The sequence below is a fragment of the Arenibacter certesii DSM 19833 genome, from assembly GCF_000429545.1.
In the GTDB taxonomy this organism is placed as follows: Bacteria; Bacteroidota; Bacteroidia; order Flavobacteriales; family Flavobacteriaceae; genus Arenibacter; species Arenibacter certesii.
Genome location: NZ_AUCB01000034.1, coordinates 1 through 56,998, shown reverse-complemented (window position 1 = coordinate 56,998; position 56,998 = coordinate 1). Strand labels below are relative to the sequence as shown.

At 37.3% G+C, this 56,998-nt stretch carries 44 protein-coding genes; 27 read left to right on the top strand and 17 right to left on the bottom strand.

Annotation, left to right across the window (positions count from 1 at the left end; genetic code table 11):
* Positions 1–872: 872 nt before the first annotated feature.
* From G466_RS0115300 to G466_RS0115275, 6 genes are all read right to left on the bottom strand, one after another.
* Positions 873–1,076, bottom strand: coding sequence for a (4Fe-4S)-binding protein (locus G466_RS0115300; protein WP_026814448.1), 204 nt, complete (start codon positions 1,074–1,076; stop codon positions 873–875).
* Between the two features lie 3 nt (positions 1,077–1,079).
* Positions 1,080–1,655, bottom strand: coding sequence for a TMEM175 family protein (locus tag G466_RS0115295; protein ID WP_026814447.1), 576 nt, complete (start codon positions 1,653–1,655; stop codon positions 1,080–1,082).
* Complete coding sequence (locus G466_RS0115290; RefSeq protein WP_026814446.1) at positions 1,652–2,545, bottom strand: pirin family protein; 894 nt, start codon at positions 2,543–2,545, stop codon at positions 1,652–1,654. The genes G466_RS0115295 and G466_RS0115290 overlap by 4 nt, the downstream gene beginning before the upstream one ends.
* A 19-nt stretch (positions 2,546–2,564) precedes the next feature.
* Positions 2,565–2,846, bottom strand: a complete 282-nt coding sequence (locus G466_RS0115285) for a GNAT family N-acetyltransferase (protein ID WP_026814445.1) — start codon at positions 2,844–2,846, stop codon at positions 2,565–2,567.
* Positions 2,847–2,941: 95 nt separating this feature from the next.
* A complete protein-coding gene (locus G466_RS0115280) occupies positions 2,942–3,466 on the bottom strand; it encodes a YceI family protein (protein ID WP_026814444.1) in 525 nt (174 codons plus the stop codon).
* A 102-nt stretch (positions 3,467–3,568) separates the two neighbouring features.
* A complete protein-coding gene (locus G466_RS0115275) occupies positions 3,569–4,288 on the bottom strand; it encodes a pirin family protein (RefSeq protein WP_026814443.1) in 720 nt (239 codons plus the stop codon).
* A gap of 300 nt (positions 4,289–4,588) precedes the next feature.
* Between G466_RS0115275 and G466_RS23260 the strand changes: the two genes are divergently transcribed.
* On the top strand, positions 4,589–6,697 hold the full coding sequence (locus tag G466_RS23260) for a sigma 54-interacting transcriptional regulator (RefSeq protein WP_051315706.1): 2,109 nt from the start codon (positions 4,589–4,591) through the stop codon (positions 6,695–6,697).
* A 100-nt stretch (positions 6,698–6,797) separates the two neighbouring features.
* Positions 6,798–7,256, top strand: coding sequence for a DUF7738 domain-containing protein (locus G466_RS0115265; RefSeq protein ID WP_026814442.1), 459 nt, complete (start codon positions 6,798–6,800; stop codon positions 7,254–7,256).
* Positions 7,257–8,371: 1,115 nt separating this feature from the next.
* Here the strand turns inward: G466_RS0115265 and moaCB are convergent.
* The 4 genes from moaCB to G466_RS0115245 form a co-directional block, all read right to left on the bottom strand.
* The gene (gene moaCB, locus G466_RS0115260) at positions 8,372–9,316 is read right to left on the bottom strand and encodes a bifunctional molybdenum cofactor biosynthesis protein MoaC/MoaB (RefSeq protein WP_262482339.1); all 945 of its coding nucleotides are present in this window, start codon (positions 9,314–9,316) and stop codon (positions 8,372–8,374) included.
* Between the two features lie 154 nt (positions 9,317–9,470).
* On the bottom strand, positions 9,471–10,217 hold the full coding sequence (locus tag G466_RS0115255) for a sulfite exporter TauE/SafE family protein (RefSeq protein WP_205622040.1): 747 nt from the start codon (positions 10,215–10,217) through the stop codon (positions 9,471–9,473).
* The gene (locus tag G466_RS0115250) at positions 10,214–10,555 is read right to left on the bottom strand and encodes a winged helix-turn-helix domain-containing protein (RefSeq protein ID WP_026814439.1); all 342 of its coding nucleotides are present in this window, start codon (positions 10,553–10,555) and stop codon (positions 10,214–10,216) included. Before G466_RS0115250 ends, G466_RS0115255 begins: the two co-directional genes overlap by 4 nt.
* Before the next feature lie 10 nt (positions 10,556–10,565).
* A complete protein-coding gene (locus G466_RS0115245; RefSeq protein ID WP_026814438.1) occupies positions 10,566–11,747 on the bottom strand; it encodes a molybdopterin molybdotransferase MoeA in 1,182 nt (393 codons plus the stop codon).
* A 311-nt stretch (positions 11,748–12,058) separates the two neighbouring features.
* On the opposite strand from G466_RS0115245, the gene G466_RS0115240 reads away from it, so the two are divergent.
* The 10 genes from G466_RS0115240 to G466_RS0115185 all read left to right on the top strand — a co-directional run bounded on the left by G466_RS0115240 (position 12,059) and on the right by G466_RS0115185 (position 22,954).
* The gene (locus G466_RS0115240; protein WP_026814437.1) at positions 12,059–12,295 is read left to right on the top strand and encodes a hypothetical protein; all 237 of its coding nucleotides are present in this window, start codon (positions 12,059–12,061) and stop codon (positions 12,293–12,295) included.
* 7 nt (positions 12,296–12,302) lie between these two features.
* Positions 12,303–14,630, top strand: coding sequence for a molybdopterin-dependent oxidoreductase (locus G466_RS0115235; protein ID WP_051315705.1), 2,328 nt, complete (start codon positions 12,303–12,305; stop codon positions 14,628–14,630).
* Positions 14,631–14,750: 120 nt separating this feature from the next.
* Positions 14,751–15,467, top strand: coding sequence for a cytochrome c3 family protein (locus G466_RS0115230; protein ID WP_026814435.1), 717 nt, complete (start codon positions 14,751–14,753; stop codon positions 15,465–15,467).
* Positions 15,457–16,086 carry a cytochrome c3 family protein gene (locus tag G466_RS0115225; protein ID WP_026814434.1) on the top strand — a complete coding sequence of 210 codons (630 nt, stop codon included), beginning with the start codon at positions 15,457–15,459 and terminating at the stop codon, positions 16,084–16,086. The genes G466_RS0115230 and G466_RS0115225 overlap by 11 nt, the downstream gene beginning before the upstream one ends.
* Positions 16,087–16,096: 10 nt before the next feature.
* Positions 16,097–17,218, top strand: a complete 1,122-nt coding sequence (locus tag G466_RS0115220) for a 4Fe-4S dicluster domain-containing protein (protein WP_026814433.1) — start codon at positions 16,097–16,099, stop codon at positions 17,216–17,218.
* A gap of 91 nt (positions 17,219–17,309) precedes the next feature.
* Entirely contained in the window at positions 17,310–18,530 is a 1,221-nt protein-coding gene (dsrP, locus tag G466_RS0115215) for a sulfate reduction electron transfer complex DsrMKJOP subunit DsrP (RefSeq protein WP_026814432.1), read from the top strand.
* Between the two features lie 1,764 nt (positions 18,531–20,294).
* Entirely contained in the window at positions 20,295–20,921 is a 627-nt protein-coding gene (locus G466_RS0115200; RefSeq protein ID WP_026814431.1) for a MarC family NAAT transporter, read from the top strand.
* An 86-nt stretch (positions 20,922–21,007) separates the two neighbouring features.
* Complete coding sequence (locus G466_RS22225) at positions 21,008–21,883, top strand: alpha/beta fold hydrolase (RefSeq protein ID WP_051315704.1); 876 nt, start codon at positions 21,008–21,010, stop codon at positions 21,881–21,883.
* Positions 21,870–22,367: an RNA polymerase sigma factor gene (locus G466_RS0115190; RefSeq protein WP_026814430.1), complete on the top strand. Its 498-nt coding sequence runs from the start codon at positions 21,870–21,872 to the stop codon at positions 22,365–22,367. The genes G466_RS22225 and G466_RS0115190 overlap by 14 nt, the downstream gene beginning before the upstream one ends.
* A 2-nt stretch (positions 22,368–22,369) precedes the next feature.
* On the top strand, positions 22,370–22,954 hold the full coding sequence (locus tag G466_RS0115185; protein ID WP_026814429.1) for a hypothetical protein: 585 nt from the start codon (positions 22,370–22,372) through the stop codon (positions 22,952–22,954).
* A gap of 36 nt (positions 22,955–22,990) precedes the next feature.
* Here the strand turns inward: G466_RS0115185 and G466_RS0115180 are convergent, their stop codons facing one another.
* From G466_RS0115180 to G466_RS0115165, 4 genes are all read right to left on the bottom strand, one after another.
* Positions 22,991–23,437, bottom strand: a complete 447-nt coding sequence (locus G466_RS0115180; protein WP_026814428.1) for a response regulator — start codon at positions 23,435–23,437, stop codon at positions 22,991–22,993.
* Between the two features lie 274 nt (positions 23,438–23,711).
* On the bottom strand, positions 23,712–24,929 hold the full coding sequence (locus G466_RS0115175; protein WP_026814427.1) for a PepSY-associated TM helix domain-containing protein: 1,218 nt from the start codon (positions 24,927–24,929) through the stop codon (positions 23,712–23,714).
* Positions 24,930–25,006: 77 nt separating this feature from the next.
* Positions 25,007–26,524 carry a SusD/RagB family nutrient-binding outer membrane lipoprotein gene (locus G466_RS0115170; RefSeq protein ID WP_051315703.1) on the bottom strand — a complete coding sequence of 506 codons (1,518 nt, stop codon included), beginning with the start codon at positions 26,522–26,524 and terminating at the stop codon, positions 25,007–25,009.
* An 18-nt stretch (positions 26,525–26,542) separates the two neighbouring features.
* Positions 26,543–29,602: a SusC/RagA family TonB-linked outer membrane protein gene (locus G466_RS0115165; RefSeq protein WP_026814425.1), complete on the bottom strand. Its 3,060-nt coding sequence runs from the start codon at positions 29,600–29,602 to the stop codon at positions 26,543–26,545.
* Positions 29,603–29,702: 100 nt separating this feature from the next.
* On the opposite strand from G466_RS0115165, the gene G466_RS23255 reads away from it, so the two are divergent.
* Positions 29,703–30,701, top strand: a complete 999-nt coding sequence (locus G466_RS23255) for a helix-turn-helix domain-containing protein (protein WP_169720758.1) — start codon at positions 29,703–29,705, stop codon at positions 30,699–30,701.
* 81 nt (positions 30,702–30,782) lie between these two features.
* On the opposite strand, the gene G466_RS0115155 is transcribed toward G466_RS23255, so the two are convergent.
* Positions 30,783–31,442 carry a metal-dependent transcriptional regulator gene (locus G466_RS0115155; RefSeq protein WP_026814424.1) on the bottom strand — a complete coding sequence of 220 codons (660 nt, stop codon included), beginning with the start codon at positions 31,440–31,442 and terminating at the stop codon, positions 30,783–30,785.
* Positions 31,443–31,539: 97 nt separating this feature from the next.
* On the opposite strand from G466_RS0115155, the gene G466_RS0115150 reads away from it, so the two are divergent.
* The 3 genes from G466_RS0115150 (at position 31,540) to G466_RS0115140 (ending at position 34,495) form a co-directional block, all read left to right on the top strand.
* Positions 31,540–32,739, top strand: a complete 1,200-nt coding sequence (locus G466_RS0115150; protein ID WP_026814423.1) for a di-heme oxidoredictase family protein — start codon at positions 31,540–31,542, stop codon at positions 32,737–32,739.
* 2 nt (positions 32,740–32,741) lie between these two features.
* Positions 32,742–33,182: a Rieske (2Fe-2S) protein gene (locus G466_RS23250; RefSeq protein ID WP_051315701.1), complete on the top strand. Its 441-nt coding sequence runs from the start codon at positions 32,742–32,744 to the stop codon at positions 33,180–33,182.
* 89 nt (positions 33,183–33,271) lie between these two features.
* Positions 33,272–34,495 (top strand): hypothetical protein, encoded by a 1,224-nt coding sequence (locus tag G466_RS0115140; protein ID WP_026814422.1) that lies wholly within the window; start codon positions 33,272–33,274, stop codon positions 34,493–34,495.
* A 148-nt stretch (positions 34,496–34,643) separates the two neighbouring features.
* Here G466_RS0115140 and G466_RS0115135 read toward each other — a convergent pair whose 3' ends face one another.
* A complete protein-coding gene (locus G466_RS0115135; protein ID WP_084418872.1) occupies positions 34,644–35,894 on the bottom strand; it encodes a sialidase family protein in 1,251 nt (416 codons plus the stop codon).
* Positions 35,895–36,480: 586 nt separating this feature from the next.
* On the opposite strand from G466_RS0115135, the gene G466_RS0115130 reads away from it, so the two are divergent.
* The 6 genes from G466_RS0115130 (at position 36,481) to G466_RS0115105 (ending at position 49,619) form a co-directional block, all read left to right on the top strand.
* Entirely contained in the window at positions 36,481–39,717 is a 3,237-nt protein-coding gene (locus tag G466_RS0115130; protein WP_026814420.1) for a SusC/RagA family TonB-linked outer membrane protein, read from the top strand.
* Positions 39,718–39,735: 18 nt separating this feature from the next.
* Positions 39,736–41,397, top strand: coding sequence for a RagB/SusD family nutrient uptake outer membrane protein (locus G466_RS0115125; protein WP_026814419.1), 1,662 nt, complete (start codon positions 39,736–39,738; stop codon positions 41,395–41,397).
* Positions 41,398–41,956: 559 nt separating this feature from the next.
* Positions 41,957–43,054 (top strand): ScyD/ScyE family protein, encoded by a 1,098-nt coding sequence (locus tag G466_RS23245; protein WP_026814418.1) that lies wholly within the window; start codon positions 41,957–41,959, stop codon positions 43,052–43,054.
* Between the two features lie 223 nt (positions 43,055–43,277).
* Positions 43,278–43,445: a lmo0937 family membrane protein gene (locus G466_RS23920; RefSeq protein WP_026814417.1), complete on the top strand. Its 168-nt coding sequence runs from the start codon at positions 43,278–43,280 to the stop codon at positions 43,443–43,445.
* Between the two features lie 418 nt (positions 43,446–43,863).
* Entirely contained in the window at positions 43,864–44,247 is a 384-nt protein-coding gene (locus tag G466_RS22205) for a response regulator (protein WP_034235860.1), read from the top strand.
* Between the two features lie 758 nt (positions 44,248–45,005).
* Positions 45,006–49,619: a PAS domain-containing protein gene (locus G466_RS0115105; protein WP_026814416.1), complete on the top strand. Its 4,614-nt coding sequence runs from the start codon at positions 45,006–45,008 to the stop codon at positions 49,617–49,619.
* A gap of 342 nt (positions 49,620–49,961) precedes the next feature.
* Here the strand turns inward: G466_RS0115105 and G466_RS0115095 are convergent, their stop codons facing one another.
* On the bottom strand, positions 49,962–50,447 hold the full coding sequence (locus G466_RS0115095) for a DIP1984 family protein (protein WP_084418869.1): 486 nt from the start codon (positions 50,445–50,447) through the stop codon (positions 49,962–49,964).
* A 531-nt stretch (positions 50,448–50,978) separates the two neighbouring features.
* Between G466_RS0115095 and G466_RS0115090 the strand changes: the two genes are divergently transcribed.
* The 5 genes from G466_RS0115090 to G466_RS0115070 all read left to right on the top strand — a co-directional run.
* Complete coding sequence (locus G466_RS0115090; protein WP_026814413.1) at positions 50,979–52,343, top strand: mercuric reductase; 1,365 nt, start codon at positions 50,979–50,981, stop codon at positions 52,341–52,343.
* Positions 52,344–52,499: 156 nt separating this feature from the next.
* Complete coding sequence (locus tag G466_RS0115085) at positions 52,500–53,351, top strand: ChaN family lipoprotein (RefSeq protein WP_026814412.1); 852 nt, start codon at positions 52,500–52,502, stop codon at positions 53,349–53,351.
* A 307-nt stretch (positions 53,352–53,658) separates the two neighbouring features.
* Entirely contained in the window at positions 53,659–54,030 is a 372-nt protein-coding gene (locus G466_RS0115080) for a VOC family protein (protein WP_026814411.1), read from the top strand.
* 90 nt (positions 54,031–54,120) lie between these two features.
* Entirely contained in the window at positions 54,121–56,670 is a 2,550-nt protein-coding gene (locus tag G466_RS22200) for a c-type cytochrome (RefSeq protein WP_034235857.1), read from the top strand.
* Between the two features lie 83 nt (positions 56,671–56,753).
* A partial coding sequence (locus G466_RS0115070; RefSeq protein WP_026814410.1) for a transposase occupies positions 56,754–56,998 on the top strand: 245 nt, incomplete at its 3' end.

The following is a 56,998-nucleotide window of genomic DNA, read 5'->3' as shown; positions in this document are numbered from 1 at the left end:
TGTCGGCCATGGCGCTGGAAAAAGCGGCATAGGGACTAGCGATCCGAAACTTCGATGGGAAAGGTATGCCAGAACCTCACTAAAACGACCAAAAAGCCCTCTTAAACCGGACGAAAATCCACTTCGAAAATAAACCATAAAAAAAATCCCGGAAACATCGATGTTCCAGGATTCGTTCTGTCCAGTTTTTAGTGAAAATCGGCCTACTCCCGAATATCCCTTTTGAATGGATAATTATTTATTAATTAATGGGTGAAATATTAATTAATATGAATAATGGACAATTGTTGAGTTTATCTACATAAAGCAACTTGAATATCTTTCAATTAAATAGAAATTATCATATTCGTTTAACTGTATCTCTCCCAATTATATTCTTTCATTTTACTCAAGTCGTTTTTTATTGATTTTTATCGGTTTTCGTGAATCTGCGATTTCTTTGCTTGTCCGATGAAACCGACGAAGGAGGTTCATGAATACCTTAATGTAAAATAATAGACAATGAATATAACGAACAGGGCCTGAAAGCGAAGGTACTGTGTACCTTTGATTTAAGGAGCCAGCTGTAGCGATGGCCCACGCGCCAACTGGCCCCTCTCTACAAATGCAAATCGTTGCATTTTCCGATCGGTCCTGATGAATTTTTTAGATTAGATCTAAAAACCGGATTCAAAACTCCGCGCTTTTTTGGAAATAAAAAAGCTGAATCTCGGAGCTTTTCCTCCAACGCGCCAGCTGGCCCCTACATGCAAATGCAATTCGTTGCATTTGCATTACGGTCCTCTGCGGATCAGGATAACTTAATTGATAAGCTTCTCGAATTGTTTTAAGGCTACTTTTTCATTTAGTAGTTAATCAAGGAATTTCAATGACTATTTAATACTCAACGCTCCTGAAGGGCATTTAGACACTTGGTCTAATAACGCCTCTGTAGTAGCATTTTCAGGCTTTATCCATGGTCGGGCTTTGGGATTATAAACCTTGGGCAATGTTTTAACACATATTCCCGAATGGATACATTTATCGGCTTTCCATAAAATGGTGATTTCTCCGTTTGAATATTCCTTTGTGTCCATACTTTAATCTTTTAATGTTCTTTCTATCCTTGGATCGGGTACAATCCACATTAGGGCGACCCCTAAATATAGTACCAAACTTAATATAGGAAGAAAAAACGAGATTACAATACCGGCTAAATACAAGAACAACGAAATATTCATTCTTTTATCCTTGTTATATACCTTACCAATATTAGAATCTTTACCCTCATTCTTTATAACACAGTACACCATAATCTTAAAGGCAATAGCTGCCATAAGCAACACTCCGCCATAAATTGCAGTGGGGTTATCTTCAAAATGGTTTTTTCCCATCCAGTCTGTTGCAAAGGGAAAAAGCGAAAGCCAGAACAACAAATGCAGGTTTGCCCATAAGATTTTTCCATTAACCAAATTGACTGCTTGTAATAGATGATGATGGTTGTTCCAATAAATTCCAACATAGATAAAACTCAGAATATAAGTAAGAAAGACCGGAAATATGGGTCTTAAGGCCTCAAAGGTGTATCCTTCTGGCGCACTCATTCCCAACACCATAATGGTTATGATAATGGCCAATACACCATCACTAAAGGCTTCTAGTCTTCCTGTTTTCATATTCTACGTGGCTTTGGAAGCGGCACATAGTCATTTTCATCACCCACTACTTTAGGAAAAGCATTTAGATTCTGTTCTTCCCAATCTTTTTTCGCCTTTTCTATGACTTCCTTATCCGAATTCACAAAATTCCAATGGATATAACGCTCTTCCTCAAAAGGAATTCCCCCAAAAATATAAATGGTTGTTTCTGGCTCCATTTCAAAGGAACACAGTGTACTGTCCTTCGCGACTAAAATTTGCTTGGGACCGTAATTGTGGCCTTCGGAATTAATACTACCATTTAATATATATAAAGCACTTTCACCATACAGATCTTCACCAATAGTAATTTGCTGTTTATCCGTACTTTTAATCTCTATAAAAAACAACTCACTATGCACAGGAACTGGAGAGGTTTTACCAAAAGCAGTACCGGCTATTAATTTAAATTGCGCCCCTTGATCATTCCATTGCGGAATCTCTTTTTCTTCAATATGGGCAAAGCTAGGTTCCATTTGCTCCAAATGCTTAGGTAGCGCCACCCAAATTTGCAGGCCATGTAATGTTTTCTCGGAATCTCTTAAATAATCTGGTGTTCTCTCCGAATGGACCACCCCTTTACCGGCAGTCATCCAGTTCACCGCTCCTGGTTTAATCTCAATATCAGAACCTAGACTGTCTTTATGTTGAATAGAGCCTTCAAACAGATAGGTAAGGGTAGATAAGCCAATATGCGGATGTGGCGCAACATCTAAGCTTTCTTCTTTACTCATTCTTGCAGGCCCCATATGGTCAATAAACGTAAAGGGTCCCACTGCTCGTTTTTGCCTAAACGGCAATAAGCGTCCGACCATAAAATTACCGATATCGGCAGCCCGTTCTTCTATAATTAATTCGGTGTTAGACATATTTCCTTTTTTATTCAAATTATTTTAAAACATCACGTATATCTTCATGCTTTTTAAACATGGCCTTGGCAAACGGACATAAAGGTAAAATTTTTATATTTTTTTCTCTAGCCATCTCTACAATTTTATACAGTAACATCTTCCCTATGCCTTTGCCGTTAAATTCGGGCTCCACTTCTGTATGGTCTATTATGATCTGCTCCTTACCTGCAACAGAATAGGTCATAATCCCCGCTCTTTTGTCATTCTCCCTTGCCATTGCAAAGCCTTTATTGTCTAATTCTTTTATTGTGATCTCCATAATATAGGGTTTATAATTATTATTCTAAATATAAATATAAAATGGGATTGAATTAATTATTAATCCAACCCCATTTTAATGATCCTTCTAATCGATTACTTCTTTGTAAACTGTAAGTCGATTACTAATTTTACAGTGTCACTTACCACTATACTTCCAGCTTCCGTTACGGCACTCCAAGTAAGATTAAAATCTTTTCTATTTATTTTTCCAGTAGCTTCAAAACCTGCTTTTGTTTGTCCGTAAGGATCTACTGCAATACCATTGAAATCTACATCCAATTCAATTTCTTTGGTCACATCTCTAATGGTTAAATCCCCTACTAGTGTACTACCATCAAAAGATTTAGACTTGAAAGTCATTTCAGGATATTTCTCAGCATTGAAAAAATCATCTGATTTTAAATGCGCATCTCTATCTTTGTTTTTAGTGTTGACAGATGCTGTTTTTGCTGTAAAGTTGAAATCGGCATTGATAAATTTATCTGATTCAGTTTCAGCGGTAGCATCAAACTCTTCAAAATGACCAGTTACTGTAGAAATCATCATGTGCTTTACTTTAAAGCCGATTTCTGAATGTGCTGCATCAATAGTCCATTTTGTTTTTACTTGTGTTGACATGTTTTTTTTTATTTAAAGATTAATATTTAATTTATTTTGATAATTGAAACCATTCATGGGATTATCTATACCCAATAGCGGTTGTTTTCTTTAGATGTATTACTAGTTTAAGCTCATTGGAACTTCCATCAATAGAATTTCCGTATCGCTATCTGCTTTTATATCTAGGGTGTCTACATCCCAGATTCCAAGACCGTCCCTTTCGTTTAGCTTTTCACCATTTATAGTGGCGTCACCTTTTAATATAAAAGCGTACACCCCATTATTTTCGGCATCGTTTAAGTTGTATTGCACTTCGTTATCCTTATCTAGATTGGTCATATTAAACCAAGCATTTTGATGTATCCATACCCCTGCATCATCTGCATTAGGAGATAAAACTTGTTGCAATTTATTCTTACGATCGGTCGTATTAAGCGTTATCTGGTCATAACGGGGTTCAACATTTTGCTTGTTAGGGATTACCCAGATCTGTAAAAACTTTACAGGCTGATCTGGATTATTGTTATATTCGGAATGCATTACTCCCGTACCAGCACTCATTACCTGGATGTCACCCGCTTTAATAATGGTCTCATTCCCCATATTGTCTTTGTGCTTAAGGTCTCCTTCCAATGGAATAGAAACAATTTCCATATCCCTGTGAGGATGTGTTCCAAACCCCATACTTTCAGAAACGGTATCGTCATTTAGTACTCGCAATACTCCAAAATTCATTCGTTCTGGGTTGTGATAATTTGCAAAGCTGAAGGTGTGTCTAGATTTTAACCAACCGTGATCTGCATTTCCTCTTGTGTCTGCTTTGTGAATTACTTTTTTCATATTCTTTTCTCTTTTTTTGTATAAATAATGTATGTTAATTTTTCCTTTTTGTTTCTACCTGAGAAACATTTTCTAAAACAGAACCTCTTATTTCTAAATCGACTTTCTTATAAAGCCCAGTCAATTAATAATCGATTCGTTCGGTATATAGTAAGCCAATCTCGTGCCAAACACACAAATCATTGATTATCAGTTTGATGCTATTTTTGCTTCTGATAATATATTCTATTTAATGAGAATTTTCTATCATATGAGAAATATTTACGTATTTTTACGAGGTGTTTCTATAAAAAATAAAGTATGATACCAGAATCGGAAGTAAAAGAATGGTTAGTTGAGACCCTACCCTATGAAGTATTATGGATGGATGAAGAAGGCCGAATTTTATATGCTAATCCCAAGTGCTACAGCCGATTAGGATATAAAAAGTCGGAAATATTAACGCTTTCCATCTTTGATATTAATACCACGGCCACCAAAGAAAGCTGGCAGGAGCACTGGAACACTGTAAAAAGCAACCACACTCACTATTTTAAGGCTACTCACAAGAATAAAGGAGGGAAATTTTATGAAGTTGAAGTATTCGCTCAATTTTTCTCAAATAATAGAAAAAATATCATTTGTGCTATTGTAAATGATATTACCGACTCCAGTTTTTATAAAAATTTATTGGATAAGACGGAAACGATTGCCAATGTTGGGGGTTGGAAATTAAACTTACAAGATGGTCCTTTAATAACCACCACAGAAGCTTTAAAGATATTTAATGCACAGGAAACGGAAGCCTTAGCCCCAGCAAATATTATCCATAGATTTAAGGACAGTGAAAAAGCAAAAAGCCTTTTGCGCGGCGTTATGAGAAAAGCTGCTTCATATGATGAAGTGCTAGAAACAAAAGAGAACCCCTCTAGATTTATTAGAGCAGTAGCTAGACCCGTTTTAAAAGGTGATAAGGTGTATAAGATCCTGGGCATATATCAAGATGTAACGGAACAACAACGTAAAGAAAACGCTCTTCAATTATATAAGGCGGTTATAGATAATGCGGAAGACTTAATATATGTATTGAATAGAAAGGGGGAATTCTTTCATTATAGTGAATCGGTTATAAAACAGCTGGGCTATAGAAAAAAGGAACTCGATACTGCCACCATTTTTGATATTGACCCGTCGGTAAATCAAGATTGGTGGACATCCCATTTTAGTGAAGTAGTTGAAAAAGGATCTTTACGTTTCGAATGGCTGGTAGTTAGAAAAGACGGCACAAAATTTCCTGTTGATATTACGGCCAATCATCTACGATTTAATAATGAAGATTATAATTGTGCAGTAATTAGAAATGTTACGGATCGAAAAAAGCGTGATCTAAAACTGTATGAGGCTTTAGAGGAAATTAAATCGTTGAAAGAACGTCTAGAAAGCGAAAACGAATATTTACAGGAAGAAATAAGTCATAGAATAAATGCCAGTAATATTGTCTGCAAGAGTGATGATTATGCAAAAGTACTAGAGCAAGTAAATCTAGTGGCACCAACAGACACTACCGTGCTTATCACCGGGGAATCTGGTACAGGAAAGGAATTATTAGCAAGTGCAGTACATACCAATAGTTTGCGAAAGGATAGACCCCTGATAAAAGTGAATTGTGCCACTTTACCAAAAGAACTTATTGAGAGTGAGCTGTTTGGACACAAAAAGGGAGCTTTTACCGGTGCTGTAGCAGACAAGGTGGGGAAGTTTACCTTAGCAGATGGGGGAACAATTTTTCTGGACGAAATTGGTGAGATGCCCATAGGATTACAATCTAAATTACTACGCGTTTTACAAGAAGGTGAGTTTGATGAATTAGGCGGTACCAAAACCATTAAAGTAGATGTGCGCGTTATTGCCGCTACCAACCGAAAGCTGGAAGACATGATAAAAGAGGGTACTTTTAGGGAAGACCTTTATTATAGGCTGAATGTATTTCCCATATACAATATCCCCCTCAGAGACCGGAAAGAGGATATTCCCCTACTTGCGCAATTCTTTTTGGAAAAATATTCAGCCAAAGCAGGGAAAGCCTTTAAACGGTTGTCTAAAAAAACAGTGGATGCGCTAATAGCCTATAATTTCCCAGGAAATATTAGAGAATTGGAAAATTTAATTGAGCGTGCTGTGATCGTTGAAAGTGGTACCACATTAAATACCGGAAGCTGGATGCCTACCGATTCCGGAACCACCGAAGATACCGAACTACTAACCTTTGAAGAGGTGCAAAGGCGACATATAATAACCGTTTTAAAACATACCAAAGGAAAAGTAAGTGGTAAAAATGGCGCTGCGGGCATTCTAGATATGAACGCAAAGACCCTATTTGCCAGAATTAACAAGCTTGGCATTAAGAAGGAGACTATTTTTAGGGATTAGAAATTAAAAAGTCACTCGTTTCCTTAGAGAGTACGTTTAAACTAGTTAGTCTAGATTTAAAAACTTACTTTACTCATGAAAATAAAATATATTGCATGCTATGGGAATATTCGATTTTAGAGATCTGAGCAAAAGGAAAAAAAAGGAAGAACAGATTGTTATAACGTGTGATGCTAATTCAATACGAATTAATAACTCCAAAATACAATTTCCTACCAACTACACCGCGCTAGAAGACATATTGGGCAAACCGAATAGGATTGAATCCGTAAGAAACTCCAAAAACAAAGTGTATTTATGGGATGATCATGGCATCTACTGTTCTACTGCTACCCCAGATAATATGTTGATGCTATTGCTAGTGGAAGACAATAGGTATGGTCTTGGCCATCAACCCAAAAACAATTTTAAAGGAACGGTTATCATCGATGGGGAACCTATTATAGATTCCATCCAGAATGTTAGTGGGGATAGACCCTATATGATTCGCTCTGTTATTAAAGATCAAAATCAGGTTGCTATAGCCTTGGGTTGGAATCCCGACTCTAAGAAATCATGATTTTATGAGTAAAGGCGGACACTATAGATGAGCTACTGGCCCAGATTAAAATACCATAATTTATCTTGGTATCCTTTTAGGTTTGCCGAGAGCTTACACCACTACAAAACAAACAGTAGGAATGCAAGTCTACTTATTGCAAGCGAGCAATCAGCAAGATTGAAGACTATAGACCTGCGGATATCTTACAGATACGCGAACTATTTTTAACATAGTTGAAATTTTTACACAATTGATTACATTTTTACGTAAATAAGTGAATAATTTTTTGTATATTTATATAATCGTGTTTCGGGGTGCTATTGAACAATCGATGGCTGAGATCATACCCGTTGAACTTATCAGGTAACGCTGACTTGGGGAAAACATGATCGCAAAGGGAACTAGGAACGATTAATATTGTTTTTGTTCCCTTTGTTCTTTTACTGCCTTTTAGAATTATCAGTAAGGGATGTAGCTACTAAGCGTAAAACGTCTGTAAGCAAATTGGGGATCATGATCAATTGTTGTGATTATGCAAACAACGTAACTTCACTATTTTTCGAATAAATAAAGTTTTCCAAATACTTATAACTGAGTCTAAGTCAAATATATTCTTTCATTTTACTCAAGTGGTTTTGATTGATTTTTAACGGATTTCGTGAATCTGCGATTTCATTGCTTGTTTGATGAAACCGACGTAGGAGGTTCATGAATACCTTACTATAAAATAACAGACAATGAATAAAACGAACAGGGCCTTTAGTTAACTTTTGTTTTAAGGAGCCAGCTGCAGTGTTAGCAAATGCGTCAGCTGGCCCCTCCCTTCAAATGCAAATCGTTGCATTTTCCGATCGGTCCTCTGCGGATAAGGAAAACAATACAAGAAGCCTTCCTGCATAGGTTTTCGGCCTCCTTCTCTTTTAGTAACAAATCAAGGAATTTCTACGTTGATTGAAGAATGGTTTACCTACCGTGAGGAAGGTGTCCGGCAGCCCATGTTCACTTTAATGAAAGCGGCCTGGACGCTATGAAAGTATAAAATCCGAAAATCAAAAGACCTAATTTTCCTCTAGCACCTAATGTCACCTCTCTCAGGTTACAATCTAAATCAAGAGCTTTCTCTTCATGACCTACTATTTTGTTTTATCATGACTCGCTCCTTTTAAAATTCTAAAAACATGTAACACCGATGGGAATATAGCATCCATAGATTCGCGTGCCCCGTTAGTAGAACCCGGTAATGCAAGGACCAAGGTGTTTTTTATAGTTCCGGCAATACTTCTAGACAACATGGCATACGGCATACGATCTTGGCCATATTTTCTAATCGCTTCTTCTATTCCAGGAATCCTACGATCCAGGAGGGGTTCTAATGCTTCCGGTGTTACATCACGACTAGATAGTCCTGTTCCCCCTGTATAGATGATTAAATCGGCTCCATTAGATTGGTAGTGCTTTGCTTTCTCCTCAATTATCTGGGCATCATCAGGAATAATGATGTAATCCTGAATCCCTACCTCACATGCTTCTAGTTTATTCAAGATTGCTTTACCGGCACTGTCTTCTTTTTTACCTTCATATACGGAATCGGAACAGACGATGACTACCGCATTTACATCACGCTTAAACTTGTCCTTAAAACTAGACTTGCCCCCTGTTTTCTTCAATAGTTTAATATGATGAATTTCTATTCCTTTATCTATGGGCTTCAGCATATCGTACATATTTAGCGCTACAATACTTGCTCCATGCATGGCCTCTACCTCCACACCTGTTTTATAGATTGTTTTAACCGTAACGGTTACTTTAATCTCCAATCCATTAATCTCATAGTCGATCCCAGTAAATTCGATGGGCAAAGGATGACAATCTGGAAGTAGATCTGGTGTTTTTTTAACGCCCATAAGTCCGGCAGCCTTACTCATAGCAAACACATCGCCCTTAGGTACGGTTTTATTATTAATTGCCTCAATTGTTTCTTCCTTACTAACTTTTACAATTGCCTGGGCAATTGCTGTTCTCAGCGTATTGTTTTTATGTGTAATATCTACCATAATTGCTATAACCTTTTCTTTAATTTGATGTAATGCTTCTTAGAAATCTCTTTACTGACCCTTGTGCTTAAATTTTCGGGATGGTCGGCATTCAATTGGTTTTTTACCAAATCACCTCTCCCCTATTCAGAATCTGGATTTTTGTGACAGTATCCCTTAAAGGTAATCGATGCTTTTATCATTGTATAAAAATCAATTTCACGGAGGCAGCAATCAATACTACAGTAAGCATATACCTCACATTCGTATTACTCATTCTTTTACTACCATAATAACTCCCTGCAAATCCGCCTATTACAGCCAAAGTCACCATTAGGAGCGACTGCTTATTTAATACAATGCCGTTAGTGAACTGACCTGCTAAACCTGCAGCGGAATTCACCCATATAAAGAGGGCAGATACCGCAGCGGCTTCCTTCATTTTTCCCCAATGCAACAATAAAATTACCGGACTTAATATAATGCCACCTCCAATGCCAATAAGACCCGAAAAGAAACCAATTACACCTCCTACCAGCAAACCTTGCCACAGTTTTACCTCTCTTATAACCTCATTTTCCTTACCAAAAACATTTAGCATCTTTAGTATTGCAAAAATCAGCAATACCCCTAAGATGATTTTATAAATACTGGCATCCACAGTGATAAGTCCGCCTAAATAAGCCATTGGAATAGAAGATATTGCGAAATACAGGAAGAGCTTTTTGTTAAAATAGCCTTCTTTATAATAGAAGTAAAAAGAGGTGCCCGCTACAAATAAATTTAAAAGTAAGGCTGTAGGTTTCATGGTTTCTGGCGCCATAGAAAACAAGGACATCAAGGCCAAGTACCCACTTGCACCTCCGTGACCAACTCCAGCATATAAAAACGCAATCACCGGAAGTATACCCAGAAATAATAAAAAGTTGGGATCGTTAATCATCATATACTATCCAACGCTTTTAGTTGTTGGTCTAGGAAGGCCCAACAATTCTTATTAATAGTCTCAAACGCTTCTATAAGCTTTTTTCCATACGGGGTAATTTTGGTTCCCCCTCCTTGTGCACCTCCCACTGTTTTTACGACCACCTTCCTTTTTGCCGATTTGTTTACCGCATCTACCAAGGTCCAAGCTTTTTTGTACGACATCCCAAGCGACTTAGCAGCTTTGGATAAAGACCCTTCTTCATCAATCGCTTTTAATAACTTCACTCGGCCTTCCCCTAAAAAAACATTATCTCCCGCTTCAATCCAAATTCTGCTTTTAATTTTATACGTACTCATATTTCATAAATTATTTAGCAGGTAATAATATTGTTTCTACACCTTCTCCTTTTTTTATTTCAGTTACCTCCTCCGGTATGTATACCAAGGCATTTGCATCTCCAAAAGCGCTGAGCATAGCCGAACTTTGTCCGCCTAGAATATGAACATGACTTCCCTCTACTTGTGCTTTTAAAAACTGCGCACGATTACCCCTAACAGAATAATCAACAGATAGCGGCATGGCAATACGCGTAAGTTGCGTTTTATATGCGCCTTCACTCTTCTTTAGTAGCGGGTACACATAAATATAAAAACAACTAAGTGCAGCTGCCGGATTCCCAGGTAATGCAAAAAGGGACACTTCGCCTTTTTTCCCAAAGAATAAGGGTTTACCAGGTTTTTGATTTACTTTATAAAAAATTTCTTCCACCCCTATTGCATTTAATGCTTTGCCTACAAAATCGTAATCCCCAACGGATATACCTCCTGTTACAAGAACAACATCGCTATTGTTTATGGCTTTTTGCAGGACTTCTTTTGTCTGGTTATAATCATCCTCCACCTTAATCAATCTAGTATCCTTATACCCTAATTCACTTAGTACAGCGGATAGCATGACACCGTTGGATTCATATATTTCACCAAAGGAAAGTTTAATTCCTGGAGTAATAAGCTCGTTTCCTGTAACAATAATAGAAAGGGTAGGCTTCTTATAAACCGTAATAGTAGTAATCCCTAAACTTGCTAAAAATCCAATTCGTGCGCTATTAATTGCTGTTCCCTTGGTTAAAGCGATTGCTCCGGATCTAATTTGTTCCCCATTAGGTCTTATATTCTGATTAACATTTAATGGATCAACAAGCACGATCTTATCTCCATTAACCCTTACTTTCTCCTGCATTACTACCGTATTTGCGGTATCTGGAACTGGGGCTCCTGTAAATATCCTTACCGCCTCACCCGCTTTTAAAACAGGATTTGCAGCATCACCCGCCTTTACTTCACCTATAACTTTATAAGAATTGGATTCCCCCATGTGCAGCGCATAACCATCCATGGCCGATTGTCTAAAGGGAGGCATATCTATTTCTGAAATTACATCCTTGGCCAACACAAAATCTAAGGCCGCTTTAAGCGCTACCTCCTGTGTTTTTGATCCTAGAGAGGCGTGCCGTAAAACTAGATTTAATGCTGATTTAACGTCTATCATAGTTTTATATCAAGTTTAGATTTCATCATACTACAGAATTAAAAATGATTTTTTTTTAAAATTTTCAGAAAGTAATAAATCTTAGAGACTTCACAAAACAACCACACTCATCTGATTATCAACACAAAACAGATTGAAACTCAGTAGAAACCGTTATTTCCCAATAAATATAGCGCTTATCACACTATCAAAACCTGAGATTTATCATTCTTTTTTATCAGAAAAATTTAGTAATTTGAAACTGTTAATCTTATGTTAATCGTTTCTTTATATTGTTTAGACCAACCGATTGATATTAAAACTGACATGACATGCCAATAAAAAGTTATCTCGCCCATCCTGTCCCAGGAAAGAAAAAAGAATTAATGGAAGCATTAATCCGTCTTGGGCAATGTGAAGTTGTTCCCGCTGAGAATCAAGATGTGTTAGCGTTGGTAACAGATACTCCAGATGAACAATCAGAAGAACTGCTAAGAGAGAAAATTGAAGCTTTAGACAGTCTAAAACTATTGTCTTTAGTCTCTGGTTTCAACGTATCCCAAAATTAATTTGATTATGAAAAAGTCTCCAATTGATAGAAGAAATTTTATCAAAAAAATGGCCATGCTATCTGCCATGACTGCTGCCGCCTCCATGTTTCCGGGTATTGTATTTGCCAGTGAGCAGGAAAAAGGTATACCAAAAGACGCAAATCTAGATTGGAAAAAAGGACCTTGTCGTTTCTGTGGGGTAGGCTGTGGTATCCTAGTCGGTGTTGAAAACGGAAAACCAGTTGCGGTAAAGGGCGACCCTAATAGTAAGGTCAACAAAGGACTATTGTGTGTTAAAGGATATCACCAAACGATGTGCATCCAGTCTAAAGACCGATTAGAACATGCTTTGGTAAAGAAAAATGGGCGCTATGTAAAGACCCCGCTTAATGAAGCATTGGATATTGTAGCCAATAAGATGAAGGAGACCATTGCAGCTCACGGGAAGGATTCCGTAGCCATGTATACCTCCGGACAATCTACTATTCCCGAAGGGTATATCGCTTCTAAATTCATGAAAGGTGCTATTGGCACCAACAACCTAGATTGTAACGCCCGTTTATGTATGGCAAGCGCCGTTACGGGGTTCATGACCTCCTTTGGCGCCGATGAGCCCATGGGTTGTTATGAAGATATAGATCACGCGGATTACTTTGTAACTTGGGGAAACAATATGGCAGAAATGCACCCGGTATTATTTTCTAGAATGCTGGAACAAAAAACCAAACGCGGTGCTAAAATAATCGATTTTGCTACCCGAACAACGCGCTCTAGTACAGCATCGGACAGGTCTATATTATTTGAACCACAAACCGACCTTGCCGTTGCGAACGCTATTTGTTATGAAATTATAAAGAACGGATGGGTAAATAAATCCTTCGTTGAAAAACATTGTACTTTTAGTAAAGGCCTCACCAATATGGGGTATGGACTAGAAGATCACTATGAATTTACCGATAAGCCAGAACAAATAGATTTTGAAGCGTATAAAGAATTTTTAAAAGATTATAGTCCGGAAAAAGTATCAAAATATTCTAAAGTATCGGTAAAAGACATTAAATACTTAGCGTGGATTTACGGAAATCCAAATACTAAGGTTGTTTCTTACTGGTGTATGGGGATGAACCAACATACTAGAGGGACTTGGATAAATAATCTTGTTTATAACATTCATTTACTTACAGGTAAAATATCACAACCTGGAAACGGACCATTTTCCTTAACCGGACAACCTTCTGCTTGTGGTACTGCCAGAGAGGTGGGCACCTTTACTCATAAGCTTCCAAAAGGGGTGGTAACCAGCGAAGAAAATAGAAGGTTGGCGGCAAAGATTTGGAAGGTTCCTTATGAACGAATTCCTTCTAAACCCACTTACCACGCAACAGAAATGTTTAGAGCGGTTGATCGGGGCGACATTAAATTTATATGGACACAAGCAACAAATCCCCTAGTATCCTTACCTAAAACGGGGCGCTATAGACCAGGTATGCAAAAAGACTCCTGCTTTGTTGTAGTTTCAGATGTATTTCCAACCCCCACATCGGATGTGGCAGATGTAATATTACCAGCTTCTTGGCATATAGAGAAAGGCGGACTCTATGGGAACTCCGAACGCAGAACACAGTATTGGGAAAAAATGGTTGAAGGTCCGGGAGAAACCATGGCAGATGCTTGGATGTTCATTGAAGTGGCAAAACGCATGGGGTATGGCGATTTATTTCCATATAGTAAGGAAAATCATGTTGAAGAAATTTATAATGAGTACATCCAATTCCACGAAGGTAATAAACACGGCATGGCACCATTGGAAGTTCTGAAAAAAGAATCTGGGGTTATTTGGCCATATGTAGATGGGAAATCCACACAATGGCGCTATAACGCCAAATATGATCCTGCCTGCTCTAACGGTGAAGATTTTCATTTTTATGGGAATCCAGATGGGAAAGCAGTAATATGGCAACGTCCTTTTGAGGATGCACCCGAAAAACCAGATGAGGAATACCCTTTCTGGTTAAATACAGGTCGCGTTATAGAACATTGGCACACTGGATCTATGACTAGAAGAATTCCGGTATTGCACCAAGCTATGCCACATGCCTATGCTGAATTCCACCCTGAAGATGCAAAAGCCTTGGGTATTAGAAATGGGGAGAACATAAAAATTGTTTCTAGAAGAGGATCCTGTACGCTTCCTGCCTCTATAAATGAACGGGGCCTACCTACGAGAGGTCAGGTGTTTGTTCCCTTTTTTGATGAAAATATGCTTATCAACGATGTAACACTGGATGCTTTTTGCCCCATATCCAAAGAACCCGACTATAAAAAATGTGCCGTTAAAGTTGTAAAAGCATAGGCTATGAAATGAGCATGACCGAAAACTGGACGCAAATACGAATGACGATATGCGAATTACACCCGCCTGAATGTCGAAGTCGGGCAGGTATGACCATTAAAAATCAATAAATATCCACAGATGAAAAAGAGACTAGGAATTATATCACTTTTCGTCATCATATTCATAGCCTTCATAGTGATATGGAATTATAGCTATAAACAATCTTTTGAAGAGGCTTATATATCGGTTATTGAATCCCCTACCGGAAATTATATCCCGGCTGAGAGTGGTGCTTTTAGACGTTTAGAGGACGCCCATCTGGATTATTCCAAAATGCCGATTGATGAAAACCATCAACGTTCCTTGGAAGAGTATTATGATAATAGAGCCTATCCAGGTGCCCCCCCAAGCATTCCACATCCTGTTGCAAAGGAAATGAGCTATGGAGCCAATACATGTAATCAGTGCCATCAAAATGGAGGGTTTGTAGAGAAATTTAATGCCTATGCCCCTATTACACCCCATCCAGAAATGGTTAACTGTAGGCAATGCCATGTGGCAATTATTTCAAACTCCACTTTTAAGGAATTTGCATATTCAAAACCAGAACCCCCAAAAGTAGGTGTAGGAGTAAACAATGCCTTATTAGATGGGCCTCCAATGATTCCGCATCAATTACAAATGAGAGAAAACTGTGTTACTTGCCATGCAGGACCTAGTGCACCAAAAGAGATTAGAGTTTCCCATCCGGAACGAGTTAATTGTAGACAATGTCATTTACCAATGGATTCAAAAAAAATAGATGGGGATATAACTACTTTCATAAGACAATTCAACACCTCCAATGAAGAATAAAAATCTAACATATTACGCCTTACTATTTCTAATAATAGTACTCAGTTCGTGCAAAAACGAAGGTGAATATCATTCGGTGAGCGATAGAATAAAAGCAGAAGAAAAGCCTTATCATGGTACGCTTACCTCGGAAGAGCTATTAGCAGGAAGAGACTTAATTAAAATTACCGAGGGCGAACATACTTTTTTAATCCCAGAACGTAAATCACAGATTAAATCATTTGCCTGTATTGAATGCCATAGCAAACCACTTTCACAGATGAAAGGGACCGATAAAGCAAAAGCACATTGGGATATAACTATAAATCACGCCAATATAGAAACAATGGACTGTGCAACTTGTCATAATGGGGAGGACATGAACAACCTTACATCCCTGACTGGCAGAAACATAGATTTCAATCTCAGCTATAAGCTTTGTGCCCAATGCCATACCAACCAATTTGAAGATTGGAAAGGTGGAGCGCATGGTAAGAAAATTTCCGGCTGGACTCCACCCAGAGCTTCTATGACTTGTGTGGAATGTCATAATCCCCATGATCCAGGTTTTGAACAACGATGGCCAGCACAATTTAATACACAGAAAGCTATAGAGCGTAATGAAGGTTTAGATCACTAAAAATATAAGCATGAGTGAAAATAAAAAATGGTATTCTTTAGATCTTGGTCTTAATAAGAAAAAGGGTTCCTCTGGCAGTTGCGGATGTGGAAAGGCAGAAGGTGGGTGTAATTCTCATAAGGAAGAACTCAGCGCAGAAGAGTTTTATGAAGCTGCCATAAATGCTTCTATAGGCGAAGAGCGACACAAGGATGGTTTTGAGCAGGTTTTTGATGTTAAGATGGACCGAAGAACTGCCTTTAAAAAACTAACTGCAAGCCTGCTTATTGGTGCAGGAGCCGTTAGTACCTCTTGTAGCTTAACTACTAGTGGCGATGCTAAAGAGAAAGCACAAATAGATTGGGAAGAGCAGTTTAAAGGCAACTATAAATTGATGACCGACGATGAGAAAAAGAAAACGGTAGATAGGCTGATGCGTTCCTACGAATTACGAACTGGAAAGAATATTAGTATGACCGCGGAAAATGCAGCAGAAGATGTGCTCTTTGGATATGCCTTTAATATTTCCAAATGTCAAGGCTATATGGATTGTGTATCGGCCTGTGTAGCGGAAAACAATCAGGATAGAAACTCAGAAATGCAATATATCCGGATCCACGAGATGAAAGATGGAGAAGGCTTTAAGTTTGATAAAGCGGATGATAACTACTACCATGAAGTGCCCGCCGAAGGTCATTTTTATATGGGAACCCAATGTTTCCATTGTGATGACCCACCATGTGTAGACGTATGTCCTGTACAAGCTACTTGGAAAGAAGAAGATGGCCTTGTTGTTATAGATTATGATTGGTGCATTGGTTGTCGCTATTGTATGGCTGCTTGTCCTTATGATGGAAGAAGGTTTAACTGGAGTAAACCCGAAGTGCCAGAAAATGAAGTCAATAAGAATCAGCACTACTTAGGCAATAGAATGCGGAAAAAAGGAGTGATGGAAAAATGTACTTTTTGTGTTCAGCGTACTAGAAAGGGTAAAAATCCGGCCTGTGTTGAGGCCTGTCCTACAGGAGCTCGAATTTTTGGAAACCTATTAGATCCAAACAGTAGTATTAGATGGGTGTTAGAAAACAAAAAAGTGTTTCGACTTAAGGAAGATTTGGGAACAGAACCCAAATTCTGGTACTTTATGGACTAAGGATGATTAAGTTAAGGTAGTTGGAAATATTATAAATCAAAAATGTAAAGCAGGATTCTAATATGCTTTCCAGTGATTTAAAACAATAAGAATGGGACAATTTAAAGTATTAAAAAGTTTAGTTGTTGATAGTTTAGATACCATCACAAAAGGCTCTCTTAAATACCATTTATGGATGGGGTTTTTAACCATAGTAATCCTAATTGGTATGTACTGCTATTCTATTCAGCTAGATGAAGGGCTAAGCGTTACTGGAATGAACGACCGTGTTAGTTGGGGACTTTATATCTCTAATTTCACTTTTCTAGTAGGCGTTGCCGCTGCCGCCGTAATGTTGGTAATGCCAACTTATATCCTAAAAGATATCGACTTTAAACAGGCGGTACTCATAGGGGAAGGATTAGCGGTAGCTGCATTAATTATGTGTATCGCCTTTGTAATAGCAGATATGGGTGGTCCCGCTGTACTGTGGCATATGATCCCTGGAATTGGCGTATTTAATTTCCCTAACTCTATGTTAGCATGGGACGTTATTGTGCTTAATGTCTATCTTTTTATAAATATTAGTATCCCTTTCTATATCCTCTTTAGACATTACCAAGGGAAAGAGGCCAAGAAGAACGTGTATTTACCAGGGGCTATTCTTTCTGTATTTTGGGCGGTAGCCATTCACTTGGTTACTGCGTTCTTATATCAAGGGTTACAGGCAAGACCTTTCTGGAACAACGCTTTGTTAGGCCCTCGATTCTTAGCTTCTGCATTTGCTGCAGGTCCGGCCTTGATTATTCTGGTATTGGCCATTATTAAACGCTTTACGGAATTTAAAGTAGAAGAAAAGACCATTAAAAAAATTGCAATGATTGTAACCGTTGCGGCTCAGATAAACCTTATAATGTTGATATCTGAATTATTTAAAGAATTTTATGCGCCCACGCATCACAGTGAAAGTGCTTATTACCTCTTTTTTGGATTACACGGAAAAACAGCTCTATTACCTTGGATATGGACCGCAATTACGCTCAATGTCATTGCCACCGCTATGCTTACCTTTAATAAGCTAAGAAACAATTTAAATGTATTATACCTCTGTTGTATAATGTTGTTTGTTGCTATATGGATAGAAAAGGGTTTTGGACTTATCGTACCTGGGTTTATTCCTGGTCCTTATGGTAAAATTGTAGAGTACTTACCTACGGGTATAGAGGTAGGTGTGACTTTAGGAATATGGGCACTAGGTGCTTTTATTTTTACCATATTGGCAAAAACTGCTATTGGCATTGAACTAGGGAAACTGCGGTATAAAAGGAAGTAGGACACTCCTGATTAGTAGGAAATAACTTTGAAAGTGGATTATACAGGTCTTTTGATACCAAATACGCATTTGTTTTAATGTGTTAAGCACCCTGTTAGAAGTGAAAATTGCTTAAGTATTAAGTCTCTCACTCGGGGCGGGCCCGAGAACACGAACTTTAGCTAACGTAAGTTTGGGTATCTTTTTAATAATATCCTAATTAAATGGCGAAGCAAAATTCCTTATCCTCAGAATAATGGGCCAAAGCTCCGAAATCAGGAACGAAGGAACGTAGCGACGCGGAGTTTGGCGCATGGTTTTTCGACCTCGGTGTCGAAAAAATTCATAGGAGAAGGCGCCTTTTTCTTTGTTTCGTTTCTTTTGGGCGAGCAAAAGAAACCGACGTAGGAGGTTCATGAATTCCTTTAAAAAGGAAATAGAAAGCAATGAACTAAATGAAAGCAAGTAGGTTAGAGAAATTGATTAAAAGCACTTATGATTCAATTACAAAACTAACAACATAATGCATACCCAATATATGTTTAGATATTATCCTAAAAAAACTGAAATATCAAATTATAAACACAACTCCATAAACATCAAATAACCAACTCTTTATATGTTTAGTTAGATGATAGTAGTGAGTAGTTAGATTTGTTTGTTACATACCTGTAACATCCTAACTTGAATTATTACCTTTAACATTAACCTCCCATTATTAAATGAATTAATAGTTAATTGCTTTGGAGCAATCCCTGTTCGCTTAACTTCCTACATTACCCCTTAAAACGTACAAGCCTATTTCGCTATTAATTTAAAATGACTGGAAGCCTTGAACTTTTACTTGAATTGTTTGAAGTCAAGGTTTGATGAGATAAATACAGTTCCATTAAATGGTCAATTGTTATTACAAATTGTTACGTTTTAAAACCAAATAATACATTTTTTTTAATCTCTAAATAAAACAATTATGAAACCCACTTTTCTCTTAGGTGCAGCATCATTATTTTTTAAAACAAGGAAAGCCAAAGTTATCTTGGTTGGAATCCAGTTTGGATATCTAGCTTACAAGTTACTTAAGAATAAAAATGAAAAATCAGCAAAGAGAATCAGTAAATAAATTTTTATAAATTATAGTTATGCTATAGCCGTTACATTGGCTAAGCGACCCCCTTAAAATTGTATGTACTATTTGAGCAACTGTAAAACACGCTGAAAATGCGGCATTTTTTTTAAAATTTGGTGGACAAAAATCCCGATTTCCCATTCGTTTGTAAAAAATAAAAATTGATATGGGCTTTGTCGTTGTTTCTAATAAAATTGTGCAAATTCCACGGCATTTTTGCCGAGATTTGGATTATCCTCCTAGGATTATCAACTTTGGCAGTGTCTGGAAAAATCATCCAGTGTCCAGTTTCAACTCCCTCCAAAATATATTAGTAACTCGTTTACGATTCCTGTCCAAACGTTTTTAATAACACCCCTATTCACTTTTATTAGCTAAACCTCCATATTTAATTCGAAGTTTGATTCCTTTCTCCTGCGATTTTGGAAATAGTCAGTGATCTGCTGTCTGTAACCATATTTTTATTCCAACGAATCTACCCCATTAGGTTTATCTAAATACAAAAAATTAGTAACTCAGGCCCACTTTACCCGTCTTCCGGTAAAAACAAAAAATCATATCATAATTCCCATTAAAAAGAGCATACGATAAATTTACATAATCGTAATACAGGGTTCATTTCAGTGAAAAAGGAAGGAGTAATCTTTGCTGAAAAACGAATGGAACTTTTTATAACGATTTTTGCGGCCTTATTTTCGGTAATGAACCCTTTTGGAACCGTACCTGTATTTGTTAGTCTAACTCAGGAAAACAGTAGCTTAGAGCGGAACCGAATAGCACTATGGGCATCGATTAATGTCTTTATAATATTACTTATCTCATTTTCTGCCGGCAAGTATATCTTACTCTTCTTCGGAGTTACCTTAAACTCCCTTAAAATTGCCGGAGGACTCATTATTGCGACATCGGGTTTCGCTTTATTAACCGGAGAATTTAGAAAGCATAAAGGAATGAAGGTAGAAAAGGTTAAAGAAGATATTAAAACCCGCTCAGAAATTTCATTAACTCCATTGGCAATGCCAATGATAGCAGGACCGGGAACCATGTCCCTGTTAATTTCCTATAATCAGGAATATTCCGAACTAGATAAAGTATTTATAATTCTCGCAGCAATTTCTGTAGCAACAATATGCATTTACCTCATATTGAAAAGCTCATTTTATATTGTTAGATTATTGGGTGCTTCCGGTATAAATTCCTTATCGAGAATTATTGGTTTTATTGTGATTACTATTGGAGTTGAGTTTATCATTTCAGCGATTGCCAATATCTTTCATATCGGGTAACCAAATACTCTCCTAAAAAATAACTCTGAAAAGTGTAATAAAACTAGACTTTGCTAATCTAAAGGGAAAAACATAAAACAGTTATAATGAAAAAATTAGTAATTGTATTAGGTGCTCTTTTCATTCAAACTTCAGTATTCCCCCAACCTGTACCCTATCCCTTTAATGTGGAAATAAAAGGAAGTGGGGATCCGGTAATTTTAATTCCCGGACTGGCATCTTTAGGAAAAGTATGGGAACAGACTACAGACCTATTAGATGAAAATTATGAATACCATATTCTGACCTTAGCTGGATTTGCAAATCAGGAACCCATTTCGCCTGAAAAAGGATACTTACCCTTTGGAGAAAAGGAAATTATCAGGTATATCCAAAATGAACTTAAGGCCAAACCCCTTCTGATTGGACATAGTTTAGGCGGATTTCTATCCCTCTCAATAGCTATTTCTGAACCTGCATTATTAAAAGAAATCGTAATTGTAGACTCTTATCCTTTTATGGCTGCGGCATATAATCCCAACACGAATGTCGAACCTATTCTTCCACAAGCACATAAAACTAGGGAAATGATTGTTTCCATTTCCGATAGTTTATTTATACAACAACAAAAACTTACCCTTCCTACAATGATCACCGATTCTGAAAATATTTCAACAGCCATAGAATGGTCTTTACAATCGGATCGCGAAACTATTGCCCAAGCCATGTACGAACTTATGATAACCGACTTAAGGGATGATATAGAGAAAGTAAAAATACCTATTCTTGTATTTGGAAGTTGGTACGGCGCTAAAAACTATGGAATAACAAAGGAGCTAGTTAAAAACAACTATGAGAACCAATTTTCTAAAGCGAAGGATTATAAGATAGAAATTGCCGAAACAGCAAAACACTTTATCATGTGGGATGAACCAATGTGGTTTGTAAAATACATAAAGTCGTTTATCAATGGGGCAAAATAAAGAACAATATTTTAAACAGGTCTATAAGGACTCAAAGGATCAGATATATAGGCTTTGTTTGGGCTTTATGGGAAATAAACCAGATGCGGATGATTTGTTTCAGGAGGTTTTAATGAAAGTATGGAATAATTTAGAAGGCTTTAGAAAGGAGAGTAATATAAAAACCTGGATTTACCGCATTACTACAAATACCGCTCTTTTAACCCTCAATAGAAAAACTAAATTACAGCAAAGGGAAACAAACCACCCCCAACATCTCCCTCATTATGAGAAAGATAGTGACAATTCTCACAATAATCAACTAGAAATATCAAAGCTTTATAAAGCTATAGCTACACTTAAAGAAATAGATAGAATAATCATAGGATTGTTGTTAGAGGATTGCAGTTATGAAGAGATTGCAACTATAACGGGCTTAACAGCTTCCAATGTGGGGGTTAGAATAAACCGAATTAAAAAGTCACTGAACAAAAAACTCAAATAGATATGGACCCAGAAATATTAAATTGGAAAAATCTTTGGAAAGAAGAAAAATCGGGCCCCTTAGATATAACTAAGTTAATAGCAGATTTAAACAAAATTGAAAAAAGAGGGAGAACTGAGCGAATTGCTTTGCTCATTGCATTACCAATGACATTGATTCTATTACTATTCTTACTTCCGGTCCTTTCTAATACCTACTATTTAACAGCCGTTTCGTTAATTGGGTTAGGGATGATTATGATACTAATACAGATTTATAAAAGTAGGTTTGGCGCCATTAAGAATGAGGCCGAGTTAAGTAACCAGAAGTATATTGTAAAGCTTATTGATAAATTAAAAAAACAAATGCTTATAACCTCTAGATATATGTGGTTTTATACTCTTCTTTTAATTCTGGGTATCAATATTGGATATGTAGCAATTTTGGAGCACTCTGGATTATCGCTATTTTCGAGAATTATGATTCATAGTGTACTTTCAGCTGCTATGTTCGCTTTTATGTATTTCTCCATATTAAAAAGAAAAAAGAAAAATAACCAGCGAATACTACCGTTAATAGCATTTCTAGATAACCTAAAACGAAGTTAGGGGCCAGTAAAGAAAAATCATATTATCATTCTTAAATTATTGTTCGCTGAGTAAAAAATCGACTTTATCCGGCCTCGTTATATTTTTATTTGTAACTAGCTTTATAGCCCGAAAAATTAGATCCTGGAGCTGCGAAAATCCGATTGGTTTCTGTATATAGTAGGCTGCTCCTAAACGATATAATTCATCCGCACTTGTGGAATCATAGGAGGTGGAAATAATGACCACAGGTATCCTTTTTAATTTTTCTATACTTTTAATTTCTGTTAGACATTCAACCCCGTTTTTAATAGGCATATTTAAATCCAAGAAAAGGATGTCAGGTAGATCTGTGGTGCCGTTTATAAGTAAATCTATTAACTTTTCCCCATCATTAACGAAAGTTAATTGGGCAGATAATGACAACTCCACTAAAGCTTCCCTGAAAAACATGCAATCATCTGGATCGTCATCGGCAAGGAGAATGTTAGGAATTTCTTTCATCGAGTTACGATATTGTTTGTCTAGATCTTATTATGTATTGAAAAACAGAAATATTATCGGGTAAATATAATTAAAAAATAAAATAGTTAATGTTGGCAATAGAGACAATTAACACTGTGTTTTCAGTGATCTTGTTCAGTTACAAATCAGCGTTCTATAGGAGAGCCAAATTAAATCTTTCAATAAAGTAATCCTACTGTATGTTTCCCCAAATAGTTTTCTAGACTTTTTAACATTCCATAATTCATTGAAAATTAGTTGCTAATGAAGAATTTCACTTCTTTTTCTTTTTTGTTTTTTTCATTTTATTGATCCAGATCAGTGTACCTGTTATAGGTAAACTAGTAGCAATAAGACAAGATATGAAATACAAAAGCTTAGTAAACGATCCATATACATCACCTATATGCAATGCTTTAATAGAGCTGGATACCCTCTCATTAAAAGGTTTGGCAGTAAAGACTTCCAACTCCTTTATTTCCTTGGTGTTTACATCCAGCACTATCTTATCGGAGGCAGCTGGTGAGAAAAATCCAATTTTCTTCTTACTAATGCTAATCTCAGTTCCTCCTTTTTCGGGCATACTTATACTGTAATCCCCGGAATAATCCAATTGCGAGTCCACAACGGATAAATATTCTGCGATAGGTAATACATCTGAATCCTCTATTAATAATTTCTTACTTTTATTCTCTAAGTTACTTGAGGTCTTACTTACTTGTTGTTCTTTATAAGTACCTAAACTTTTCTGCATTACCTCCCTGTACCATGGAAATGACCAAAACGGTCCGGTAACTCCCATTAAAAACAAAATAATAGCAGAATAAAATGCTAGCGTATTGTGCAAGTCGTGATTAATTCGTTTCCAATTTCCCCTGAATTTTATTTTAAGTCCCTGTCCCCAGTATTTTACCTTTCGCGGAATCCATATAACGAGACCTGTTAAGACTCCAATGGTGAATAATATGGTGGCTGCACCTGTAATATAGCCACCTAGTGTCCGGTTTTCCAAACCAGTAATTAAAGGCTTTTCTATTTTATCCAATAGTAACCAACGGTGAAGACTGAATATGTTTCCCATAAAACGGTTCACAGCGTTATCTACCTTACTATCCCCAAGAAAATTCCCAGTATAAGGATCAAAAAAATAAGTAGTTCCAAAACGCCCTTTGTCCCCCTCCTTTTTGGTGATAATCTGAAGACTGCGAGCAGGATCTGAAGAAATCTTTATTCCAGTACTATTTCCTTGAAGTACCCACCTTCCTTTATGAATTATAGTTTCAATGGGCAGCGCTTCTTTTTCTTTAGGAACAGCTACTTTATAAAGGTGTGGAGCACTCCATTCCCTGATCTCCGTATTATAAACATATAATGTTCCCGTAAAACAAACAACCAATAAAATTAACCCACTGATCAATCCGACCCAAAGGTGTATATCATTTAAAAATTTCCTGATTCGGATCCAGCGAGTTGTTTTTACTTGTTTCTTCATAATGGTATGAAATATTTATTTTATAAAACAGAAAGCCTATTTACTTATATTATCGGTAGCATTAATCCGACCTCGCTTTAGGGCATCCACCAAATTTTGTTCTCAGTAACCAAGTCGAGCCCTTGCAGTTCTACCTGTGCATTATTAGTTCCTCTTTCGGTCTCGGGATACATTAACCTAAGTGGTCGTCCCGAAACTCCAGAAGCGGCAGTTCCAGGAAAATGGGGTAAGCCTAACCTTCGGTAATCATTCCAAGCTTCAATACTGGAAACACTGTTTAGCGCTAGCCATTTTTGGTCTATAAGCAATTGCAATGGAGTTCCTGATTGTTCGAAGTTTCTCAATTGAGTTTCTGTATAGGCTAAGGCATCTGTTTCTGCAACTTTTAGGTAATCCATGGATGAGCGGATTCCATTTTGGAAATACGTGGTTATAGATCCCGCTATCCACCCCCTGTAAGCAGCTTCTGCTTGTAAAAATTGGGATTCAAAACCTGTCATCAACACACTTCCCTGGTCAATTCCGTGTAGCAATCCAGTTGCTTCCCCGTTATTTTCTTGCGGACCTTTAAGGGCAGAAGTATTTTGTCTTGAGTATTCGGGTTTTCCTGCATCGGGATTTCCGAAAATCACTCCGTTTATTTTACCGTTTACCTCTTGATAAATTTTTGACAAACGAGGGTCGTCCCGACTTTTCATTTTATCCACCAGATAAAGTGTAGGTCTTAGGTTTTGATGATTGGCAGTACTGTTCCCTTGAACATCTCGATAGTAGTTATTCCAAAAGGGATTCAATTTCCCATCGGTATTTAGATAACCTGGATTCACTAAGGCATGTTCATTTGGCCCTAGAAATCCAGACCCTTCCTTAGTAATAGATTCAATTTCTGATTGTAAGTAGGTCTGATCTACCTTCTCACTTTGCCTAATCAGCGCCCTCAGCTTTATAGTATTTCCAAATTTGGCCCAAAGATCTTTGTTACCACCAAAAAGCACATCTCCATGATTCATAGAAGGAACCATGTCAGAAGCCTTAACATCCAAAATACCATCCGTTATTAAATTGATGCTTTTTTCGTAGACTTCCTGTCCAGATTCATACGTTGGATTAAGGTGATTATTGCCACTTGCAGCTTGATCGAAAGGGATATTGTTATAAAAATCTACCAACCTTAAGAAAAGCCAACCCTGCATAATCTTGGCGCTACCGGTATAAAACACATCACCAATTGCAGCAGCCTCTTCTTCTATCAACTTAAAATAAAGGATATTGTTAAATCCATTTTCCCAAACAGGAATACCATCCCTCTGACTACGGATGCCGGGGCCATTATATGTTTTGAGATCATAATATAGATTGGCACCATCGTTATTGGTTCCCCAATAACCTCCCCAAAAGGCTCCTATCTTGTTGATTTGGCCCACCTCCTGATTAACGGTTGAAACTAAGGCTGCTGGAAATTTAGCTTCCAAAGGCAGGTTATCATTTGTAGGTTTGTTTGGATTGCTGTTTACGTCTAGGTAAGAATCGCATGACCCTAGTAAAATTACCGAAACAACGTAAAGCGTAGTAAGAATAAATTTATTTTTTAGCATGATAAAATGGTATTAAAATTAAAACTGAACGTTTAGGGTAAGACCAATGTTTCGCATTGGAGGAATTTGTCTAAAACTGTAATATCCATCCGTACTATTATACAGATACTCTGGATCACCAATGTTGTTACTAGAGTGGGTAATAACGAACAGATTGCTCGCTACTACCCCTAAACTGACCGACCGGAATAGCTCCTGATTGCCCAAAATAGATTCTGGCAAACGATAACTAAGGTTAACCTCCCTTAGTTTAAAAAAGTCTGCTTTAGCCGCTGTATTGCGTTGTACGGACCCTTGTCTGGACCAAAATTCCTTTCCTCCACTAGAGGTGTTTAAATCCGTATTTTGAACATACTCGCCAGGAGCTATTTCTATTACCGATCCAGGCCATACAAATGGTTCTCGATTATATTTTGTGGTAAGGGGATGTGTTCCAAATTCGAACATAGACGGAATGGTTTCCGAATAGAACCAAGCTCCCATACGTCCATCAAACTGTAGCCCCAAACTAAGGTTCCCGTACGTGAATGTAGAATTGATTCCTAGCATATGCGGAGGTACCATAGGCCCTAATAATGTATTGTCCACTGCAATAATGGGATCTCCTGTCTGTCCATCTACCACCACATTACCATTGGGATCCCGCTGATAATCGCTTACCCACAAGCTGGGAAACTGTTCTCCCACAAAGGCATAGGACTGTCTAAAATTCTGACGAAAAGGGGAATCGCCATAAAGTTCTTTTACAACATTCTTCGTATAACTATAATTAACACCAAGATTCCAATTTATATCACTATTCTTTATAATATCTCCGCTAACACTCAATTCTATTATATTATTGGTCATGCGACCCGAATTAACGAGCATGGCATTATAACCAGTAGCACTGGAAACATTTGCATTGGAAATCTGACCATCAGAATCTGAATACACATAGGTAGCCTCCAATTTTACCTGTTGATCAAACAGCCCCAACTGCATCCCCACCTCATAGGAGGTAACAAATTCCGGTTCTATATCTGGGTTGGGATTTGTAAGACTGGGCAAAAATCCGACGTTATTTCCAAAAGGAAATCCATTGGATTGAGAGTAGGCATTGTTAAGTTGATAGGGGACCAACGTAACATTTCCGGTCCTGTTCCACGATCCGTATATCTTGGCAAAAGATAATTTTCCAGAATTTCGCAAAGAAGGAATGGCTTCAGACACGATAAAGGACGCACTCACCCCTGGATAAAAGTAAGACCGTTGGGCTCTACTCAAGGTAGAATTCCAATCGTTTCTCCCAGTAAAAGTAATGTAGGCGTAATCTTTATATCCCGTAACCCATTCCCCATATACACCAAACGAACGCTGCTCTGTGATGGAAGACCCGCCTCCCAATTCCCCAGCGCGACTCTCTGGGTTTATAATATCGGAATATAACAGGTTACTGGCCGAAATATTCTGGCTCTTTCGATAATCGGTACGAAGGTTATGACCAAGTAATAATCGCGTATCGAAATCCCCAATCTCTTTCTTTAAATTTAAAACAAGGTCACTGTTAAATCTGCGATAGAATAGGCTGCCATCATCTACAGAACCAAGGGTATTCCGAGTGCCTTCTGCTTCAAATTTTCGGGTGTAATTTCGAATTTCGTCCGTATTGCTATAGAATCCGGCTCTGTACATGACTTCTGCCCAAGGAGCCAAATCATAATTCAATTCAATTTTTCCATTTAATACCTGTTGGGCACTTTGATTACGGATATTATCTATAAGGAAATAAGGATTCCTGTACCATCCTCCATTAGGGATAAAATAATTGTTGGGATTTCCAGGGGAATTTGGGCTTTCCCAATCCTTAATTAAACTATAGTCAAAATTAGCGGGATATCGGTAGGCACTTATCCATGGACCATCTGGAGTAATATCTTTTTTATTTTGTATAAAATTAATACTGTAGGCCGTGCGTAATTTTCCAAAGTTTCGAGTACCATTAAATCGAAGGTTGGTTCTGTTATTTTCATCCTTTGGGATAACACCGGTTTGTTTAACATGCTGTGCACTTAGAAAATATGTACTGATATCATCTCCTCCCGAAAAGGAAATATCATTCTGAACATGAACACCGGTATCAAATAAATTTAATCTGTTATCCGATGGCGGCGCAGAATAGGTCACCATAGGTTGGTTACCATTGGGTAAGGGATTGCCAAATGGCTTTAAAGAACCATCAAAGGCTGGTCCCCAAGACTCAAAGGTGGTTGGACTGTATACTCCATTAAAACCTGGTCCATATGTGGTTTGAGCCTCAGGCAAGAAATAAACATCCGAAAAAGTAGTGGTGTTGGAATAGGAAATTACCCCCTTACCTGTTTTTCCTGTCTTGGTAATTATCATTATGGCACCATTCACTCCCTCTGACCCATAAAGTGCCGCAGCATTAGCTCCTTTTAAAACTGTAATACTCTCTATATCATTAGGATTAAGTCTACCAATACTCGGGATGGGTACGCCATCTACAACATATATAGGCTCATTATTAGACCTTCCATCTATGCCCCTACCCCGTTGTAGTGAACGCGTTCCCCTAAGCACAATCTGGGCAGCGGGATCTACCTTGCTATCATACCGGTTAATACGGAGTCCGGCGACTTTACTTGCCAAGCCAAAAATAGGATTAACCGCCCTACCTTGATTCAGATCCTCCGACATCACTATTTGGGAAGAAGACCCCAATTCCTTAGCGGACCTGGTTATTCCCAAGGCCCCAGTAACTTCAACTCCCAATAGTTGAGTTACATCTTCTTCTAGAACAATAGTAATTAAAGACTCATCGGTGGGTACAGTAAAAACTTGCTCCTTAAATCCTAAATATCGCACCACCAAGGATTGTCCGGGCAAAGCATACATTCTAAATTTCCCATCAAAATCGGTCACCGTAGAAGATGCTCCGTTTAGGGATTGTACGGTGGCTCCTGGTAAGGGCATATCGTTATACGCATCCAGAACCAAACCGTTAACATGTATTTTTTGTGCGTGTGCAATTGTTACACTGATTAAAATTAAAAATTGAAGTAAATATTTTTTCATAGTACTGTTTGTTATTTAGATTTAGTCTAAAAAAGCTTAATTTTGATGCGACAAAAATATTGTTGTCGGTTCAATTAGAATGACGAAAAAGGGAGTATCAATGACGAAAAAGGGAATACCTGTAGTAATGCAATTCAATAGTCTATTGAATGACTACCGTGGTGACGACAAAGGATTTATTGTAAAAAATGGTAAAGACAGACAAGCCCACCCAAAATTTAGAGACCTCGATAGTGATAGTTTAACGGGGCACGAGTTTTTATCGGACCGTATTTATTATTGTAATTGTAGAAAGTCAGGAAATTTAAATAAAATCACAACTATTGAATGTAGGGAGGATTATATTCAACTTTTTATGGGTTTGAAAGGATCCCTGAGGATTTCTGATGGTAGGGGTGCATTTCTAGATATCCTTCCCAATACGGTACAGTTAGTAAAATACGCTTGTGGGCAGATTCAGCTAACTGCCTTATCTGAAGATGCTATAGAAGCATTTATTATTAATATCCATAATAGTGCCATCAGTCCGGAGAAAGCTTACTTTGAAAATATCTTATCCTTTGCGCACCACTCCCCTTCTGCAACAATAAAATCATTTAACAACAGCTCATTTCCAATTGACTATAGAATGCGGCAAATTGTAGAGGAGCTAGCATACAAAAAGTATACTGGTTGCTTTTTGGAACACTACATCGAAATAAAAGTTATGGAACTTTTATTATTATATAGTAGTGAATGGAACAATTTTACGGCCTTATCTGTACCGGAAAACCAGACTGAAGATAAACGAATCGCGAAACAGATGGCCCAAGCCAAGAAATTATTGTTGGCCAATCTTTCCGAAACACCCAGCCTTAAAGAATTGGCAACAGCAGTGGGAACTAATGAGTATCACCTGAAAGTCCATTTTAAAGCACACTTTGGTAATTCCGTAATGGCTTACCTTAGGGAATACAAAATGGAAAAGGCAAAAAACCTCCTAAAAGAATCGGACCGTAAGATTACGGATATTGCTGAAAGTTTAGGTTATAAATATGCTACCCATTTTTCTGCCGCCTTTAAAAAACATCACGGTAAGCTGCCAACTGATTATAGATAATGGTATGCGGTAGTTCCCAAGTTAAAACATGACCTTTTCTAAAAGTGCAGTAGAAGAGTCATATTTGGCACTATAACAAAACTATGAGATTAGATCTACTAAGAGTTTTGCTGCAACAGGCTGACTAAGAATTACATTTGTTTGCTTCCCATAAGAGACAGTCATGCTTTTATCAAATTTTTCAATGTTATTCACGGTGATTACGGATCCCAAGCGGATTTCCTTCTTATTCAAATACATTAGAAATTCTTTATCACTACTTCGCAAGGCTTTTAACTCCACGGTTTTACCCTCTGCAATTTGAGAAAGTATTTTATAATTGTTCACTATAAAATTTCCTTCCCTATCTGGTATTGGCGAGCCGTGTGGATCACTGGTAGGGAAACCTAACATCTCATTCATTCTATCAAAGAAAATATCGGATTTTAAATGCTCTATTTGTTCGGCTATTTGATGTACTTCTTCCCATCCAAACCCCATAATTTCTGATAAGAACATTTCAGATAAACGGTGTTTTCTGATAACCAAAGCAGCTGCTTTTTTTCCTTCCTCGGTAAGAGAAATGGGCTTATACCTTTCATAAGTAACCCAACCTTGTTTCTCTAACCTCTTAATCATCTCATTTACAGTAGGCTTGCTAACCTCTAACCGCTGTCCCAATTCCGTTAGGGAAATCTCTGGATTTTTAGAGTATAAATAATAAAGGGCCTTTAGATAATTCTCCGTTGCTTGTGATGGCATTACAATAGTTTCTTGTAAAGATAGAAATATTTCAAAATTAATTTGTTAGGTATCCCTAACTTAATATATTTGCATATCTAATTATTTATTAAGAGTTATGATAAAATCAATATTTACAATCCTAAACCTGATTTTAATCGGGTCATTAATAGTGTCATGTGAAGATTTTCTTTCTTCAGAACCTATAGAGTCAGAATTATTAGATGGCCCAATGGAGGGTTTAAATCATGCCCAAACAACACAATTCATTAGTGGAGATGTAGCTTTTAACGATGAGCTTTTTCATTCCAAGAATGGTCTTGGACCCTTATTTGTAGCTACCAGTTGCGTTAGTTGCCATGCTGGAGACGGAAAAGGATTACCCTCCACTTCCCTAACCCGTTTTGGGCAAGTAGATTCTACTGGTAATAAGTTCCTGCATTTAGGAGGACCCCAATTACAAAATCGCGCTCTACCAGGATATACTCCGGAAACTATACCAGAAGGTGCTACTCATTCTGTTTTTACCCCTCCAGCAGTTACTGGATTGGGATTTCTACAGTATGTTACCGATGCAGATATTCTTGCACTTGCCGACCCCGACGATTTAGACGGTGATGGGATATCTGGAGTACCCAATTGGGATTATTTAAGGGATTTTATCATTCCCTCTCCTGATGCCATTACAAGAAATGGAAAATACATACATCGTTTTGGCAAAAAAGCTTCAGTATACAATCTTTTGGAGCAAACGGTGGATGCCTACAATCAAGATATGGGAATCACCTCCCTCTTCGATCCTATAGACACTTATTCCGGTTTGGCTGTAGACCCAGAGATCTCTAAACAAACTATTAGGGATGTTGTTTTTTACCTGGAAACCTTAAAAGCACCCGTTCCTCGCAACCAAGATGATCCACAAGTGAAAAACGGAAAAAATGTCTTCTCACAAATACAGTGTGCCTCTTGTCACCTTCCAGAAATGAAAACCGGATATGCCCCTATAGAAGCCTTATCCTATAACACCTTTTATCCCTATACTGATCTATTGCTGCACGATATGGGACCAGAATTAGACGATGGATATACTGAAGGCGGTGCCCTTACCTCAGAATGGCGCACCGCCCCGCTATGGGGGCTGGGACTTTCTCCAGATTCTCAAGGTGGCCAGTACTACCTTATGCACGACGGTAGAGCAAGAAGTATTGAAGAAGCCATTCTACAGCACGGAGGAGAGGCAGAAAATAGCAAGAACCAATATGTAAGGTTAGATCAATCCGAAAAAAATGATCTTTTAAAATTTTTAGAATCCTTATAATTATGCGAAGAAAAGAATTTATTAAAACATGCGGACTTGCTTGCCTAGGGGCTACCTCAATTGGTGTATTCCTACAAAGTTGTGTGCCAACTAAAAATATTACAGCCAATATAAAAGGAGATGAGCTGGTTATTCCAAAATCTGACTTTGCAAAGAAGGATGGCCATTATAACTATATCGTAGTAAACAATTCTAAACTTCAGTTCCCAATTGCGCTGTTTCGATTCTCCTTAGATGAATTTAATGCCCTTTACCTCCAGTGCACTCATCAGGGAAATGAGCTTAATGCTTACGGAGATAAGTTGGTATGTGCTGCGCATGGAAGCGAATTTGATAACAAAGGAAATGTAACCAATGGTCCTGCTACGGATGCCTTACGATCATTCCCTGTACGTATTTCACAAGATAGTATTCACGTTTCCCTAAAGTCAGTAGAGCATTAACAAAATAAACCCCACTAAACTCGACTGTTACTTTAGAATTTCATGTGGAATTTAATTTAAGTAGAAATGGTCACTATATATATTATCAGATGAAAAAAATAATTACCCTAGTACTTTTATCCATGACTGGGATAGTCCAAGCCCAAATAGACGCAACCCTTTTACAGCACACCAAAAAAGATTCTACCGAAAAGGGATTAAATATGGACGCAGTTTACGATCGTCCCTTTTTAAATTTAAGCATATCCCCCGTTTCTGTAGGTGGTTATATGGAAGCCAATTGGCAATACATGGGTACCGAAGGGATTACAGAAGGACACGAATTTCAAATGAGACGGATGACGCTCTTTCTGTCCTCTTCCATTGGTAAAAAACTAAAGTTTATGAGTGAAATCGAATTTGAAGAAGGAGGTAATGAAATTGTCATTGAATTTGCCTCCTTGGATGTAGAATTTCATCCGCTACTCAACCTACGCGGAGGGATAATTATGAATCCGATAGGTGCTTTTAACCAAAATCACGATGGCCCTAAATGGGAATTTACGGATAGGCCTATTTCTGCCACCCAAATGCTCCCCGCTACTTGGAGTACAGCCGGATTTGGACTGTTTGGTAAAACATACAAAGCGGATTGGATGATGGGATACGAGCTTTATCTCACTGGTGGTTTTGACAATACGGTAATAGATAATGACCAAAACAAAACCTATTTGCCCGCATCAAAGGCCAACTTTTCAAGATTTGAGGAAAGCGCTAGTGGTACCCCCTTAACCACAGCTAAGATTGCAGTACGCCATACTAATTTCGGGGAAATCGGACTCTCTTATATGGGTGGCATCTACAACACTTTTGAAGACGATGGCGAAGAGGTAGATGAAAAAAGAAGACTCACCGTTTTTGCCTTAGATTACAACCACACCCTACCAAAATGGAAGACCTTTATAACCGGTGAATGGGCCTGGATAAAGGTGGATGTTCCCAACAACTATACCCCGCAATATGGCAACAAACAACACGGTGGATTTTTGGACATAGTGCAACCTATAGTCAGTAAAAAAATGTTAGGCTGGGAGAATGCCTCCCTTAACCTAGGATGCAGATTAGAATACGTAGACTGGAACGTAGGCACTTTTGAAGAAACCGGTTATGATATCGGGGACCATTTGTGGAGCGCAATGCCTGCTGTTAGTTTTAGACCCTCGCAACAAACCGTATTCCGACTCAATTATCGAATTCAACATCAGACGGACGTACACGATAATCCAGCTGCAAAGACAGGCGGATTTAGTTTAGGGCTTTCCACTTATTTTTAATATTTCAGATTTTAAGTTAAGTAGTGTTGTTTGAGGTCGGCTAAATAATGTTTAGTCGGCCTCTTTTGTTTTACAAACGGAGTAAAACTTATTCCCCAGAATAAAATCTATATGGTTAAATATGCTACTATAACCCATCTCTCCTATTTTATTTATTTTGAATATCCAAAATAGTACCAGCAATATGACGGCTACCATTTTCTAAATTAAAATAGTACACTACCAAAACGCTCCCATCATCTAATTGAGTTGGCCAGGTATAACCGATATCGCTAGATCCACCATCTTTCCGAATCACTATCTCAGGAGCAGTTGCAAAATTGGTGCATTCGGCATTCAAAATACGAGCCCGTATTCCATAGGGTTTATGGCGGTAGCCATAAGTAAGTAACACCCTATTATCCTTTAATTGCAATGCATTTAAAGGGTGGCCTTGGAAACCCATAGATTCCCATTTAAAGGTTTTACCTCCATCTGTAGAACGCGAAATCACCGCTTGGTCTTCAAAATCAGCTGTTCTTAAAAAGCCTATGAGATCACCCTTTGGAGTTTCAATAATAGAGGCCTCATTAAAAGACACCCTGCTGTCTACAGCTACTGGAGAAACATAATCCCAAGTTAATCCCTTATCGTCTGAGGTGATCAGATGGTTTGATGTTTTATTGGGCATATCGTGGGCCGCTACTATCCATAAAATCCTCCCATCGTTTGCCTCATATAGTGCTCCTCTATTATAGGCTGCCACCGGAGCACCAAATGCATCATTTAGAATTTCCGGTTCTATATGAGGAGGATAAATAACATCTCCCCATGTTTTTCCCCCATCAAAGGAACGAACCAGATATCCTCCTAAGAAAGTAGCATCTGAACTAACGAAATTAGGTAGCTTTAAATTGGCCATACCTTCTGTATTAAGAAAAGCCCAACCGTAACTTGTACAAAGAAGAGTGCCGTCCTTTAACTGTAGAAGACAGGGATCCTGGGACCCTCCAAATGGATGGGAATAAATTAACTCAGGGTTTTCTGTCCATGTTTCTCCATTATCATTGGACCTAACTGAAACTAAATAACTATTTGGATCAACATGATTGGAGCCCGATTCCCCAAATATTTTACGATCTGGCGCTCGCCTAAATGACACCAGTACTTCTCCGTTAGGACGAGTTATTACAGAAGGGAACGTGGAATAAAACAAAGAGTCCCTGTAAATAACAATATCTTTTATTTTACGCACCCCAAGCGAACTATCTCCTAAAATTTTCGGTTTATCATGGATACCTATTATAGCACTTTCAGGTTTCACTTCCGACCTCGGGTTGGTTGAATTCCTAACTGCACATTGTACCGAAAGAACAAAGATAAAACTTAACAAACTGAATTTCTTCACTTTACGATTCATTATAATAATAATAATTTAATATTGAAGTTAATTCAGAACAACAGTAAAAGTAAGCTACACTTATAATCCGTATGCATTATATCTATTAAGAAACTGTAGGAACCCGCAATTGATTAATATGCACTTAATATTAGCTTAACTCCTAGCGTTATTTAACTGGCTATTATTGCCACATATTAACAATAAAAAAATTCTCGAATATGTTTAGAATTTAACCTATAAAGAAATCTCTCACTACTTTTTCATCCTGAAAGAATAAAAATATAATTATTTAACAAACTCACATCCGATTCTTTAATTTTAAAGTTAAAAAAAGAGTTATTTTTATAAATCGCATGAAGTCTATTAATCGCAAAAGGATAAAGTCCGTAAAAGCCGACTTCAATTGAGGAAGAATGGAAAGCAGTGATTATAAGTTATAATGAATAACCATTCCTTTTATAAATTCAGCTCTAAAAATCTAACTTCACTATAAATTCACTTATACATCTATAATATGGAAATCTAAAAACAATTCTAATTACCCTATCCCGAAATTACAATGGGATTAAAACAATTATATAACCACAGTTATTATTTTAAAGATATGAGAAACAATCAAAAAAGAAGGTCCTATCCACCTCTTGAATTTAAATTCAAGATAGGAAGTAGTTTAATGTTAATGTTAATGGTAGTATTTACCATACAGGCCAATGCAACCCATTTAAATTTTACTAGAACAGCGCTTGAATTGCATAATGAACCTATAGACGGATTTAGAATCCAGCCGTCAGTCCATCAACAGATGGTTGTTACTGGCCAGGTTACGGACGATACGGGTACTCCTCTTTCTGGAGCTAACATTGTTGAAAAAGGCACTACAAATGGCGTTATTGCAGATTTTGATGGAAATTTCTCCATAAATGTGCGAAGCGAGGATCCCATTTTAGTCATTTCCTTTATTGGATTTATAACTAAAGAACAACCTGTTGCAGGCCTTGAGCAATTAAATATTGTACTTCAGGAAGACTCTGCAAAACTGGATGAAGTGATTGTTACAGGGTATACCTCAGAAAGAAAGAGCGATCTTACAGGTGCCGTTTCCATAGTTAAAATTGACGAAATGACAGACCAACCTCTAGGAAGTGTCAACGAGATAGTGCAAGGTAGGTCTGCAGGGGTAGAAGTTCTAAGCTCCAATTCTCCAGGAGGGAATGCGGCTATAAGAATTAGAGGTTTTAGTACCATAAGAAACAATGATCCTCTCTACGTTATTGACGGTGTACCTACAACTACTGGAATCAACTTAATAAACCCAAACGATATAGAGTCGTTGCAGGTTCTTAAGGATGCATCTTCTGCTTCCATATACGGTTCTAGGGCCGCAAATGGCGTTGTAGTAATAACCACCAAAAAAGGTCAAGATGGCAAAGTTAAAATTGCGTATGATGGTTATGCAGGTGCTATGACCGTTGTGAAATTACCTAAATTAGCCAGTGCCGCACAGTATGGTGAAGGGCTTTGGCAAGCATTTGCCAACGATGGCATTACACCTTCCAATGATATATACGGTTCTGGTAGCACACCGGTAATACCTGCTTTTCTTGATGCACAAAATACCATTCCTTCAGCAGATACAGATTGGTTAGGGGCTTTATTCAATACAGCTTTAGTGACTTCTCATAATATTTCCTTTTCCAGTGGCACCGAAGCCTCAAACAGTTTTTTCTCTGTAGGGTATTACAAACAAGATGGAATTTTAAAGGATACTGGGTTTGACCGGTATACTTTCAGGGCTAACATCAACTTTAAGTTAGGAAGTATGGTTACTGTCGGAGAAAATTTTTCCCTGTCTTTTTCCAATAATACAGATGTTAATACCAATTCACTTTTAGGAAGCCCCATTTATGGTGCATTCCTAATGCCCTCTATTGCTCCTATTTATAATATAAATGGAGAATTTACAGGTTACCCTCTAGACGATATTCAAAATCCGTTAGGCGCGTTAACAAGAAATAGAAATAATGAGGATAAAACATTGCGTCTTTTTGGAAATGTATTTGCAGAAATCCAACTCGCCAAGGGACTTAAATTTAAAACTAATTATGGCTTAACGATAAGTAACTTCTCGGGCACCAATTTTAATCCTACTTTCACTGAACCCAATGTACAAAGAGTTTTGGCCGATTTAACTAAGTCGGAACAGAATTTATTGGAATGGACTTTTACGAATACGTTAAATTACGATACCACCTTTAATGATAAACATAACCTTAATCTATTAGGGGGTTATGAAAGTATAGAATCTAGTTTAGAGACCTTATCCGCATTCCGTCAAGGTTTTCCTGGTAACGATCCCAATTTTCAAGTTTTAAATGCGGGGGATTCCGGTACGCAGCAAAATACCAATATGAAATTTGAAAATTCATTGGTTTCCTACTTCGGAAAAGCAAATTATAGTTATGACGACCGTTATTTAGCTTCTTATACCATTAGAAGAGATGGTACCTCTAAACTGGCCAATAACAAATGGGGTACCTTTTCAGCTGCCTCCTTGGGTTGGAAAATTTCAAACGAAGCCTTTTATAAGAGTGAACTGGTAAATAGCTTAAAACTTAGGCTAGGATGGGGACAAAATGGGAATCAAGATATTCCACCTTATGTTACTTCTAGCGGTTATTTTAGTAATGCTTTTAATTCTAATTACGCTATTGATGGTGCTCAAAACAGCGTTTTTAACGGATATATATTATCTAGGAACAGTAACCCAGATTTAAAATGGGAGACTACGGAACAGTATAATATAGGTATAGATCTTGGGATTATGTCCAACAGATTGGATTTTACTTTGGATTATTTTAGTAAGACTACTGAAGATCTTCTACTAGAACGTCAACTGGCACCCATATCTGGAGGTACCAATAGCTCTGTATGGGACAATGTTGGAGCAATGAACAATAAAGGTTTTGAGTTAGGAGCCAATTACCGAAATGATTACGATAGAGAACTTCAATTTTCCGCAGGGTTAAATATGTCTGTTATTCGTAACAAACTTACTTCCTTGAAAGAAGGGGTAGACTTTGTTGGAATAGATGCAGTAACACTGCACAGCAACAATTTTGATCAAGAAGTCTCTAGAACAGCAGTAGGCCAACCTATTGCATCCTTTTATGGATGGGTAGCTGATGGTATTTTTCAAGATCAATCAGAAATTGATGCTCACTCCTTTCAGAATGCGTCAACATCCCCTGGCGACATCAGATTCAAGGATATTAATAATGATAATGTAATTGATGATAAAGACCGGGCGTTTATTGGAAACCCACACCCAGATTTCAGCCTTAATCTCAATCTTAATTTTGAGTATAAGAATTTTGACCTAACGGCCTTCTTTAGATCCTCTTTTGGTAATGATGTTTATGACCTTACCAGATATTATTCTGATTTCTACAACTTATCATCCTACAATAAACATTCAAGAATTGCAGACGCTTGGACACCTTCTAATTCAGGTTCATCCATACCACGACTATCATTGAACGATCCAAACAATAATATTAGACCATCTAGCTATTATGTTAAGGACGGGACTTTTGTAAAGCTTCAAACATTGCAATTGGGGTACAACTTTAACCCACAGCTAATCGAAAACTTTTCTTTGAGCAAATTCCGTTTATATGTTAACCTACAGAACGTATTTACCATTACCGGTTATGATGGTATTGATCCGGAAATTGGCTTGCAGAATTATTCATCTGACGACCGTAACCTGGATATTGGAGTGGATCGTGCTATTTACCCACCATCACGAACTGTCACTTTGGGTCTAAATATTGCTTTTTAATTATAAAAAAATATCAAAATGAAACAGATAATATATTTTACACTAACAATACTACTAGTTTCGTGCTCATCAGAATTTTTGGAAAAAGATCCCTATGGTCAATTAACCCAAGAACAAATTTCTAAAGAAGAAAATCTTGAATCCCTAATAGTAGGAGCTTATAGTATTTTAAATGGACAAATAGATAATGCAAGTAATGCATTTAATTCTCCTGCCTCTAACTGGAGTTTTGGAGATGTAGTATCCGATGATGCCTATAAAGGTGGTGGCGGTACAGGGGATCAGAACAATATTCACCAAATGGAGATCTTTAGTACCAATCCATCATTAATCGATATTGAAAGAAAATGGAAGGCATTGTACGAAGGGGTTAGACGAACAAATATAGCCATTGGAATATTAAATGAAACTGAGGATATTTCGTCTGATTTAAAACAACAACGATTAGCCGAAATGAAATTTTTAAGAGGTCATTTTTATTTTGAGCTTAAAAAGATTTATAACAGAATACCTTTTTTGGATGAGAATGCCACGTCATTGACCGATTTTAAAGTTTCTAACACCGTTCTATCCAATGAACAGGTTTGGGGTAAGATTGAGACCGACTTCAATGATGCATACGCCGTTTTGCCAGCGACACAATCCCAGAAAGGAAGGCCTACAAAATATGCTGCAATGGCTTATTTGGCCAAGGTTTATCTATTTCAAGGAAAATGGGAACAGGTACTGACTTCCACTGAAGATGTGATGCTGAATGGAGGCTATAGTTTAATGGAAAACTTTGAGGATGTTTTTCTTCCCGAAAATGATAATGGCCCTGAAATAGTTTTCAGTATACAGCAGTCCATTAATGACGGTAATCCTAGCAATTACAACGGATCCATAGGGGATCGATTACTTGCACCTGGAGGACCTAGATATTCCGCTTATGGATTTCTTCGACCAACACAAAACTTGGTAAATGCCTATAAGACCAATAGTGCTGGTTTGCCTACTATGGACAATTCGCAATTGACAATGAGTGATAATGTTGACCCTCGAATTGATTTTACCCTGGGCCGTCCCGGCATCCCATATAAAGACTTAGGAATTCTCTACCAAGCTGATTGGGCTCGAGATTTAGCTACCTATGGCCCATATGGACCTAAGAAAAGAATAATGTCTGCCAATTCGCCTCACCACCTTACAGTTTGGCCTTATGTGAATGCATTGAACTATTATATTATTCGTTATGCCGATGTATTATTGTGGAGGGCAGAAGCGCTAATACACACAGATGATATTGAAGGCGCCAGAACCATAATAAATAATATAAGGAAAAGAGCAAGAGATGGCAACAAGGTAATGACATTGGATGGCAGTGCTACGGCAGCAAAGTACTCCATAGAAGAATATCCTGTTTTTGCAGATGCTAATGAAGCGATGACAGCCCTAAGAATGGAAAGAAGATTAGAATTTGCCCATGAAGGTCACCGTTTCTTTGACCTTGTACGTTGGGGCATAGCAGAACAAGTTATAAATAGCTATGTAGCTACAGAAAAAGAAATACGTCCTTATCTCAATGGAGTCAATTTTATTAATGGTAAACATGAATATTTTCCTATCCCACAATCCCAAGTGGATCTTGGAGGAACGGATGAAGACGGTAATCCGTTGATCACACAAAATTCAGGATATTAAAAAAATGTAAAATTGAATTAGTTTGAGTTAGTTTATGAAAGAGGTCAGGATTAATTTCCTACCTCTTTTTTTATGATTCAGGCTTATAAATAGTTTAAAAAAAATCTATCCTCCCTTATTTCTCTCTTATTGTCTCCCTTTTTACAACCCTAATTACGCAAAACCAGTATTTTTAATATAGCGGCTATTCACTATTAAGCACTTCAACAAGTCGCAATAGCTTTACAATACGTGAGTTTTTTAATTGTTATAAGATGCTATTGCGCTGTTATATTTACAACCAAAACAAGAAATCGCTATTAAGAGATAACTAATGTACTTGATTAGGATTACAAGCCTGTAAAATTTATAGGAATTTATAATTGTGGTCTCATTTAAAATCAATACTTTTATAAGCAACTGATAATCAACGTGTAGATCGTTGTTATAGCCGCGTGATTCACTTCCCCTACAATCTAAAAATTATACCTTACAGAAGGTGATTGTTACTTGCTGCCCCTTTATAAAGCTTGATTGAATTAATTCCCTTTTAATTTTCATTTACTTAAAAAATGTAATTATGAAGAATCTATCTATTTACAGTATCCTATTCCTACTTTTTCTATTTTTAGTAGGATGTAGTAAGGAATCGGTAACCCCGGAGCTCCCTTTAAGCAATGAAATAGTCAATGGCAAAGCGAAGGCCGCGAGTCTTGCTGATACCGAGAGGTTCACTACCCCACTTTTTGGGCTTGCAACCGCTCCTAATGGCAATATTCTGGTGGCAGATGGTGGTGCTGGGGTAGCCAACACTACAGGAACTACAACCACACCTTTACCGGGTATTACAGACATTGCCCCTATCGGAACAGGCGCTATGTGGGCAGTCACTGGAGCAGGAGAAGCGGGTCCTACTACCAATTCGGGACAGGGGTTGCATCGAATTTCAAAAGGTAACAGAAAACTCGTTGCCGATTTGTTCGCTTTTGAAGAGGCCAACGATCCAGATGGTCAGGGCGTAGACTCCAACCCATTTGGGCTAGCATCCCTTGGAGGTAATGCTACATTAGTTACAGATGCAGGTGGAAACGACCTGCTTCGAATAGATAACCAAGGAAATATTAGGGTTATTGCACTTTTTCCAAATGAAATGGTGTCGACCTCCAATTTACAGCACCTCGTAGGTTGCCCCAATCCGGACTTTGCATTCATTTGCAATACTCCTGAGATGTCTGCTCAAGCTGTGCCTACCAGCGTAGTTGTAGGGCCAGATGGATATTATTATGTTGGCGAACTCAAGGGTTTTCCAGCCCCAGCAGGAGAATCTAATATCTGGCGGATAGCGCCTAATGCGACTGGTGCAGATTGTGCTACAAGTCCAGATTGCATGAAACTATTTGATGGTGGTTTTACCTCCATAATTGATTTAACATTTAGCGCAGATGGAAAACTTTACGTAGCTGAACTAGATGAGAAGAGCTGGTTTGCAGTTGAAGTTCTTGGCGGAGGTACAGGTGGTACCATTAGTGCAATTGATCTTACTACATTAGACGTCCAGGTAATTGCAACTGGAATAATGGGCCTTACTGGAATTACCTTCGGGAAAGATGGTAGCCTATGGGCCACAACCCACGCCCTGAACCCAGACCTCGCGGAGGTCATAAAAATTATAATGTAACTAGTGAGCTTCACCACTTTTATTCCGCAATTACAACAACAGGATTGTAGGCATTTAATAGTGTTTTAGCGAGGTATAGTTGATAAAATCATTTAAACAATTCGACCCTGATCTAGTTTTTGGCATAGAAGGATGGCCTTATTTATTAGCAATTTATCTAACCAACGGTAATTCATTTAAATTCTTTTGTATATTTAATACTCAACCTTTAAAACCTATAATTATGAGAAGTTTACTTTGGTTAGTTGCTGTAATTTTTATTATCGTTTGGCTTTTGGGCATTTTAGGAGTATTTCCAGGAATAGGTACCAATAGTCTTATTCACGTTCTCTTGGTTATTGCCGTTATTGTGATATTGTATAATATAATTAGTGGGAGAAAACCGTTATAAACCAAAAGTTGCAATGTTATTGGTAAGTGCAAAGTGTGTCGACTTTGCACTTACCAATTAAATGATTAAAATATTTACTACCCCATTTCATAATTATTCATTAGGGTTAGACTAAATATTTCAAAAATGTTCCGTTTTTTTAAAAAGTAAAAGTCCATAGTATTGGACTGTAAGAAAGCACCTATTGAACATGCAATAATTGAAGTATCCTACCGTTATTGATGGACATTAAACCAACCAAGATAAAAAACCAATGCCTACAAAAACCTACTCACCCCATTCTTTCTACCCAACTTTTAAGATTCCACTAAATAAATCAGTAAAAGTTAGTCTGTATTCCACAACTTTTTTTTGAGAATTTTTAAATTAATTTCTAACATTAATAAATCTAGTAATCGTATTTAAAAGTTTTCCCCAAATGAAAAAATCTATAATGATTATTGACGATAACCTAGTTTCCCAATATGCAACTAGGTACGCCATTCAACAGAGTCAAGCAGACAGCGATATTTTTGTTTGTGACACTGCCAATGAAGCTTTGGATGTTTTAAACAACTTCTATGACATTGGCCAAGAGTTTCCAGATTATATATTTATAGATCTGAATAAACCAGGAACCAATGGGTGGACATTTCTTGATCAATTCTATTCCATTAGTGAAAAGGCAAAAAATACAAAAATATATTTCCTTTCTTCCTTCATAAGTACAATGGAACGAGATAAAGCAGACCATTACTCAACAGTTAAAGGTTTTTGCAATACACCCTTAACCAAAAATACCGTTAATCTCATTTTTGATTAATAAGCAAATTAAATAAAAGGTTAATCATATGTAGAATAAGGTATAGTGGATTTCTTCCTCAATTTATATGTTAATGCCTAGTATTTTTGGCTGGACCCAGGTATAATAATAATTTACACCACTAAATACTTCAAAAGAGAAATGCTTATTGATGGCAATTTCAATTTATAGATGTTAAGATTGTCCTTTTGAATATGGCTCCTTCACATTGTAGCGCTTCTATTTTATATTCAAACTACAGAATAATATTAATTATAATATTATATGGTAGATAATACTATTATGGCTTTTTTGATTCCTAGCTTCCTAACTCCTTCTCCTACATAAGTCTTCCAAGGCGTCATTAAAACATTGTTCAGAACAAATATGGCTACATAGTCACAACATTTCCATAGGTTTTCCTTTCACAATCTTAAGATATAAATTACCATTAATTTTAAATAGTAAAGGAATGCTGGTAAGACGCTTTATAAATCTGTGACAAGAATTTTTTGTTAAGCACATTACACTAAACAAAGTGAAAATTATATTAGAGTCAATTGAGGGCGTTAAATGAGTTAAAAAAATTTTATCGGCCACAATTAATAATTAGTTTTGATCCAATGAATTATGTATTTTGTAAGTTTATTCTTAAAAATTAAAAGTCAATTTCTTAGGGATGATTTTTTGTCGTATTTATAAAACCTAATTTCACTTATTTTGGAGAATTTATGTTTTTTAAAAAATGACATACCCCTTAATATCAGTCTCAAATCATAATGTCTGAAGATATCCTTTTGTTCCTCCCCTCCTATCAGAAGCTAGCACTTCCCCAGAAGATTTATGAAGAGATTTGTCAACTAACCTCAATAATACTTGATCTTAAATTAAATAATATTGCTTTATTGGCAGTCCCTAATAGGGAGTCATTTGGGACAAATTCTATAGAAGCAACAACCTCGATGGAGCATCTGTTGAATGAATATCTTTCTACTGGCTCCCACGAAATGCGTATCATTGAAAACATCCCTGAATATAAAAAAAGCAAGGAACCTACAATTAAATTACCGGAAAACCATCCAAGCTTCATCGCCATATTACCCTTAGTAAACCCTTTAGGTATTATAGAAGGGCTATTCTTAATTTCGGATTTTCATTCCAAGGTGCTAAGTCCAAAAGAAGTAGATGGAATAAAAACCCTAATGGACCATACGCTATCCCTATTAGCGATAGAAACGGAACAAAAATCAATAGGAGAAGTTGAAAATCCAAACGATTTATGGGATTTTCCAGTTGTAGATGCAATTGTTATAAGTAGTACCACGACTTGGAAATTAGAAGTTGAATCGGACAAATTTTATATAAAACCGTCTTTTATAGCGTTTCTTGGGTACAATTCAGATCAGTTTGAGATAAACTCAATTGATAAATGGACAAATCTTATTCACCCTTCGGATAAATATAAATTTAACACAGTGCTGGACAACTGGATTAATAAAAAACCCTCTGCTAATATTATTGACATCAGGATTTTACAGCAATCTGGCCAGTTTATTTGGATTCAAATTAAAGCAAATAAAATAGCTGACACTGAAGACTTCTCGCCTACTATCATTGAAGGTGAAATTCATGATATTACTCCACAAAAAAAGATCTATGAACAAATAGATTTTTTATCCCCAAAGTATACCTCAGTAATCCAAGCGGGCTATAACTTGCATTTGATTATAGATCTCAATGGGCAAATTAATTACGCCAGCGGGGGCAATGGACTACCCCTTGGTTATTCCTTAGAAGAAATTAGTGGAAAAGATGTTTTCAACTATGTGCATGAAGATGATAGGGAAACCACCTATAATAATTTTGTGAAATTTTATAAAAATGAGCCTTTTATTTCCAAACCCTTTAGATTTAAACATAAAGATGGGAGTTGGAAATGGTTAGAAGTATTGGTCATTAATTTATCTAACGATTCCGTAATACAAGGTATTGTTGTAAATGCAAAGGACATTACGGAGCGCATGTCCATGGCTCATAATCTACTGATCTCACAAGAAAACAGACGTTTCCTTTTCAACTCAGATCCATTACCAAAATATATTCTAGATCTCGGCACGCATAAAATTCTAGATGTTAATGAAAGTATGGTATCGCATTTTGGGTATACTAGGGAAGAGTTAATTGGAATGCATGCATTGAGCCTTAAGCCAGATATTGAAGTTCCTGTATTTTTGGAAGCTGTAAAAAAATCGGCTCCAAAGGATGGAAATATTAGCTACGGAATATTTACACATCAGAGCAAAAATGGCAAATTATCACAACTAGAAATAGTAGGTCACCAAATAAAGATTAATGATCGAGACTGCATGTTGGTCAGTTGTAATGATGTTTCAGAAAGAGAATTTTATTTACACGATCTAAAACAAACTGAACGCAAACTAATAGAGACGGCTGCCATTGCTAAACTTGGCTACTTTTCGCTTGACCTGAAAAGTTTTACAATTTCCTGGTCAGACGAGGTATATACCATTTGGGGTAGAGAGAAAGGGGAATTCGAGTTAAATTACAATAACTTTTTAGCTACCATCCATCCAGAAGACAGAACCCAATTTCAACGAATGGAAGCATTCTCAAATTCTGATAATTGGATACATGACGCTACTTATAGAATTATACTGCCTGATGGGTCATTAAGATGGATTCATGGTTTGGGATATTTTGTTCTTGGCAGTAATAATATACCGGACTATTTTGAGGGTACCGTCCAAGATGTTACAGATAAAAAAAAGGAAGAAGAGCAACTGAGGTTATTAAAATCTGTGATAACCCATACCAAAGAGGCGGTATTGATAACTGAAGCAGTGGCTCTTAAACAAGGAGGGCATAAGATTATTTATGTAAATCAGGCTTTCCTTAAAATGACGGGGTATACAGAAAAAGAAATCCTAGGAAAAAGCACCTACATTTTAAAAAGTCCGAATGTGGATCCATTGGATATAAAAAGACTTGAAGCATCCATGGCCTGTTGGGACGCCTTTGATATGACCATTAGGAGTAAAAATAAATTAGGTGAGGATTATTGGGTGAACTTTGTCATGAATCCTGTTGCGGATGAAAATGGCAGATATACCCATTGGGTATCAATAGAACGAGATGTTACAGAAAGGAAAAACTATCTATTACAAAGAAAAATATTGAACGATATTGGAGATTTGTTCAATAAAGATGAGGTACTAGAAGCCTGTTTAACCTCAATACTAAAACATTTAACTGAAAATATAAATTATACGGCAGGACAAATTTGGTTGCCAGATTCCAATAAAACAACCATTAGTCTTGCTGCCCAATATCCACCTGATCAAAAATCGTTTTTCGATTATGCTCCAACAACTTTTCAATTAGGACAAGGACTTCCTGGGTCGCTATGGGAAATCGGAGAAATTGCGGTATGGAGTTGTTTAGAAAATGATTTTATTTTTGATCAAAATGGTACTGCTAAACTTAGTTGCCGTCAAGAAGTAGTTGGCATCCCCTTATTACACAATAGAAAAGTGAAGGGAATACTTGTTCTGGGGATGGAAAACAATTACAAAAATCCCCTATTTTATGGAGGGTTATTTAAACAAATTCAAACTTATTTAGGATCGGCGATCAACCGAAGACTATTAGAAATTGAGCTAGATGAAATTTTTAAGTTTACCCCAGCAATTTTAAGTAAAATTGGTGATGATGGAAAATTCCGAAAAATTAGTCCAGCAACAAAACAACTTTTGGGATATACCGATGAGGAAATGCTTTGGAGGAATTCAATGGATTTTGTGCATCCAGAGGATAAATTAAAAACAACAAGACAACTAAATCTACTTAAACAAGGGAAAGCCGTACGTTCTTTTGAGAACCGTTACCTAACAAAAGACGGTAAAATAAAATGGATAAACTGGACAGCAAATCCCACCCAAGAAAAAGGAACCATTTATACAGTTGGAACGGATATAACAGAAAAAAAGCAACTAGAGGAGTTGCTTATGGATATTACTAACCAAGCAAGAATTGGAGCTTGGGAAATGCATTTTGATAAAGCTACAGTATATTGGTCTGAGATGACCAAAATCATACACGAAGTAGATAGAGATTATGTCCCTAGCCTGAAAAGCCTGACTGGTTTTTATAAGGATGAAACTAGTTCCAAAAAATTCTCAGACCTAATCCTTAAAACATTTCATCAAGGCGAACCCTTTGATGTGGAATTACCCATTATAACTGGGAAAGGACAAGAACGATGGGTAAGGGTTCTTGGGAAACCAGAAATAATCAATGATCAATGTATAAGAATCTATGGTAGTTTTCAGGATATCCATCAACTTAAAATTACTCAATTAGATTATAAGACCACAAGTGAGGAGAAAAATCTAATCTTAGAAGGTATTGGGGACGCTTTTATATCCATGACCAATGAGGGCATAGTTTCCTATTGGAATCAAAAGGCAGAAAAATCTTTTGGAATAGAAAGAGCACTTATTTTAAGCCATCCCATAGAAGAGGTATTCTCCTATATCACTGATCAAAAGTTCTTTCAAAAGATAATTACTTCTTCCCAGGATAGCATCAATCAAACTTTTGAGGGGTATTCCACTGATAATGATACCTGGTTTGAAATAAATATCTATCCCTCCGATAATGGTGTATCCATATTTATCAAGGACATAAACGAACGTATTGCGGCCAAAAAAGAGATTGAGTTGTCCAATGAGCGGTTTCAAAAAGTATCTCAAGCTACTAATGATGCTATTTGGGATTATGATTTTACCAAACAAAGTTTATTCCTAAGTGAAGGTTTTAAACTCCTTTTTGGACATGATATAAGCCCTGATGCAATTAACCAAAACACTTGGTTTAGTCTATTACATCCAGAGGATAAAGACCGTGTGATGGAATCTTTTAATCAAGCTATTAATGATCCCAAAAAAGATAAGTGGGAAGTGGAATATCGATTCTTAAAACAATCAGGGGAGTTTGCCTATGTGTGGGATAAAGGTGCTGTAATTAGAAATCAGGAAGGCGTTCCAGTTAGGGTGGTAGGTTCAATGACCGATATAACCTATAGAAAGGAATATGAAGATTCGTTAAGAAAACTTAATAATGAACTGCAGGAGCATGCCGTTAATATAGAGGAACAGAACAAAAAACTAAGGGAAATAGCATGGACACAGTCCCATGTGGTAAGAGCTCCGTTGGCCAGATTAATGGGCCTTATTCATATCATAAAGGACGATTCAATTTTAGAAGAGGAAAAAATAGGCTTACTAGACCACATTTTATCATCTGCATCAGAATTGGATTTAATTATCAGCAATATAGTTAACAAATCACAATCCCTGATGAATAATAAATAATAAAAAAGACAGATATTGACTTAAGGAACCAACCATTACAATTATTGCTACACACTCATAATCAGGCCATTAGGTGGTAATTGTAATTATATTTAGTTAGGATGATAATTGTGTAAGGCGGTTAACTTCTGTAAGATTTTATATAAATTAAAAGAATGATCGGTCAGTACCCGGTAGTAAATTTTACAATATACATTTGTAAGTTGTAAGCGGTAATGGGTCTTAAACAATACATTTTTGCTGCAACCCAAGCAGCTTCTATGCGGTAGCGTTTTCTATTTACCCCGAAAACCACACCATAAAAAGGGGCTGGCACTCGCCCCGACCATTCCGCCTCACGGCTTAATCTTTTAATTCTGTGAGCCAATTAATTTCTTGGATCTTACTATCAATTTCCCTAAAAGCTCTACCTGTTTGATCCATTTCTGCTTGCAAGTTCTTGATATTTAGGGTGGTTTTAAGATTACTATCCCCACTATTATTTATTTGCGCAGCGAACCGTATATTCCTTAGCTTTTCAGAAAGCATTTTTAAAGAATCTCTTTTAGCAAGAGCTTCCATAAGTAGCCCCTCCCCTTCTACCATCGTTACATTATTAGTTTTATTTATTCTTATAACCAAGGATTCTAAATCCTGAATAGCCTTTCTTAATTGAGCCAGTAATTTATTTGGATCCTCTTGTGGAAGCTTATCGTCAGAGACAATTAGCACTGGTCTAATCCTATTTTGAAGATGTTCTATTTTCTTCATTAGATCCGCCCTTAGCAACAGTCCCTCTGCAAGTTTCATTCTTTTATTATTTAATGATTCATCATTTTGCTCTGTCATTTCAATTATATTTTACATTTCTTACAACAAATAAATAAAAGGTAACTCATCTCATGTTTCCTGCACTACGTAAATTTATTCCCTCCCATACCTCTTGTTCTACAAATCTAAGTGATTACCTCGATTCCTGAAAGCTCTTATAATAAATCCAGTTGCTAAAAAGGTTTACTGATTTTCAGAAGACGTTATAGTATCCTCAATTTCGTCTAATTATACATAGCTTTTTAAACGATCTATCAGCATACGACCCTACTTCAACAAGAAATAGAAAGTCCACTAAAAATAATTCCTTAACTTTAAGCTAGTAGGTGGACGATTAATTATTGCATTTTGGATTATAGAGAAGTTCAACACTCCCTATTACCTAGACGTAATCCATTCTTAAAATTGTTCCCCACCTCCGTGGTCAACACTATAAAGCACTACAATTGATGTTGGTGCTATTCTAAAAGTCAAGCCCTTACTAATGAACTAGATATAAGTCTGACTATTTAGTAGTCTAGAGTGGACATAAATTAAAAATAAAACGCTATGAATTTTGATGCAATTATTATTGGAGCCGGACAAGCGGGACCTCCCCTAGCCAAAAGTCTGGCCGAACATGGAAAGAAGGTCGCCATCATTGAGAAAAATTATTTGGGCGGTACCTGCGTCAATGTTGGCTGTACACCCACCAAGGCATACGTGGCTTCAGCCAGACGCGCCTATGTTGCAGGGAATAGTAGTGCGCTAGGCATAGAAATTAAGGGCGAGGTACACATCGACCTGAAAAAAATAAAACAGCGCAAAGATGCCCTTATCCAAGAATCTCGCAAGGGCTTGGAAAAAATGCTAACCGAGGATAAGAAAATTACCCTTATCCGTGGGGAAGCAAAGTTTATGGATAACCATACCATTGAAGTGAACAGCAAACAGTATAGCGCTTCTAAATTTTTTATAAATGTGGGCGCAAGGCCGAGTATTCCAGATGGTTTCAATGAGGTTCCATATCTTACTAATGAGAGTATATTAGAGTTAGAGGAGATACCAGAACATTTGGTAATAATAGGAGGTGGATATATTGGGTTAGAATTTGGGCAGATGTTCAGAAGATTTGGCAGCAAGGTTACCATTATAGAAAAAGGAGATAAATTATTAAAAAAAGAAGATGAAGATATTTCTGCCCTTATTTTAGAGATTATGAGCGACAGCGATGTTGATGTAAAACTGCAATCTAAATGTATTGGGGCCAGAAAAATTAACGATTATATAGAGGTAACCTACGACTGCAATGCCATCACCCAAAAACTTAAGGCCACCCATTTACTTATGGCTACCGGCCGAACTCCCAACACAGATAATCTCGGTATAAAAAACACTGGAGCAAAACTTAACCGCCATGGATTTATCCAGGTAGACGATACCTTGAAGACCTCCGTAGACCATATTTGGGCCTTGGGAGACTGTAATGGGAAAGGTGCCTTTACGCATACCGCATATAACGATTTTCAGATTGTAAATTCCCAATTGTTCCTAAACCAGAAACGTTTTCTTTCGGATAGATTCACTTGTTATGCGGCGTTTATTGATCCTCCTTTTGCAAGAGTAGGGATGAATAAAAAAGATATCCTAAAGATGGGTCTTACAGCTAAAGTTTCAGAGATTCCTATGAGAAACATATCTCGTGCCAAAGAAATGGGAGAAACTACAGGTAAGTTAAAAATTTTTATTGAAGTTGATACCGATACCATATTAGGAGCAAGCTTTATTGGGACAGGTGCCGATGAATATATACATACCATAATCGACCAAATGTATGCAGGGGCCTCCTACAGGACAGTTAGGGATGCCGTGCATATTCATCCCACTATTAGCGAACTAATCCCAACTATGTTAGAAAACGCTACTGAAATTTAATCCTATAAAAAATAAATTAAGAATCCCCCTAATACTACATATTCCATAATTTTATCCTTATAGAAAATTATGGTGACCGAAGTTTAAAACCGAGCTTACTCTGTTTATCATCATTGTGGAAATGGAACTTCGTCCTTTAATGTAACCCCGAATTGTATGTTTAGAACAATATTCATCTTTTTCCTATTCCTATTTAGTAGCAATATCTATAGTCAAATTAAACCCTATGTACTTTTTAATGCTAAGGGCAAGAAGGTTTCTCATAATAGAATGATGCGAAAATTGGCTAAGGCAGATATTGTGCTCTTCGGTGAGTTACACGATAATCCTATCGCGCATTGGTTGCAATATAAAATAACAGCGGAGTTAAACGGCCAACGATTCCTAATCCTTGGTGCTGAAATGTTTGAAGCGGATAACCAAATCCTCCTAAACAAATATCTAAACGAAGAAATTACGTTTAAAGGTCTGGATACCCTAGCGCGACTCTGGCCCAACTATAAAACCGATTATGCCCCACTGGTAGATTTCGCCAAAAGGAAAAAATTGCCATTTATAGCTACCAATATCCCAAGAAAATATGCAAACCTCGTTTATAAAAATGGTTTTTCTATTCTAGAATCCCTTAATACAGAAGAGAAAGAATGGATTGCACCCCTTCCCATCCCTTTTGATAGCGAATTACCTACCTACAAAAACATACTATCTATGATGGGAGATCACGGAAGCCCCGAATTAGTAATGGCACAGGCCATAAAAGATGCTACCATGGCCCATTTTATATTAAAAAATTATAAGAATAACCATCTTTTTTTACATTTCAATGGCGCCTATCATTCCGACTTCTACGAAGGTATCCTTTGGTATCTTAAAAGAGATAAGGCTAATTTAAACTATGTTACCATAAGTACTGTATCCCAAGAAAATCTAAAGAAGCTGTTGCCCGAAAACCACCAGAAAGCAGATTTCATTATATGTGTAGATAGTGATATGACTTCTACCTACTAATATTACATTCCAAGTAAATTAAGACAAATTGTACTCATTCTAAATATATTAATTCAAATTAATCCAAGCGTTGATTTTGTAACGATTTAGTAAAAAAGTCCATCTAAAGGCGCCAATGCCCTGTTATATTGCGATTTGAAATTCAGTATCGGGATTAATCAACGAGCCTTCTAAATTTCACCGAAAAATGATCCAAATAAATAAATTACACCTTACTTTTAATAGTTAGCGATTGATAAACAAAAATTTGTCAAATCCATAACTTAAAAAATCCGTAACTTAGTTTTTTTGATTGTAAAAACAACATATGGAATTAGGTGCATTTTCGGTAAGTCTAAGTGTCAAGGACATTACTGCTTCCAAATTATTTTATGAAAATTTGGGATCTTCGGTATTTGTCGGCGAATTGGATGAAAATTATCTAATAATGAAAAATGGGAACTCACTCATTGGATTATTCCAGGGGATGTTAGAAAACAAAATATTGACCTTTAATCCAGGCTGGGATGAAAATGCCTCCAAGTTAGATACTTTTACCGACGTGAGGGAAATTGAAAAAGACCTAGAAAAGAAAGGAATCCCTTTAGCACAAAAGACAGGTAAACACTCGATCGGCCCTGCCAGCATTGTTGTTGTTGACCCAGATGGAAACACCATTCTTAGAGACCAACATGTATAAATATTCTTAAATTGTAATATCTAAAAATTTCTTATTCTTGCCATACATTTTTTTACTTCAATAATAACCTAACCAATTAACCATGCACCAATGAATAAAGTAGCCTCTATTCCCTTATTTCTATTTTTATTGATTTTGGGGTGTAAAACCCCAGTCCAATCTGACCCTAATATTCATGTACAAGACGGATTTATAGTAGAAAAATTATATAGTCCCAGCGACAATGAGCAAGGATCATGGGTATCAATAACCAAGGATAACAAAGGAAGATTAATTGCTTCGGATCAATATGGAGCACTCTACTACATTGAAGTGCCCAAAATAGGATCTAAAACACCGATAAAAGTAGATTCCATACCTATAAATATTGGCAATGCCCACGGATTATTATGGGCCTATGAAAGTTTGTATGTAATGACCAACTCGGATAAGCAAGAAGAAAGCGGATTGTACAAGGTTACCGACTCCGATGGGGATGGTGTTCTGGATCATGTAGATTTTTTACAGCAGTTTGTAGGCCGTGGCGAACATGGTCCACATGGAATTGTTCTGGGACCAGATGGTTACCTCTATATGGCCGGTGGAAACCACACCCTTCTGCCAAAATCCTTTAATTCGGTCCAAAAACCTGTATGGGATGAAGACCAGCTCTTTGATGCCATAAAGGACCCTAGAGGTCATGCCAATGATGTTTTAGCCCCAGGGGGATGGGTTGCAAGAACGGATAAAGATGGAAAAGAACTAACCGTTATTGCTACAGGTTTTAGAAATGCCTATGATCTCGCCTTTAATAAAGATGGTGAGCTTTTTACTTTTGACTCCGATATGGAATGGGATATGGGCTCTCCTTGGTATAGGCCCATTCGCGTGTGCCATATAACAAACGGCTCGGAATTTGGATGGCGTACAGGCTCTGGGAAATGGCCGGCTTACTATCCAGATAATGTTCCCGGAATTTTGGATATAGGTCAAGGATCTCCCACAGGAGTAATTGCAGGACATACGTTAAATTTTCCCGAACACTATAAGGATGGACTTTTTGTATTCGATTGGAGTTTTGGCACCATGTACTATGTTTCATTAATTCCAGAGGGAGCAAGTTATAGGGCAGAAAAAGAAGAGTTTCTAGCCGGCGCCTCCCTCCCCCTTACAGATGGAATTGCTGGGGATGATGGCGCTATGTATTTTTTAACAGGTGGAAGGCGATTAGAATCTGGACTCTATCGCGTATACCACTCTAAAAATAATAAGAAAGCCAAACAGACGGAGTCTGTAATTACAGAAGAACAACAATTAAGAAGAAAATTGGAGTCCTTTGCCATGGGATCACCAGCCGATGTAGATCTTATTTGGTCTTCCCATAAGCATTCAGACCAACGTATAAGATATGCAGCAAGGGTGGCACTGGAATATATAGCACCAGAAATAATAAAGACGAACCTAACTACTGAGAATAACCCAGACGTAATACTACAATCCGCCATAGCATCTGCTAGGATAGGCAACAAAGAATTACAGCAATTAACATTTGATAAATTAGGGGCAATAAGCTTTACTGACTTATCCGAAAATCAAAAAACCGATGTTATCCGAGCATACAATCTATTATTTATTCGTGGGGAATTTAACTCAGAAAGCAAGCTTAAACTACTAAAAAATTTAAGTCCCCACTACCCTTCTTCTAACCATCAGGTAAATAGGGAGATGGTTCAACTGTTGGCCTATTTGGACGACCCTGAAGTAGTAGAAAAAACTATAGCCATGCTAGACGATATTGCCAATACCAATGAGAACTTCCCAGTTATTAAAGAGGAAGTTACGGGAAGAAGCGAACAATATGGCGGAACTATTGAAAGAATGAAAAGCAATACCCCACCTTCAGAACTTATCCATTATGCAAAAGCCCTTAGTTATGCTAGTAAGGGTTGGAACAAGGAACTTAGGGAGAAATATTTCACCACATTTGCAAAACTATTTGCGGCTAATGGCGGGGAAAGTTATACGGGATTCCTGCTTAAAATAAGAGAACAGGCCCTAACTAATATGCCTAAAAGTGAACATGAAAATTTGTTAGCCTTATCTGGAGAAGAGCTAATACAAGTTAGCGGAACCGATCTGGCTAGCCTACCCCATCCTAAAGGTCCAGGAAAAAATTATTCTGTTGATGAAATCGTTGCGCTTTACAACAATGCAGCAGACCAAGGAAATGTTGAAAATGGGGCTCAAATGTATAAGGCAGTGCTCTGTAACAGTTGTCATAGCCTCCAAGGCAGTGGTTCTAGCGTAGGCCCAGATCTTACTCAAATAACCAATAGGTTTTCTGCCAAGGACATTGCAGAAGCCATTGTTTTTCCAAATAAAACCATCTCTGATCAATATGAGGCTATAGAAATAACTATGAATAATGATAAGGAGCATTGGGGCAGATTAATCAACGAAACTTCAGATACCCTTACTATCAATGAAAATCCCTTAAATCCAAAACAATTATTAAAATTGAAGAAAAGCGATATTAAATCAAGGCAAGCCTCCAAAAGATCTGCCATGATGCCCGCTTTGTTAAACCGATTAAACGAACAAGAAGTTATGGATCTCTTCGCATTTTTAAAATCGCAGGCCCGCCAGTCGGAATTACAGTAACATTAAAAGAGGCTGTCTAAAAAGGCAGCCTCTTTTTTGTGCTTTATATTTTAAGAAAAGTCCTGTTTTTCGTATCTTAAGGTATGAAAAGAAAAGTTGTATGGAAGACCAACAGTCAGGCACAATTGAGTCTTCTTCCACCCAGTTATGATGATCTTGTTCCAGAGCACCATCCTGTACGTATCGTCAACAACATTTTGGACCAGATAGATATTACCTCCATAGAAAGAACCTATAAAGGCGGTGGCACCTCAAGCTATCATCCTCGGGATTTGCTCAAAATCTTAGTCTACGCCTACCTTCGCAACTTGTATTCATCCCGTAAGAT

Excerpts from the sequence above, each read along its gene's own strand:
- G466_RS0115245 (WP_026814438.1), bottom strand. The coding sequence starts at position 11,747 with ATGATAGACGTTAAATCAGCATTAAATCTAGTTTTACGGCACGCCTCT.
- G466_RS0115190 (WP_026814430.1), top strand. The coding sequence starts at position 21,870 with ATGGGGCAAAATAAAGAACAATATTTTAAACAGGTCTATAAGGACTCA.
- G466_RS0115275 (WP_026814443.1), bottom strand. The coding sequence starts at position 4,288 with ATGAAAAAAGTAATTCACAAAGCAGACACAAGAGGAAATGCAGATCAC.
- G466_RS0115090 (WP_026814413.1), top strand. The coding sequence starts at position 50,979 with ATGAATTTTGATGCAATTATTATTGGAGCCGGACAAGCGGGACCTCCC.
- G466_RS0115170 (WP_051315703.1), bottom strand. The coding sequence starts at position 26,524 with ATGCTAAAAAATAAATTTATTCTTACTACGCTTTACGTTGTTTCGGTA.
- G466_RS0115080 (WP_026814411.1), top strand. The coding sequence starts at position 53,659 with ATGGAATTAGGTGCATTTTCGGTAAGTCTAAGTGTCAAGGACATTACT.
- G466_RS0115200 (WP_026814431.1), top strand. The coding sequence starts at position 20,295 with ATGGAACTTTTTATAACGATTTTTGCGGCCTTATTTTCGGTAATGAAC.
- G466_RS0115175 (WP_026814427.1), bottom strand. The coding sequence starts at position 24,929 with ATGAAGAAACAAGTAAAAACAACTCGCTGGATCCGAATCAGGAAATTT.
- G466_RS23920 (WP_026814417.1), top strand. The coding sequence starts at position 43,278 with ATGAGAAGTTTACTTTGGTTAGTTGCTGTAATTTTTATTATCGTTTGG.
- G466_RS0115265 (WP_026814442.1), top strand. The coding sequence starts at position 6,798 with ATGGGAATATTCGATTTTAGAGATCTGAGCAAAAGGAAAAAAAAGGAA.
- G466_RS0115235 (WP_051315705.1), top strand. The coding sequence starts at position 12,303 with ATGAAAAAGTCTCCAATTGATAGAAGAAATTTTATCAAAAAAATGGCC.
- G466_RS0115140 (WP_026814422.1), top strand. The coding sequence starts at position 33,272 with ATGAAAAAAATAATTACCCTAGTACTTTTATCCATGACTGGGATAGTC.
- G466_RS23245 (WP_026814418.1), top strand. The coding sequence starts at position 41,957 with ATGAAGAATCTATCTATTTACAGTATCCTATTCCTACTTTTTCTATTT.
- G466_RS22225 (WP_051315704.1), top strand. The coding sequence starts at position 21,008 with ATGAAAAAATTAGTAATTGTATTAGGTGCTCTTTTCATTCAAACTTCA.
- G466_RS23250 (WP_051315701.1), top strand. The coding sequence starts at position 32,742 with ATGCGAAGAAAAGAATTTATTAAAACATGCGGACTTGCTTGCCTAGGG.
- G466_RS0115285 (WP_026814445.1), bottom strand. The coding sequence starts at position 2,846 with ATGGAGATCACAATAAAAGAATTAGACAATAAAGGCTTTGCAATGGCA.
- G466_RS0115125 (WP_026814419.1), top strand. The coding sequence starts at position 39,736 with ATGAAACAGATAATATATTTTACACTAACAATACTACTAGTTTCGTGC.
- G466_RS0115105 (WP_026814416.1), top strand. The coding sequence starts at position 45,006 with ATGTCTGAAGATATCCTTTTGTTCCTCCCCTCCTATCAGAAGCTAGCA.
- G466_RS0115130 (WP_026814420.1), top strand. The coding sequence starts at position 36,481 with ATGAGAAACAATCAAAAAAGAAGGTCCTATCCACCTCTTGAATTTAAA.
- G466_RS0115135 (WP_084418872.1), bottom strand. The coding sequence starts at position 35,894 with ATGAATCGTAAAGTGAAGAAATTCAGTTTGTTAAGTTTTATCTTTGTT.
- G466_RS23255 (WP_169720758.1), top strand. The coding sequence starts at position 29,703 with ATGACGAAAAAGGGAATACCTGTAGTAATGCAATTCAATAGTCTATTG.
- G466_RS23260 (WP_051315706.1), top strand. The coding sequence starts at position 4,589 with ATGATACCAGAATCGGAAGTAAAAGAATGGTTAGTTGAGACCCTACCC.
- G466_RS0115295 (WP_026814447.1), bottom strand. The coding sequence starts at position 1,655 with ATGAAAACAGGAAGACTAGAAGCCTTTAGTGATGGTGTATTGGCCATT.
- G466_RS0115185 (WP_026814429.1), top strand. The coding sequence starts at position 22,370 with ATGGACCCAGAAATATTAAATTGGAAAAATCTTTGGAAAGAAGAAAAA.
- G466_RS0115150 (WP_026814423.1), top strand. The coding sequence starts at position 31,540 with ATGATAAAATCAATATTTACAATCCTAAACCTGATTTTAATCGGGTCA.
- G466_RS0115300 (WP_026814448.1), bottom strand. The coding sequence starts at position 1,076 with ATGGACACAAAGGAATATTCAAACGGAGAAATCACCATTTTATGGAAA.
- G466_RS0115280 (WP_026814444.1), bottom strand. The coding sequence starts at position 3,466 with ATGTCAACACAAGTAAAAACAAAATGGACTATTGATGCAGCACATTCA.
- dsrP (WP_026814432.1), top strand. The coding sequence starts at position 17,310 with ATGGGACAATTTAAAGTATTAAAAAGTTTAGTTGTTGATAGTTTAGAT.
- G466_RS0115225 (WP_026814434.1), top strand. The coding sequence starts at position 15,457 with ATGAAGAATAAAAATCTAACATATTACGCCTTACTATTTCTAATAATA.
- G466_RS0115290 (WP_026814446.1), bottom strand. The coding sequence starts at position 2,545 with ATGTCTAACACCGAATTAATTATAGAAGAACGGGCTGCCGATATCGGT.
- G466_RS22205 (WP_034235860.1), top strand. The coding sequence starts at position 43,864 with ATGAAAAAATCTATAATGATTATTGACGATAACCTAGTTTCCCAATAT.
- G466_RS0115255 (WP_205622040.1), bottom strand. The coding sequence starts at position 10,217 with ATGATGATTAACGATCCCAACTTTTTATTATTTCTGGGTATACTTCCG.
- G466_RS0115155 (WP_026814424.1), bottom strand. The coding sequence starts at position 31,442 with ATGCCATCACAAGCAACGGAGAATTATCTAAAGGCCCTTTATTATTTA.
- G466_RS0115095 (WP_084418869.1), bottom strand. The coding sequence starts at position 50,447 with ATGACAGAGCAAAATGATGAATCATTAAATAATAAAAGAATGAAACTT.
- G466_RS22200 (WP_034235857.1), top strand. The coding sequence starts at position 54,121 with ATGAATAAAGTAGCCTCTATTCCCTTATTTCTATTTTTATTGATTTTG.
- G466_RS0115180 (WP_026814428.1), bottom strand. The coding sequence starts at position 23,437 with ATGAAAGAAATTCCTAACATTCTCCTTGCCGATGACGATCCAGATGAT.
- G466_RS0115230 (WP_026814435.1), top strand. The coding sequence starts at position 14,751 with ATGAAAAAGAGACTAGGAATTATATCACTTTTCGTCATCATATTCATA.
- G466_RS0115220 (WP_026814433.1), top strand. The coding sequence starts at position 16,097 with ATGAGTGAAAATAAAAAATGGTATTCTTTAGATCTTGGTCTTAATAAG.
- G466_RS0115165 (WP_026814425.1), bottom strand. The coding sequence starts at position 29,602 with ATGAAAAAATATTTACTTCAATTTTTAATTTTAATCAGTGTAACAATT.
- G466_RS0115250 (WP_026814439.1), bottom strand. The coding sequence starts at position 10,555 with ATGAGTACGTATAAAATTAAAAGCAGAATTTGGATTGAAGCGGGAGAT.
- G466_RS0115085 (WP_026814412.1), top strand. The coding sequence starts at position 52,500 with ATGTTTAGAACAATATTCATCTTTTTCCTATTCCTATTTAGTAGCAAT.
- G466_RS0115240 (WP_026814437.1), top strand. The coding sequence starts at position 12,059 with ATGCCAATAAAAAGTTATCTCGCCCATCCTGTCCCAGGAAAGAAAAAA.